Origin of the sequence: Kitasatospora sp. NPDC051914, assembly GCF_040680995.1 — a bacterium.
GTDB lineage: Bacteria > Actinomycetota > Actinomycetes > Streptomycetales > Streptomycetaceae > Kitasatospora.
Window position 1 is genome coordinate 1 of record NZ_JBFAXX010000015.1, and the last position, 55,917, is coordinate 55,917.

The 55,917-nt window shown below is 73.9% G+C and carries 51 protein-coding genes and 3 pseudogenes (1 of these 54 only partly in view); 29 read left to right on the plus strand and 25 right to left on the minus strand.

The features are described 5' to 3' along the window. The coding region (locus AB0M03_RS12180) for an ABC transporter permease (protein WP_363491259.1) at positions 1-576 on the plus strand (576 nt) is incomplete at its 5' end. Positions 577-871: 295 nt separating this feature from the next. Next, positions 872-1,150 (plus strand): hypothetical protein, encoded by a 279-nt coding sequence (locus AB0M03_RS12185; RefSeq protein WP_363491261.1) that lies wholly within the window; start codon positions 872-874, stop codon positions 1,148-1,150. A gap of 30 nt (positions 1,151-1,180) precedes the next feature. Here the strand turns inward: AB0M03_RS12185 and AB0M03_RS12190 are convergent, their stop codons facing one another. Beyond that, on the minus strand, positions 1,181-1,900 hold the full coding sequence (locus AB0M03_RS12190) for a DUF1775 domain-containing protein (protein ID WP_363491263.1): 720 nt from the start codon (positions 1,898-1,900) through the stop codon (positions 1,181-1,183). Between the two features lie 293 nt (positions 1,901-2,193). Here AB0M03_RS12190 and AB0M03_RS12195 point away from each other — a divergent pair, with 293 nt between their 5' ends. The 6 genes from AB0M03_RS12195 (at position 2,194) to AB0M03_RS12220 (ending at position 7,032) form a co-directional block, all read left to right on the plus strand. Then, the gene (locus AB0M03_RS12195; RefSeq protein ID WP_363491265.1) at positions 2,194-2,898 is read left to right on the plus strand and encodes a hypothetical protein; all 705 of its coding nucleotides are present in this window, start codon (positions 2,194-2,196) and stop codon (positions 2,896-2,898) included. 128 nt (positions 2,899-3,026) lie between these two features. Next, the gene (locus AB0M03_RS12200) at positions 3,027-3,689 is read left to right on the plus strand and encodes a sigma-70 family RNA polymerase sigma factor (RefSeq protein WP_363491267.1); all 663 of its coding nucleotides are present in this window, start codon (positions 3,027-3,029) and stop codon (positions 3,687-3,689) included. A 159-nt stretch (positions 3,690-3,848) separates the two neighbouring features. Then, positions 3,849-4,064: a heavy-metal-associated domain-containing protein gene (locus AB0M03_RS12205; protein WP_363491269.1), complete on the plus strand. Its 216-nt coding sequence runs from the start codon at positions 3,849-3,851 to the stop codon at positions 4,062-4,064. A 54-nt stretch (positions 4,065-4,118) separates the two neighbouring features. Then, positions 4,119-4,349, plus strand: coding sequence for a hypothetical protein (locus tag AB0M03_RS12210; protein WP_363491271.1), 231 nt, complete (start codon positions 4,119-4,121; stop codon positions 4,347-4,349). Beyond that, entirely contained in the window at positions 4,346-6,568 is a 2,223-nt protein-coding gene (locus AB0M03_RS12215) for a heavy metal translocating P-type ATPase (protein ID WP_363491273.1), read from the plus strand. Before AB0M03_RS12210 ends, AB0M03_RS12215 begins: the two co-directional genes overlap by 4 nt. Next, complete coding sequence (locus AB0M03_RS12220) at positions 6,565-7,032, plus strand: copper chaperone PCu(A)C (protein ID WP_363491275.1); 468 nt, start codon at positions 6,565-6,567, stop codon at positions 7,030-7,032. The genes AB0M03_RS12215 and AB0M03_RS12220 overlap by 4 nt, the downstream gene beginning before the upstream one ends. 41 nt (positions 7,033-7,073) lie before the next feature. Here the strand turns inward: AB0M03_RS12220 and AB0M03_RS12225 are convergent, their stop codons facing one another. Further along, positions 7,074-7,958, minus strand: coding sequence for an MBL fold metallo-hydrolase (locus AB0M03_RS12225; protein ID WP_363491277.1), 885 nt, complete (start codon positions 7,956-7,958; stop codon positions 7,074-7,076). 131 nt (positions 7,959-8,089) lie between these two features. Here AB0M03_RS12225 and AB0M03_RS12230 point away from each other — a divergent pair, with 131 nt between their 5' ends. After that, on the plus strand, positions 8,090-8,518 hold the full coding sequence (locus AB0M03_RS12230) for a MarR family transcriptional regulator (protein WP_363491279.1): 429 nt from the start codon (positions 8,090-8,092) through the stop codon (positions 8,516-8,518). A gap of 151 nt (positions 8,519-8,669) precedes the next feature. Further along, positions 8,670-9,125, plus strand: a pseudogene (locus AB0M03_RS12235) (ATP-binding cassette domain-containing protein); the annotation flags it as partial. A gap of 42 nt (positions 9,126-9,167) precedes the next feature. Here AB0M03_RS12235 and AB0M03_RS12240 read toward each other — a convergent pair. Beyond that, positions 9,168-9,842 (minus strand): annotated as a pseudogene (locus AB0M03_RS12240) (MFS transporter); the annotation flags it as partial. Positions 9,843-9,943: 101 nt separating this feature from the next. Continuing rightward, positions 9,944-11,389, minus strand: coding sequence for a short-chain fatty acyl-CoA regulator family protein (locus AB0M03_RS12245; RefSeq protein ID WP_363491281.1), 1,446 nt, complete (start codon positions 11,387-11,389; stop codon positions 9,944-9,946). A 361-nt stretch (positions 11,390-11,750) separates the two neighbouring features. On the opposite strand from AB0M03_RS12245, the gene aceA reads away from it, so the two are divergent. The 3 genes from aceA to AB0M03_RS12260 all read left to right on the plus strand — a co-directional run bounded on the left by aceA (position 11,751) and on the right by AB0M03_RS12260 (position 15,645). Further along, on the plus strand, positions 11,751-13,043 hold the full coding sequence (gene aceA, locus AB0M03_RS12250) for an isocitrate lyase (RefSeq protein ID WP_363491283.1): 1,293 nt from the start codon (positions 11,751-11,753) through the stop codon (positions 13,041-13,043). Between the two features lie 102 nt (positions 13,044-13,145). After that, a complete protein-coding gene (gene aceB / locus AB0M03_RS12255) occupies positions 13,146-14,753 on the plus strand; it encodes a malate synthase A (RefSeq protein WP_363491285.1) in 1,608 nt (535 codons plus the stop codon). Between the two features lie 25 nt (positions 14,754-14,778). Next, entirely contained in the window at positions 14,779-15,645 is an 867-nt protein-coding gene (locus AB0M03_RS12260) for a 3-hydroxybutyryl-CoA dehydrogenase (RefSeq protein WP_363491287.1), read from the plus strand. Positions 15,646-15,730: 85 nt separating this feature from the next. On the opposite strand, the gene AB0M03_RS12265 is transcribed toward AB0M03_RS12260, so the two are convergent. Beyond that, entirely contained in the window at positions 15,731-16,333 is a 603-nt protein-coding gene (locus AB0M03_RS12265) for a superoxide dismutase (protein WP_363491289.1), read from the minus strand. A 330-nt stretch (positions 16,334-16,663) separates the two neighbouring features. Between AB0M03_RS12265 and AB0M03_RS12270 the strand changes: the two genes are divergently transcribed. Continuing rightward, complete coding sequence (locus AB0M03_RS12270; RefSeq protein WP_363491291.1) at positions 16,664-17,020, plus strand: metalloregulator ArsR/SmtB family transcription factor; 357 nt, start codon at positions 16,664-16,666, stop codon at positions 17,018-17,020. Positions 17,021-17,126: 106 nt separating this feature from the next. Next, positions 17,127-18,497: an MFS transporter gene (locus tag AB0M03_RS12275; RefSeq protein WP_363491293.1), complete on the plus strand. Its 1,371-nt coding sequence runs from the start codon at positions 17,127-17,129 to the stop codon at positions 18,495-18,497. Positions 18,498-18,794: 297 nt separating this feature from the next. Here AB0M03_RS12275 and AB0M03_RS12280 read toward each other — a convergent pair whose 3' ends face one another. The 8 genes from AB0M03_RS12280 to AB0M03_RS12315 form a co-directional block, all read right to left on the minus strand. Then, positions 18,795-19,616, minus strand: a complete 822-nt coding sequence (locus AB0M03_RS12280) for a sigma-70 family RNA polymerase sigma factor (protein ID WP_363491295.1) — start codon at positions 19,614-19,616, stop codon at positions 18,795-18,797. Positions 19,617-20,183: 567 nt separating this feature from the next. Further along, positions 20,184-20,663: a hypothetical protein gene (locus tag AB0M03_RS12285; protein ID WP_363491297.1), complete on the minus strand. Its 480-nt coding sequence runs from the start codon at positions 20,661-20,663 to the stop codon at positions 20,184-20,186. Next, positions 20,660-21,673, minus strand: a complete 1,014-nt coding sequence (locus AB0M03_RS12290; protein WP_363491299.1) for an SCO0930 family lipoprotein — start codon at positions 21,671-21,673, stop codon at positions 20,660-20,662. The genes AB0M03_RS12285 and AB0M03_RS12290 overlap by 4 nt, the downstream gene beginning before the upstream one ends. A gap of 149 nt (positions 21,674-21,822) precedes the next feature. Beyond that, entirely contained in the window at positions 21,823-23,259 is a 1,437-nt protein-coding gene (locus AB0M03_RS12295) for an NADH-ubiquinone oxidoreductase-F iron-sulfur binding region domain-containing protein (RefSeq protein WP_363491301.1), read from the minus strand. Beyond that, complete coding sequence (locus AB0M03_RS12300; protein ID WP_363491303.1) at positions 23,256-24,026, minus strand: hypothetical protein; 771 nt, start codon at positions 24,024-24,026, stop codon at positions 23,256-23,258. The genes AB0M03_RS12295 and AB0M03_RS12300 overlap by 4 nt, the downstream gene beginning before the upstream one ends. Positions 24,027-24,264: 238 nt before the next feature. Continuing rightward, entirely contained in the window at positions 24,265-25,659 is a 1,395-nt protein-coding gene (locus tag AB0M03_RS12305; protein ID WP_363491305.1) for a DUF1996 domain-containing protein, read from the minus strand. Positions 25,660-25,725: 66 nt separating this feature from the next. Next, positions 25,726-26,364 (minus strand): DUF4142 domain-containing protein, encoded by a 639-nt coding sequence (locus tag AB0M03_RS12310; protein WP_363491307.1) that lies wholly within the window; start codon positions 26,362-26,364, stop codon positions 25,726-25,728. 297 nt (positions 26,365-26,661) lie between these two features. Continuing rightward, complete coding sequence (locus AB0M03_RS12315; protein WP_363491309.1) at positions 26,662-27,480, minus strand: helix-turn-helix domain-containing protein; 819 nt, start codon at positions 27,478-27,480, stop codon at positions 26,662-26,664. 544 nt (positions 27,481-28,024) lie between these two features. Here AB0M03_RS12315 and AB0M03_RS12320 point away from each other — a divergent pair. From AB0M03_RS12320 to AB0M03_RS12360, 9 genes and pseudogenes are all read left to right on the plus strand, one after another. After that, a complete protein-coding gene (locus AB0M03_RS12320; RefSeq protein WP_363491311.1) occupies positions 28,025-28,927 on the plus strand; it encodes a LysR family transcriptional regulator in 903 nt (300 codons plus the stop codon). A gap of 133 nt (positions 28,928-29,060) precedes the next feature. Further along, the gene (locus AB0M03_RS12325; RefSeq protein WP_363491313.1) at positions 29,061-30,122 is read left to right on the plus strand and encodes an ATP-grasp domain-containing protein; all 1,062 of its coding nucleotides are present in this window, start codon (positions 29,061-29,063) and stop codon (positions 30,120-30,122) included. 132 nt (positions 30,123-30,254) lie between these two features. After that, positions 30,255-32,921 (plus strand): hypothetical protein, encoded by a 2,667-nt coding sequence (locus tag AB0M03_RS12330; protein ID WP_363491315.1) that lies wholly within the window; start codon positions 30,255-30,257, stop codon positions 32,919-32,921. Between the two features lie 70 nt (positions 32,922-32,991). Beyond that, the gene (locus AB0M03_RS12335) at positions 32,992-33,249 is read left to right on the plus strand and encodes a hypothetical protein (protein ID WP_363491317.1); all 258 of its coding nucleotides are present in this window, start codon (positions 32,992-32,994) and stop codon (positions 33,247-33,249) included. 323 nt (positions 33,250-33,572) lie between these two features. Then, a complete protein-coding gene (locus tag AB0M03_RS12340) occupies positions 33,573-34,406 on the plus strand; it encodes a PIG-L family deacetylase (RefSeq protein ID WP_363491319.1) in 834 nt (277 codons plus the stop codon). Between the two features lie 157 nt (positions 34,407-34,563). Beyond that, positions 34,564-35,619 (plus strand): NAD-dependent epimerase/dehydratase family protein, encoded by a 1,056-nt coding sequence (locus AB0M03_RS12345; RefSeq protein ID WP_363491321.1) that lies wholly within the window; start codon positions 34,564-34,566, stop codon positions 35,617-35,619. A 101-nt stretch (positions 35,620-35,720) separates the two neighbouring features. Continuing rightward, positions 35,721-36,398: pseudogene (locus AB0M03_RS12350) on the plus strand (glycosyltransferase family 2 protein); the annotation flags it as partial. Continuing rightward, positions 36,372-37,061, plus strand: a complete 690-nt coding sequence (locus AB0M03_RS12355; protein WP_363491409.1) for a DUF2064 domain-containing protein — start codon at positions 36,372-36,374, stop codon at positions 37,059-37,061. The pseudogene AB0M03_RS12350 and the gene AB0M03_RS12355, both read left to right, overlap by 27 nt. Next, a complete protein-coding gene (locus AB0M03_RS12360) occupies positions 37,058-37,768 on the plus strand; it encodes a class I SAM-dependent methyltransferase (protein ID WP_363491323.1) in 711 nt (236 codons plus the stop codon). Before AB0M03_RS12355 ends, AB0M03_RS12360 begins: the two co-directional genes overlap by 4 nt. A 23-nt stretch (positions 37,769-37,791) precedes the next feature. Here the strand turns inward: AB0M03_RS12360 and AB0M03_RS12365 are convergent, their stop codons facing one another. After that, positions 37,792-39,186, minus strand: a complete 1,395-nt coding sequence (locus AB0M03_RS12365) for a hypothetical protein (RefSeq protein ID WP_363491325.1) — start codon at positions 39,184-39,186, stop codon at positions 37,792-37,794. A gap of 206 nt (positions 39,187-39,392) precedes the next feature. On the opposite strand from AB0M03_RS12365, the gene AB0M03_RS12370 reads away from it, so the two are divergent. Further along, entirely contained in the window at positions 39,393-40,475 is a 1,083-nt protein-coding gene (locus tag AB0M03_RS12370; RefSeq protein ID WP_363491410.1) for a molybdopterin-dependent oxidoreductase, read from the plus strand. After that, positions 40,475-40,909, plus strand: a complete 435-nt coding sequence (locus AB0M03_RS12375) for a hypothetical protein (RefSeq protein ID WP_363491327.1) — start codon at positions 40,475-40,477, stop codon at positions 40,907-40,909. The genes AB0M03_RS12370 and AB0M03_RS12375 overlap by 1 nt, the downstream gene beginning before the upstream one ends. Here the strand turns inward: AB0M03_RS12375 and AB0M03_RS12380 are convergent. Continuing rightward, positions 40,875-41,729 (minus strand): S-methyl-5'-thioadenosine phosphorylase, encoded by an 855-nt coding sequence (locus AB0M03_RS12380; protein WP_363491329.1) that lies wholly within the window; start codon positions 41,727-41,729, stop codon positions 40,875-40,877. The two genes, AB0M03_RS12375 and AB0M03_RS12380, sit on opposite strands and share 35 nt — an antisense overlap. 228 nt (positions 41,730-41,957) lie before the next feature. On the opposite strand from AB0M03_RS12380, the gene AB0M03_RS12385 reads away from it, so the two are divergent. Then, the gene (locus AB0M03_RS12385; RefSeq protein WP_363491331.1) at positions 41,958-42,368 is read left to right on the plus strand and encodes a hypothetical protein; all 411 of its coding nucleotides are present in this window, start codon (positions 41,958-41,960) and stop codon (positions 42,366-42,368) included. Positions 42,369-42,411: 43 nt separating this feature from the next. On the opposite strand, the gene AB0M03_RS12390 is transcribed toward AB0M03_RS12385, so the two are convergent. Next, complete coding sequence (locus AB0M03_RS12390) at positions 42,412-43,014, minus strand: TetR/AcrR family transcriptional regulator (protein ID WP_363491333.1); 603 nt, start codon at positions 43,012-43,014, stop codon at positions 42,412-42,414. 167 nt (positions 43,015-43,181) lie between these two features. Between AB0M03_RS12390 and AB0M03_RS12395 the strand changes: the two genes are divergently transcribed. Continuing rightward, entirely contained in the window at positions 43,182-44,423 is a 1,242-nt protein-coding gene (locus AB0M03_RS12395; RefSeq protein WP_363491335.1) for a right-handed parallel beta-helix repeat-containing protein, read from the plus strand. A gap of 82 nt (positions 44,424-44,505) precedes the next feature. Here AB0M03_RS12395 and AB0M03_RS12400 read toward each other — a convergent pair whose 3' ends face one another. From AB0M03_RS12400 to AB0M03_RS12440, 9 genes are all read right to left on the minus strand, one after another. Beyond that, positions 44,506-44,859, minus strand: a complete 354-nt coding sequence (locus AB0M03_RS12400) for an antibiotic biosynthesis monooxygenase (protein WP_363491337.1) — start codon at positions 44,857-44,859, stop codon at positions 44,506-44,508. Then, complete coding sequence (locus AB0M03_RS12405; RefSeq protein WP_363491339.1) at positions 44,856-46,025, minus strand: ferritin-like protein; 1,170 nt, start codon at positions 46,023-46,025, stop codon at positions 44,856-44,858. The genes AB0M03_RS12400 and AB0M03_RS12405 overlap by 4 nt, the downstream gene beginning before the upstream one ends. Continuing rightward, positions 46,022-48,025 carry a GMC family oxidoreductase gene (locus AB0M03_RS12410; RefSeq protein WP_363491340.1) on the minus strand — a complete coding sequence of 668 codons (2,004 nt, stop codon included), beginning with the start codon at positions 48,023-48,025 and terminating at the stop codon, positions 46,022-46,024. Before AB0M03_RS12410 ends, AB0M03_RS12405 begins: the two co-directional genes overlap by 4 nt. A 14-nt stretch (positions 48,026-48,039) precedes the next feature. After that, positions 48,040-48,525 (minus strand): hypothetical protein, encoded by a 486-nt coding sequence (locus AB0M03_RS12415; RefSeq protein WP_363491341.1) that lies wholly within the window; start codon positions 48,523-48,525, stop codon positions 48,040-48,042. Positions 48,526-48,547: 22 nt separating this feature from the next. Beyond that, on the minus strand, positions 48,548-50,008 hold the full coding sequence (locus AB0M03_RS12420; RefSeq protein ID WP_363491342.1) for an FAD-binding oxidoreductase: 1,461 nt from the start codon (positions 50,006-50,008) through the stop codon (positions 48,548-48,550). Then, complete coding sequence (locus AB0M03_RS12425) at positions 50,005-51,624, minus strand: hypothetical protein (protein WP_363491343.1); 1,620 nt, start codon at positions 51,622-51,624, stop codon at positions 50,005-50,007. The genes AB0M03_RS12420 and AB0M03_RS12425 overlap by 4 nt, the downstream gene beginning before the upstream one ends. A gap of 259 nt (positions 51,625-51,883) precedes the next feature. Next, complete coding sequence (locus AB0M03_RS12430) at positions 51,884-53,263, minus strand: MFS transporter (protein WP_363491344.1); 1,380 nt, start codon at positions 53,261-53,263, stop codon at positions 51,884-51,886. Next, positions 53,260-54,063, minus strand: coding sequence for a glycerophosphodiester phosphodiesterase (locus AB0M03_RS12435; RefSeq protein WP_363491345.1), 804 nt, complete (start codon positions 54,061-54,063; stop codon positions 53,260-53,262). The genes AB0M03_RS12430 and AB0M03_RS12435 overlap by 4 nt, the downstream gene beginning before the upstream one ends. A 131-nt stretch (positions 54,064-54,194) precedes the next feature. After that, complete coding sequence (locus AB0M03_RS12440) at positions 54,195-55,226, minus strand: glycosyltransferase family 2 protein (protein WP_363491346.1); 1,032 nt, start codon at positions 55,224-55,226, stop codon at positions 54,195-54,197. Between the two features lie 220 nt (positions 55,227-55,446). Here AB0M03_RS12440 and AB0M03_RS12445 point away from each other — a divergent pair, with 220 nt between their 5' ends. Next, positions 55,447-55,917, plus strand: the 5' portion of a protein-coding gene (locus tag AB0M03_RS12445) for a GNAT family protein (protein ID WP_363491347.1). 117 nt of this gene lie beyond the right edge of the window; the window shows 471 of its 588 coding nt (coding positions 1-471); the start codon lies at positions 55,447-55,449; the stop codon falls past the right edge of the window.

Below are 55,917 nucleotides of genomic sequence, written 5' to 3' on the forward strand. Positions count from 1 at the left end.
CTGCTGCTGATGACCATCGGCAGCACCACGATCGGCACCGCGGTCTCCGTCGCCAACGACATGACCGAGGGCATCATCGCCCGCTTCCGCACCATGGCCATCCACCGCGGCTCCGTGCTCGTCGGGCACGTCGTCGGCAGCGTGCTGCAGGCGGTCGCCAGCGTGGTCCTGGTCGGCGCCGTCGCCGTGGCCATCGGCTTCCGCTCCGAGGACGCCACCGCCCTGGAGTGGCTGGCGGCGTTCGGGCTGCTCGTGCTCTTCGCCACCGCGCTCACCTGGATCGCGGCCGGCATGGGCCTGGTCAGCCCGAACGCCGAGGCCGCGAGCAACAACGCGATGCCGCTGATCCTGCTGCCGCTCCTCTCCAGCGCCTTCGTCCCGGTCGACGCGATGCCGGGCTGGTTCCAGCCGGTCGCCGAGTACCAGCCCTTCACACCCGCCATCGAGACCCTGCGCGGCCTGCTCCTCGGCACCGGAATCGGCCACAACGGATGGCTCGCCGTCGCCTGGTGCCTGGGCCTCACCGTCCTCGGATACCGCTGGTCGAAGGCGGTGTTCAACCGCGACCCGAAGTGACCCCGGGCCGCACCCCGCGGCCGGCCCCGCCCGAGGGCGGCGCACCCCGACACCGTGTCGGCGTACGCCGCTCGTCGGCGTTCTCCGAGTGGCGTCGGCTTCAGGGCCGCGAGATCATGACAGTTGGGTGACAAACCCCTCGAACACAGCGGCCCGACCCCCTTCGGTGAACCCTCGGTCGCGTGCGGGCGTCACGATTCGCCTCATTCCTCGGCCTCGGCGCCTTCGAACACGGCACGCCGATCCTTCGCGTCGAGATGACCCGATATGCGGCATGGCATTTTTGGAGTGAAGCATGGAGCTCCGGAACGATTACACGGACGATCAGAGGAAAGCGATCGACGAAGTCAAGGCCGAGCTGGAGGAACTGATCACGGCACAGATCCAACAGGCCCACGCGGAGGCACGGAACAAGCTGTCGGCTCGGGGCGTGCATCTCGACCCCGACGGCACCTACTGCTTGAACTGCCTGGATTCGCCGACTCCTTGCGACCAGTACCGCCAGGGCCCCATGGGACTGTGCAAGAAGCACACCTGTCGTCACTTCCTGCTCGATCACAACCTGCCGATGTAGAGGGATCCGCTCACCGTTGCCGGGGCACGGTCAGCCCGTGGTGCTGCGGTGGCTCCGGCGCCACCACCAGGCGCCGGCGGCGGCGATGGCCACGACCGCTGCGGCGACGGCGATGGCGGCGCCGGTGGAGTTGCCGCTGTCGGTGGTGGACGCCGGGGCGGAGGACGAGGGGGTGGCCTCCGGGGTGGTCGCGGTCACCGAGGCGGTCGGGGTGGCGGGCGCGGAGCCGGCGGCGGTCGGTGAGGCGGGGATCGGAGTCGCTCCGGGCGCAGCGGGGGCGAGTTGGAGGACGGGTGCGGGGTGTTCGGGGGTCGCGCCGTTCTGCGGCAGTTCGATCCAGCGGTCGATCCGGCCGTCGCTGTAGGTCTCCAGGGTCTTGAAGACCAGTTCCTTGCTGTTCGGGAGCTGCCGGACGGTGATCTTGTGGACGGCGTCCTGGCCCGGGGCGAGCGCCGGGCCGCCGACGGTGTATCCGTCGGCGGTGGCGGTGAAGGTCCATCCCTGCGGCGCCTGCGCCAGGGTGACGTCCGAAGGGGTGATTCCCTCGGGCAGGACGACCTGAACCTTGGCGATGCCCGCGGACTGCGACTCCGCCTCGCCGGTGAAGGCGACCACGGCGTCGGTGGCCAGCGCCTGGGCCGGCTGTGCCTGGACCTCGACGTGGGCGAAGGCGGGCGCCGCGAGGATGAGTGATCCGGCCACGACAGCCGTGATCGCAGCGGCACGGCCGAGGATGCGAGAGGCGTTCATGGGCGCGTGCTCTACTGTCGGACGGCCTCCGGCCCGGGCGGGCCGCGGCGGCCGGCGCCCGGCCGGCCGCGTCCATCATGCACGATCCACCGGGCCGGTCGGCACACCTCCGATCTGAGGAAATGTCACGGGAACCGGCGGGGTCGCGGCAACGACTACCTGAGTCGGCCCGCGTTCCGTGCCTGCACAGACGCTCCCGGCGGACATTGATCGGACGTGCCAATGACGGTCCGTCAGTGATTCCGGCACGTGGGGTCGAGTGCAACGATGGGCCGGCCGGGACGACGGGGGGCATGATGCGCACGGGACGGGCGACGCTGTTCGCAGCCGTCTGCGTGCTGCTCGCGACCCTCGGCCATGTGCTGATGTCCGGCGCGTCGGTGCCGTGGTGGGCGCTGGGCGCGGCGTTCGCCGGGACGGCGGGCGGCGTCTGGTGGCTCGCGGACCGCGAACGCGGGCCGGCCTTGGTGACCGGGCTGACGGTGGGCGTCCAGACGGCGCTGCACCTCCTGTTCTCGCTGGGTCAGGCCGACTCCGGCGGGGCGGTCCGCTCCGTCGGGTCCACGGGCCCCGGTGCGGCGCCGTCCGGCGGCGGCCTGACCGTCGAACCGGTCGGCATGGTGGACATGGCCGGCATGCACATCGGCATGGCGGGCATGGGTTCCCATCTGCACGCCCACGCACACCAGGCGGTCACGGCCGCGGCCGTGCCCCCGCACCAGGGCGGGGGCACGGTCGGCATGCTGGTGGCGCACCTGCTCGCGGCGCTGCTGACGGGCCTGTGGCTCGCGGCCGGCGAGCGCTCCGCGTTCCGGCTGCTCCGCACGGCCGCACTCCGTCTGCTCGCGCCGCTGCTGCTCCTGCTGCGGGTGGCCTGCCCGCCGTACCGGCCCGCCCTGCGCCCCCGGCGCTTCGGCTCGCCGCGGCGCCCGCGGCAGTTGCTGCTCGTCCACGCCATCACTTCTCGGGGTCCGCCCGTGGGATCCGCCGCCGGCTGAACCGGCGGATCTCCCCGGGTCGCGTCCGCCGACACCGTGCCCAGCGGGTGCGGTGGCACCGCCGCGCGCCCGGACGAAGTCTCGCGGCCCGGTGGCCGCCCCCTACTTCCCGAGAAGGACCTCTGGCGATGACTGCTGCCCCGACACGCCCGCGTTCCGCCCGATGTCGGACGCTCCGCGACGACGCGACCGTCACCGCGTGGGCGCTCGCCGCCCGCGACGGCGATCCTGCCGCGGTGGAACGGTTCGTCCGCGCCACCCGGCAGGACGTGTGCCGGTACGTGGCCTACCTGAGCGGTGAGCCGCAGGCCGCGGACGACCTGACGCAGGACACCTATGTGCGGGCGCTGCGCAGCCTGCCGCGGTTCGAGGGCCGCTCGTCGGCGCGCACCTGGCTGCTGTCGATCGCGCGCCGCACGGTGGCCGACCGGTTCCGCTTCGCGGCCGCCCGCCCCCGGCTGCTGGACACCGACGACTGGCAGGCGGCCGCCGAGAGCGCGCAGGAGTGCGCGGTGCCCGGCTTCGAGGAGGGTGTGGCGCTGGCCGACCTGCTGGCTGCGCTGCCGGCGGAGCGCAGGGACGCCTTCGTGCTGACCACCGTGGTCGGCCTGCCGTACGAGGAGGCCGCCGAGATGACGGGGTGTCCGATCGGCACCGTCCGCTCGCGGGTGTCGCGGGCCCGCACCGCCCTGGTCGCCCTGCTGGCGGCCGCCGAGCACCAGGGGGCGGCGGGGCCCGTCGGCCGTGTGCCCCGTCGGCCCGTCCCGGCCCCGGTCGGCTGCGCGGCCTGATCGGTTCCCCGGTCCACTCGAAAGCGGCACGGGACGGCGTGTCCCTGTGGCGTTGCGGGTGGTCTGCGCTGTCCTGGTCGGCAGCCGGGCGGACGTGCCCCCTGCGGGCTGCCTGCCGCCGACCCTGTCCTGTCGATCCATCCACGAGGAGGAATCCGTATGTCCGTCACCATCGGCTTCGCTGTCGAGGGCATGAGCTGCGGCCACTGCGAGAAGACGGTGAGCGCCGAGCTGTCGGGAGTTCCCGGGGTCACCGGTGTGACCGCCGATGCCAAGGCCGGCCGGGTCGCCGTCTCCGCGGAGCACGCGCTCGACGAGGAGCTGGTCCGCAGGGCCGTCGACGAGGCCGGCTTCACGCTCGTCGGCCGGGTCTGAGCCGGATCCGAAGGGTCCGGGAACTCGCTGCGGCCCGGCTCCGACTGCTGAGGTGTGGAAGCAACGGAGCCGGGCACCCGGCCGTATCTCGTCCTGGCGGGCTTCGCCCTGCTGCTCACCGTCGTGTTCGGCGGGTCCTTCGCCCTCGGGAAGGCCGTCGGCCCGGTCGCGCCGGGGCTGAGGCCCGCCACGGGCGGCGTGCCCGCCGGCGGGCATTCGGACGGTCCGTCCCCGGGCTCTCCGAGTGACGGCATGCCCGGCCACGTGATGGGAGCGGCCCGGTGAGCACGGCGACGGACCACGCGGTCACGGACCTGGCCGTGGGCGGGATGACCTGCGCCGCGTGCGTCGGCCGGGTCGAGAAGCGGCTGGCCCGGATCGACGGCGTGACGGCCACGGTGAACCTGGCGACCGGTCGCGCGCGGGTGGTGCATCCGGCCGCCGTCGCACCGGCGGAGCTGGTGGCCGCCGTGGAACGCGCCGGCTACACCGCCGAGCCCGTCCCCGAGGAGCCGGTCGCCGCCGGGCCTGCCGAGGAGGGCGGCGACCGGCTCCGACTCGCCGTCACGGCCGCCCTGGCCGTGCCGGTGCTGGTGGTGTCGATGGCGTCCGGGCTGCAGTTCCGGGCCTGGCAGTGGGTGTGCTTCCTGCTGGCCGTCCCGGTGGTCACCTGGGGTGCGTACGGGTTCCACCGGCGGGCCTGGCAGAACCTGCGGCATGCGGCGGCCACCATGGACACACTGGTGAGCCTGGGGGTCCTGGCGTCGTTCGGCTGGTCGGCGTACGCGCTGTTCCTCGGCGGCGCCGGCGCGACGGACATGCGGATGCCGTTCTCGCTCACCGCGGCCGCCGACGGGACGGCCCACGTGTATCTGGAGGCGGCGGTCGGGGTGCCGCTGTTCGTGCTGTGCGGCCGCTTCCTGGAGGGCAGGGCCCGCCGCCGCGGCGGTTCGGCGCTGCGGGCGCTCGCCGAACTCGGCGCCAAGGACGTCTGCGTACGCGAGGCCGGCGTCGAACGCCGCATCCCGGTGCGGCAGTTGCTGCCCGGCCAGGAGTTCGTGGTGCGGCCGGGCGAGAAGGTCGCCACGGACGGCGTGGTCGTCGAGGGCGGTTCTGCGCTGGATGCGAGCCTGCTCACCGGCGAGAGCGTGCCGGTGGAGGTCGGCCCGGGCGACCGGGTCACCGGTGCCACGGTCAACGTCGGCGGGACGCTGGTGGTGCGTGCGACCGCGGTCGGCGGCGACACCCAACTCGCCAGGATCACCGCGCTGGTGACCGAGGCCCAGGCCGGCAAGGCCCGGGCGCAGCGGGTCGCCGACGCGGTCGCCGGTGGGTTCGTGCCGTGCGTTCTGGCGGTGGCGGCCTGTGTGCTGGGCTTCTGGCTGGGGGCGGGCGGCGATCCACAGGCCGCGGTCACCGCCGCGGTGGCGGTGCTGGTGGTGGCGTGCCCGTGCGCACTCGGTCTGGCGACGCCGACGGCGCTGCTGGCCGCGACCGGCCGGGGCGCCGAGCTGGGGGTGCTGATCCGCGGGCCCGAGGTGCTGGAGGGTCTGCGCCGGATCGACACGGTGGTGCTCGACAAGACCGGCACCCTGACCACCGGCCGGATGGAACTGGTCGGGATCACCACGGCATCGGACGTCGACGAGGCGGACGTCCTGAGGCTGGCCGGGGCGGTGGAGCACCGGTCTGAGCATCCGATCGGGCAGGCGGTCGCCGCGGCGGCCCGGCGGCGCGGCGGGGCCGGGCTGCCCCCGGTCGACGGGTTCGCGGCGACGGCGGGTCTCGGTGTCCGGGGGACGGTCGAGGGCCGGCGGGTGCGGGTCGTCCGGCCCGATCGGGCATCGGGTCTCTCCGGCCGCCTGCGCAAGGCGCTCGCCCGCGCCGAGTCGGACGGGCGGACGGCCGTGGTGGTGGAGCTCGACGACCGGGCGGCGGCCGTCCTGGCGGTGGGCGACACGGTGCGGCCGGGCAGCTGGCGGACGGTGCGGCGGCTGCGCGACATGGGGCTGGAGCCGGTACTGCTCACCGGTGACCGGCCGGGTGCGGCCCGGGCGGTGGCGGCGGAGCTGGGCATCACCGCGGTGCATGCCGCGGCTTCGCCGGAACGCAAGGCGGAGGTGATTGCGGAGCTGCAGGCCGCCGGGTGGTGCGTGGCGATGGTCGGGGACGGCGTCAACGACGCGGTGGCCCTCGCCTCCGCCGATCTGGGCGTCGCGCTCGCGGGCGGCACGGACGCGGCGATCGGCGCGGCCGGTCTGACGCTGGTGCGCGGTGACATCGAGTCCCTGGTCGTCGCGGTGCGCCTGGCCCGGCGGACGATGGCCGCGATCCGCACCAACCTGGTCTGGGCGTTCGGCTACAACGCGGTGCTGCTGCCGCTGGCGGCGCTGGGCCTGCTCAATCCGATGCTCGCCGCGGCCGCCATGTCGGCGAGTTCACTGCTGGTGGTCGCCAACAGCCTGCGCCTGCGCACCTGGCGGCCCTTGCGGGGGCTGCGGTGAGCCGGGCCGCGGCGATCCCGCCGACGGCCGCCGCGGTGACGGCGCTGGTGCTGCTGTGCGGCTGGACGTCCTTCGGCGGGGCCGGGCGGGCCGCGCCGGTCGTGGCGGCCGAGGGCCGCATCCTGGTGCCCGTGAACGGCGCGGCGACGGCCGCCTTCTTCGTGCTGCGCAATCCCGGCGACGTGCCCGACGAGCTCACCGGGGCGAGTTGGGGGCGGACGGGACGGGCGGTGCTGAAGCGGCACGTGCACCGCGGCGCGACCGGCAGTTGGGAGCCGGTGGCGTCGCTGGCGGTGCCCGCCCGGGCCGAGGTGCGGATGTCCCCCGAGGGCGCCGATCTGCTGATCGCCCGCCCGCCGGCCCTGCGTGCCGGGGAGTGGGTGGAGTTCACCCTGCACTTTCGGCACGGTCCGGATCTCAGGGTCCGGGCCCTCGCCGTCGCGCCGGGCGGCGCCGGGGCCTGATCCGGATCGGCGGGACGCGGGCCGCACCCGGCCCCGGCGGGTCAGGCGTCCAGGGGCCGCCAGGCCGGCCCGTCGCCGTCCTGCCGGACGTGGCCGAACACCACGTCGGCGAAGTGGACGCCGAAACCGAGGGTGCCGGGCTCCGCCAGCTCGGCGGCGAGGCGGCGGCGGTGGTCGGCGGTCCTGGCCGGGTCGTGGTCGAAGGCCGAGGACCAGTCGGGGTGGTCGATCTGGATCGGCGAGTGCACCGCGTCGCCGAAGGCGATCAGGCGCCGCCCGCCCCCGGTGATGACGTACTCGGCGTGCCCGACGGTGTGGCCGGGGGTGATCCGCACGTGCACGCCGGGGAAGACCTCCTGCCCGTCCGTGATCGTCCGGACGCGCGGCGCGAGGGCGGCGACCTGCTCGCTCGTGCCCTGGGCCTCGAGGAGGTCGCGCGCGTCCCACTCCGGCTCGGGGATCAGGTGCTCGGCGTGGGCGAACAGGGGCCGGCCGCTGCCGGGGGCGGGGGCGCAGGCCCAGCCGATGTGGTCGGAGTGGAGGTGGGTGAAGGCGACCGCCTCGATGTCCTCGGGGCGGCGGCCGAGTTCGGCCAGGCCCTGCGGGAGCGCACCTCCGTGGATCACACCGATCGGGCCGTCGGGGGTCTCGTACGTCTGCGGGCCGAAGCCCGTGTCGATCAGCAGCGCGCGGTCGCCGTGCTCCACCAGCAGGCCGCCGACGCTCCCCACGAGGTGACCCGTGGCGTCCAGGTACTCCGGGTGCGCGGCCCACACCTCGCCGGTGGTGTCCGGGAGCAGTTGCAGCGGCCGCAGCCGCACGTCGCCGTCCGGCACGTACGACACCTTCGTGTCGCCCAGCCGGATCGAGCGGATGCCGGCCGGCCGGCTCAGTCGGTCGTCCTGGGTCGCCGTCAAGTCGGGCATGGGTCCTCCCCTGTGAGTTGCCGTCAGAGCGCGCCGCGGCTCCCCGCGGCGACGAGGATCACCATAAGCATCAAGTTCGAATCATTCAAGCTGCAAATATTTGGTCTTGACGGATTTGCTAGGGTGGCGGCATGACGACGTCCCCGGAGTCGCAGGTCATTGCCGAGCGACAGCTGTGCGGTCTGGTGAACGGGCTGGCGCAGCGGATCGCCGAGCACGTACGGGAGCGCGCCGCCACCCTCGGCCTCACCGCGTCCCAGGCGACCGCGCTGCGGGAGATGAGCGGGCCGATGACCATGCGGGAACTCGCCGAACGCATGAGCTGCGAGCCCTCCAACACCACCTTCGTCGTCGACAAGCTCGAGAAGCAGCGCCTGGTCGAGCGCCACCCGCACCCCACCGACCGCCGGGCCAAGCACCTCGTCCTCACCGCCGAGGGCACCGCACTGCGCGAGCGCCTCCTCGAACTCCTCGCGGTGGACTCCCCGCTGTCCGGTCTCACCCCGGAGGACCAGCGCGTGCTGCACGGCCTGCTGGAGCAGGCCGTCACCCGCCGGTAGAACGGCACCGGCGCAACGGCCGGAGGCGGTCGGGAACTCGGCAGGCCGGCGGGCCGGCCACCTGGTCGTGGAACACAGAGCGGATCACGGCGCCGTCGTCGCGCCCCGACGGGCCGCGGAACCGGCCGGGCTGGCCGTACGGCTTCGCGGCGTGGTCTGCCGACACGGGCGGCTGGAGGCGGTGTCCGGCGTCGACCTCGATGTGGCGCCGGGTGAGCGGATCGCGCTGACCGGCACCAACGGGTCCGGCAAGACGACGCTGCTGCGTGCCCTGCTCGGGCTGCACCGGCAGGTCGCCGGGGAGCTGCCGGTCGGCGGGCGCGGCACCCGGACGGCAGCCGAGTGGGCCTGGCGCAGGCGGGCCTGTGCGTGGATCCCCCAGCGGCCGGCCGCAGGACGATTCCCCTTGCTGGCCAGGGAGTTGCTGGCCGGCAGCGGGGCACCCGCGGAGGCGGCCGGGGCCGCGGAGAAGCTGGGTGTCGGCGCTCTGGCGGACCGCCCGCTCACGGCGCTGTCGGGCGGCCAGCTGCAGCGGATGCACCTGGCCCGGGCGGTCGGCTGCGTGGCGGCCGGCGCGGGGGTGCTGCTCGCCGACGAACCCACCGCCCACCCGGCCGGCGATGCCCGCCAGGCCCAGCACGGCCACCGGCACCGCGGCGAGCGTCGCCGACAGGCCGAGCCGCTGGGTGCCGAACAGCGCCAGGTAGGTGTTGACCGAGGCCACCCCGCAGCCGAGGAAGAACGAGAACAGTGCCAGCCGGCCCACCGTGCGCGGTACGGCTGCCTCAGGTGCGCCCGCCCCGGCCGGGGGCCCGTCCGCGGGCAGCACCCGGGCCGCCCGCACGGCAGCGCACGCCGAGGCGGCGGCCGCCGCCCGCACCGCGCCGCGCCATCCGACGCTCGCCGCCAGCAGCGCCAGCGGAAGCCCGGCGGCGAAGGCGCCGAGCTGGACGCCCGACTGCTTCCAGCCGGTCACCGCGCCGCGCCGCTGCGGCGGGAACACCGCCAGGACCAGTTTGTTGGTCGCCGGGTTGGCCAGGGCCAGCGGCAACCCGCCGAGCGCCACCGCCGCCAGCAGCACGGCGGGCCCCGGCGCGGCCCCGATCAGGGCCAGCGCGGCGGCGGCGAGCGCCAGCAGTGCCACCGTGCAGCGGCGCGGCCCGACCCGGTCGACCATCCGTCCGGCCACCGGCGAGAGCAGCGCCGCGGCGCCGAACCCCGCGGTGGTGGTCAGGCCCAGTTCCGTCCGCGAGAGGCCCAACTCCCCCACCAGCCGCGGCCCGAGTGCACCCAGGAGGAACAGCTGCATCATCGAGAACGCCATGGCGCAGGTCAGCAGCGCCGCCACCGCCGTGCCCCGCGGGGTGCCCCGACCTCGTCCGCCATCTGCACGACTGCCCTCCGGATGCCGCGTCCGCCGACCGTTCACCAGACAGTCGGACCGGCGGTCCGCCGAGTTCCCACTGCGTCCGGGGCGTCGTCGCGCAGGACCGGGTACGGCACGAAGGTGCTGCTGTGCTCGTCGACCACGAGCGGGCGGCCGATCGGCGGGGCGGCGCGCTGGGGGCAGGCGGGGCGCTCGCAGACCTTGCAGCCGAGGCCGATCGGGGTGGCCGCCGCGCCGTCGGCGAGGTCGAGCCCGGCCGAGTACACCAGCCGGCCGGCGTGGCGGAGTTCGCAGCCGAGCCCGATCGCGAAGGTCTTGCCCGGACGGCCCCAGCCGCCGGGAGAGCGGGTGACGGCACGGGCCGTCCACAGGTACCGCTGCCCGTCGGGCATGGCGGCGACCTGGACGTGGACGCGCCCCGGCGAGGCGAAGGCCTCGTAGACGTTCCACAGCGGGCAGGTGCCGCCGGTGCGGGAGAAGTGGAAGCCGGTGGCGGACTGCCGCTTGGAGACGTTGCCCGCCCGGTCCACCCGGACGAAGGAGAACGGCACGCCGCGCAGCCGCGGGCGCTGGAGGGTGCTCAGGCGGTGGCAGACCGTCTCGTAGCCGACGCCGAAGTGGTCGGCGAGGCGCTCGATGTCGTAGCGGGTGCGCTCGGCCTCCGCATGGAATGCCGTGTAGGGCAGCACCAGGGCGGCGGCGAAGTAGTTGGCGAGGCCGATCCGGGTCAGCGAGCGGGCGGCGGAGCCCTCCGGGCTGTCCTGGGCGGCGAGTTCGGAGAGCAGTGCGTCGTGCTCCAGGTAGGCCAGCTGGGTGGCCATCCGGAAGGCCTGCTGGCCGGGGCGCAGCCGGTCGGACAGGCGCAGCACCCGGGCGTGCTCGTCGTACTGGTGCAGGCGCTCTCCCCCGGTGGCGAGGTGGACGCCGTGCCGGTCGGCGAGCCGCTCGGCGAGCGCGGCTCGCACCCCTCCCCGCCTCAGCCCGATCCCGGAGGCCGACTCCTCCGCTGCGGTGTCGAGTTCGTGGAGGTAGTTCTGTCGGCGGTAGAAGAACTCGCGGACCTGCTCGTGCGGGGTGAGGGCGTCGACCGCCGGTCCGCGGTCGCCGGCCAGGACGGCGAGCTGCTCGGCGGTGGCCCGGCGGCTGCGGCCGAGGTCCGTCAACAGCCTTGCCACGGAGGGCAGTCGGGTGGCGACCTCGGCGAGGTCACCCGGGGTGACGCGGCCGGCCGCGATCTCCTCGCCGAGTGCGTCGCGCAGTTCGGCGGTGAGCCGGGCGGTGTCCGGCGGGGCGAAGTAGCCCGCGTCGACGCCGAAGGCCTCGGTGAGGCGCAGCAGGACGGGGACGGTGAGCGGGCGGGCGTCGTGCTCCAGCTGGTTGAGGTAGCTGGGCGAGAGGTCGACCAGGCGGGCCGTGGCGGCCTGGCTGAGTCCGCGTTCCTCCCTCAGGCGGCGCAGCCGTGCTCCGGCGAAGGCCTTCCCCATGCTGTTGTGCTCCCCTCCCCCGGGACGCGGCCGGCCCGCGGCCCCGGCAGGGCAGCCTAGCCCGGGAGCCGCGGGCGGGGTGTTCGCAACCTTCGCAGATGCACCGTCAGGGCTTCGCAGAAGTTGGCACGGGTCCACCGGTGACGGCCGCTGCCCGGGGCTGCCAGAGTCGGTGGTGCGGCCGGGAGGCGCACAGGACAACGGGAAAAGTCCAGGTCGTTCACCCCTGGACCGGCTGTCCGGGCGACCACCGTCTTGCGGTCCCGCACCGCCGCCGGCGCCGCTCGGCCGCCCGCCCACCCCTGCGGTGAGGTGCAACACATCCTTCGCAACAGGCAACGAACATCCTCGGGAGCAGAGCATGACGACGTCGGTTCGGCAGCAGCAGGAGCAGCAGGCGGCGGCGCTGGCCGCCCGGTGGGCGGGCGACCCCCGCTGGGCCGGCGTCGAGCGCAGCTACTCCGCCGCGGACGTGGTGCGGCTGTCCGGCACGGTGCGCGAGGAGCACACGCTGGCCCGCCGGGGTGCCGAGCGGCTGTGGCGGCAGCTGCACGAGCGGGACTACGTCCATGCCCTGGGCGCGCTGACGGGCGGTCAGGCCGTGCAGATGGTGAAGGCCGGTCTGCAGGCGATCTACCTGTCGGGCTGGCAGGTCGCGGCGGACGCCAACCAGGCCGGGCAGACGTACCCGGACCAGAGCCTGTACCCGGCCGACTCCGTTCCCCGGGTGGTGCGCAGGATCAACAACGCGCTGCTGCGGGCGGACGGGATCGATGCGGCCGAGGGCAACGACGGCCCCGACTGGCTGGTGCCGATCGTGGCCGATGCGGAGGCCGGCTTCGGCGGCCCGCTGAACGCCTTCGAGCTCACCAAGGGCATGATCGCGGCCGGTGCGGCGGGCATCCACTACGAGGACCAGCTCGCCTCGGAGAAGAAGTGCGGCCACCTCGGCGGCAAGGTCCTGGTGCCCACCGCCCAGCACGTCCGCACCCTCAACGCGGCGCGCCTGGCCGCCGACATCGCCGACGTGCCGACGGTGATCGTGGCCCGTACCGATGCGCTGGCCGCCAACCTGCTCACCACCGACGTGGACGAGCGCGACGCCCGGTTCTGCACCGGCGAGCGCACCGCCGAGGGCTTCTTCCGGGTCGAGCCGGGCATGGCGCCGGTGATCTCCCGCGGCCTGGCCTTCGCCCCGTACGCGGACCTGCTGTGGGTGGAGACCGGCACCCCGGACCTCGCGCAGGCCCGGGAGTTCGCCGAGGCGGTCAAGGCCGAGTACCCGGACAAGATGCTCGCCTACAACTGCTCGCCGTCCTTCAACTGGAAGGCGGCCCTGGACGACGACGAGATCGCCAAGTTCCAGCGGGAGCTGGGCGCGATGGGCTACCGCTTCCAGTTCATCACCCTGGCCGGCTTCCACGCGCTGAACCACTCGATGTTCCGGCTGGCCCGTGGCTACGCCGAGCACGGCATGACCGCCTATGTCGACCTGCAGGAGGCCGAGTTCGCGGCCGTGCCGGACGGCTACACGGCCGTGAGGCACCAGCGCGAGGTCGGCACCGGCTGGTTCGACCAGGTCTCCACGGCGCTCAACCCGAACGCCGAGACGCTCGCCCTGACCGGCTCCACCGAGGCCGAGCAGTTCCACTGACCGAACCCGGCGGCCGCCCTGCCGGGGCGCTCCACGGCCGCCGCCCCCGCCCGGGGCCTCGTTGAGGGACGAAGCCCCGGGCCCACCTTCCTGGAGAGCCGCATGAGTCAGAGCCGCATCGAGGTCCTCGGCGGGCACGAGGACCGCTTCGAGGAGATCCTCACCCCCGACGCCCTGGGATTCCTCGCCCGCCTGCACGGGGCCTTCGCCGACCGCCGCACCGCACTGCTCGCCGAGCGCGCCCGCCGCGCCGCCGACCTGGCCGACGGCGGCACCCTGGACTTCCGTCCGGAGACCCGCGCCGTCCGCGAGGACCCCGACTGGCGGGTGGCCGGCGCCGGACCGGGCCTGTACGACCGCCGGGTCGAGATCACCGGCCCGCCCGAGCGCCGGATGACCGTCAACGCGCTCAACTCCGGTGCCGGGGTGTGGCTCGCGGACTTCGAGGACGCCACCGCCCCCACCTGGCACAACATCGTCTCCGGCCAGCTCAACCTGCTGGACGCGATCGAGCGCCGGATCGACGACACCACCACGGAGGGCAGGTGGTACCGGATCGGCGACGACCCCGCCACCGTCGTCGTCCGCCCCCGCGGCTGGCACCTGGACGAGGCGCACCTGCTGTTCGACGGCCGCCCTGCCGTCGGCGCGCTGGTGGACTTCGGCCTCTACCTGTACCACTGCGGCCGACGGCAGATCGAGCGCGGCAGCGGCCCGTACTTCTACCTCCCCAAGCTGGAGAACCACCTCGAGGCCCGCCTGTGGAACGACGTCTTCACCTTCGCCCAGGCCGAGTTGGGCATCCCGTACGGCACCGTCCGGGCCACCGTGCTGATCGAGACCATCACCGCGGCCTTCGAGATGGACGAGATCCTCTACGAACTGCGCGACCACGCCGCCGGGTTGAACGCGGGCCGGTGGGACTACCTGTTCAGCCTGATCAAGAACTTCGCCCACCACGGCCCCCGGTTCGTGCTGCCCGACCGGGCCTTCCTCACCATGACGCAGCCGTTCATGCGCGCCTACACCGATCTGCTGGTGCGCACCTGCCACCGGCGCGGCGCGCACGCCATCGGCGGCATGGCCGCCGCGATCCCGCAGCGCGACCCCGAGGCCAACGAGGTGGCGCTCACGAAAGTCCGGCTGGACAAGGAACGGGAGGCCGGCGACGGCTTCGACGGCTCGTGGGTCGCCCACCCGGGCCTGGTCGCCACCTGCCGCACCGCCTTCGACGCCGTTCTCGGCGACCGCCCGAACCAGCTCGACCGCAGCCGCGAGGACGTCGAGGTCACCGCGGCCGACCTGCTCGCCGTCCACCGGCTGAGCGTCGGCCTGCCGACCGACCAGGGCCTGCGCTCCAACGTCGCCGTCGCGCTGCGCTACCTCACGGCCTGGCTGGGCGGCACCGGCGCGGTCGCCGTGTTCGGGCTGATGGAGGACGTCGCCACCGCCGAGATCGCCCGCTGCCAGCTCTGGCAGTGGCAGTACCACTGCTCCCGGCTCACCGGCGGCTCGCTCGTCACTCCCGGCGCGGTGCGGCGGCTGATCGACCGGGAGCGGGCCGCGCTGCTCGCCGAGGGCGCCGACCCGGCGCTGGTGGACGACGCGGTGCGGGTCCTGGAGGAGACCGCGCTGGGTGCCGAGCTGCCCGCCTTCCTCACCACCGAGGCCTACGCCCGCCACCTCGTCCGAGTCCGCACCGCGGCGTGAGCCGCCCCAGCACGGAGACAGTGCCATGAACGAGATCCGACGGGTCGCCGTGGTCGGCGCCGGGCAGATGGGCTCCGGCATCGCCGAGGTGTTCGCCCGAGCCGGCCTGGACACCGTGGTCTGCGAACGCGGCCCGGACGCCCTGCGCGCCGCCCGCGCCCGCATCGACCGGTCCCTGCACCGCGCGGTCGACCGCGGCCGCCTCGACCCCGCCGACCGCGACGACGCCTGGGCGCACCTGCTGTTCGCCGACGACCTCGAGGCGCTGGCCGACCGCCAGCTCGTGGTCGAGGCCGTCGTCGAGGACGAGAGCGTCAAGACCGACGTGCTCGCCACCCTGGACAAGGTGCTCGCCGACGAGCACGCCGTGCTGGCCACCAACACCTCCGCCATCCCGGTCACCCGGCTCGGCATCGCCACCGGTCGCGCCTCCCACGTGCTCGGCCTGCACTTCTTCAACCCCGCACCGGTCATGCCGCTGGTGGAACTGGTCTCATCGCTGCACACCGACCCGCACGTGCTCGACCGGGTGGAGCGCTTCGCCTCCGGCACCCTCGGCAAGCGCGTCGTCCGCTCCCGCGACCGGGCCGGCTTCGTCGTCAACGCCCTGCTGGTGCCCTACCTGCTGTCCGCGATCCGGATGGCCGAGGCCGGCCACGCCGCCCCCGAGGACATCGACGCCGGCATGGTCCACGGCTGCGCCCACCCCATGGGCCCGCTGCAACTGGCCGACCTGATCGGCCTGGACACCGTCGAGGCCATCGCCCGCTCGCTCTACGAGGAGTACAAGGAGCCGCTGTACGCACCCCCGCCGCTGCTCTCCCGGATGGTCGAGGCCGGCCTCCTCGGCCGCAAGACCGGCCGCGGTTTCCACCCCTACCCGGGGGTGTGAACGGGGCCGCGGCGGCCGCACCCGGTCGGGGCGGGGCGCCGCGGCCCGGCTGCGACAGCACTGCTCGACTGCCGCAGGCACTGGGTCAGCCCCGGGTGGCGGCGGTGAAGCGCTCGGTGACGTCCTGCCAGTTGACGACGTCCCACAGGCGCTCGACGTAGTCGGGGCGGACGTTGCGGTACTGCAGGTAGTACGCGTGCTCCCAGGCGTCGAAGGCGAGCAGCGGGGTGGTGCCCTGGCCGACGTTGCCGTGGTGGTCGTAGACCTGCTCGACGATCAGGCGCCTGCCGAGCGGTTCCCAGGAGAGGATGCCCCAACCGCTGCCCTGGACGCCGACGGTGGCGGTGGTCAGCTGCTTGCGGAAGGCCTCGAAGGAGCCGAAGTGCTCGGTGATGGCATCGCCGAGGGCGCCCTCCGGACGGTCGCCGCCCTCCGGGGAGAGGTTCTGCCAGAACAACGAGTGCAGGACGTGGCCCGACAGGTGGAAGGCCAGCGTCTTCTGCAGGCCGACCAGGCCGCCGAACTGCTCCTTGTCACGTGCCTCGGCGAGCTGGTCGATCGTGTCGTTGGCGCCCTTGACGTAGGCGGCGTGGTGCTTGGAGTGGTGCAGCTCCAGGATCTCCGCGGACATGGCGCGCTCGAGCGCGGAGTAGTCGTACGGGAGGTCGGGAAGCGAGTAGGTGCCCATGGCGGGACACGGCCCCTTTCGACGAGCGGTGTTGATCGTGCCGAGGCAGCACTATTGCACATTACTTGCAGGAGATAAGACTATGCGTCAATGGCTCGGATGAAGGGACGGACCGGCGGGAACGGCCGGGGAGCCGCCGACGCCGGCACGGTTGCGCGCGCGGGCCGGGGCTGCCGCTGTTCAGCAAGGACGCGGTCAAGGAGGCCCATGCCGACGCCCCGGCCGTCGCCGCCCGGATTCGGAAGCACGGGCACCGCAGCGCCGTACGGCGAGACTGACGGGCCGCACACGTGCGCACATGAGCAATCGCGGCGCGGCTACGATGTCCGGATGGACACGCGCACGCCGGTCGCACATGCACACCCGTCGCAGGAGCGCTCCAGCAGTGAGCGCCTGGACGTCGCGGCCGCCGTTCTCGTCCTGCTCGCCGACCGCACCCGCCTCGCCCTGCTGGAGCGGCTGGGCCGCGGGGAGGCGGACGTGACCACGCTGGTCGAGGCGACCGGCGCCGCCCGCCCGTCCGTCAGCCAGCACTTGGCCAAGCTCCGCCTGGCCGGCCTCGTCAGCACCCGCAAGGACGGCCGCCGCGTCGTCTACTCCCTGCGCCACGGCCACCTGCGCCGCCTGGTCGACGAGGCCCTGAACGTCGCCGACCACCAGATCGGCTCGCTGCCGCCCCACGACTGACCCTGCTCCGCACCCCGCCCTGCGTCGGCCGTTCCAACATGTGCGCAAGTACGCACATGTTGATTACGATGGGACGGCCGGACTACCGACGCACCGGGGACGGGCCATGCTTGCCGTGCTGCGCAACCGCACCTACCGCCACCTGTTCACGGCGCAGGTCGTCGCCCTGGTCGGCACCGGACTGGCGACCGTGGCGCTCGCCCTGCTGGCGTACGACCTCGCCGGGGCTGACGCGGGCGCAGTGCTGGGTACCGCCCTGGCGATCAAGATGGTGGCGTACGTGGGCATCGCGCCGCTCGCGGGCGCCTTCGCCGGCCGCATCCCGCACCGGGCGCTGATGGTCGCGACGGACCTCACCCGGGCCGGCACGGCCCTGGCCCTGCCGTTCGTCGACCGGGTGTGGCAGATCTACCTGATGGTGTTCCTGCTCCAGGCGGCCTCGGCCGCGTTCACCCCGACCTTCCAGGCGACCGTCCCCCGGGTGCTGCCCGCCGAACGGGACTACACCGACGCCCTGTCGCTCTCCCGACTCGCCTACGACCTGGAGTCGCTGTTCAGCCCGGCACTGGCCGCGCTGCTGCTGACCGCGGTCTCCTACGACTGGCTGTTCACCGGGACGGCGCTCGGCTTCGCCGCCTCGGCCGCCCTGATCGTCTCCGCCGTCCTGCCGAAGGCTCCCGCGGCCGAAGGCACCGGAGGTGTCCGCACCCGGGCGGCGTTCGGCTCCCGGCTGTTCCGGGCCACGCCCAGGCTGCGGGCCCTGCTCGCGCTCGACCTCGCGGTCGCCGCCGCCGGGGCGATCGTGTTCGTGAACACGGTCGTGGTGGTGCGCGGGCACTTCCACCGGGCCGCCGGGGACGTCTCGCTCGCGCTCGGCGCCTACGGCGCAGGGTCGATGCTCGCCGCCCTGGCGCTGCCGCGCCTTCTGTCGCGGGTGGGCGACCGGGCGGTGATGCTGCCCGCGGCCCTGGCGCTGCCCGCCGTGCTCGCCGTCGTCGCCGCGGTCACCGCCGCCGCCCCGGACGGGTGGGCGTGGGCCGCACTGCTGGCGGCGTGGGCGCTGATCGGTGCCGCCGGTTCGGCGGTGCTCACCCCCGGCGGGCGGGTGATCCGCCGCTCGGCCGCCGACGAGGACCTGCCGGCCGCGTTCGCCGCCCAGTTCTCGCTCTCGCACTCCTGCTGGCTGCTGACCTACCCGCTCGCCGGCTGGCTCGCCGCCGGTGCCGGACTGCCCGCCACCGCCCTCGTCCTGGGCGGCATCGCGCTCGCCGCCGCCCTGGGCGCCACCGCGCTGTGGCCCCGCCGCGACCCCGACGCGCTCCAGCACGAGCACACCGACCTGCCGCCCGGGCACCCCCACCTCGCCGGCGCCCACCCGTCCCGGGCCGGCGGCTGGAGCCACGGCCACCACTACGTCATCGACCGGCACCACCACGCCTGGCCGCACACCACCCGCGACCGGGCCGCCGCCGGCTGACCGCGGCCCGTCCGGCACTGTCCGAAAAGAGCCTGCTGCTCCGCCCGGGGGGTTTCCGGGCGGAGCAGGGCCGTGCCGTTCTGCGGTGGACCGGAGGGCCTCGGGCCGGGTCGGCCCATGGTGCGCCGCATCCCTTCCCGCGAGGCCCGGTCCCCACCGGGTGAGCGGCGGGAGGGGGCGGGCGCGGCCGCCGTCCGGCTGCGGGTTGCCTCCCCGGAACGGCTCCGGGCTTCGCCGGACGGGCTGCAGCCCGGGGGCGTCCGTGACGGACCGGGCGCTCGGGCCGGCCGGCCGGGATCAGCACGGCCGCACCGCCGCGGGGCGGGTGGGCACCAGGGACGTGGTGACGATGCGGCGGTTGGCCCGGCGGAACTCCTCGGCCACCCGGCCGCAGCCGGGGCACTCCTCCAGGTGCCGGGCGAGCTCCCGTCCGCGGCGCCGGCCGGGGCGGCGGACGGCGCCGGTCAGCAGCGAGGTGAAGTAGCCGCACTCCAGGCCGGTGCCCTCGTCCACGTGCGCGCGCAGGTACGCCTCGCGCAGCCCGGCGCGGGCACGGGCCGCGAGGGAGCGCACCCCGCTGGGCGTCATGCTCATCCGCTGGGCGACGGTGGCGGCGGACTCGCCCTCCACCACGAAGAACCACAGCAGCACCTGCCACCGCTCGGGGAGGGAGCGGTAGGCCTTGGCGACCAGTGCCGTCTCCTCGGCCGCGAGCAGGGCGCCCTCGGTCTCCGCCTCGTCGGCCAGGAGCTCGGCCCAGGTGTGGAAGTCCTCCGGCAGCACGACCCGGTCGGTGGTCTGGGCGCTCCACTCCATGGCCGTCCGGCGGACGCAGGCCTGCAGGTACGGGCGCCAGGCGTACCGCGGGCCGCGGCCGCGGGTGACGGACGTGTAGGTGCTGACGTAGGCCTCGGCGGCGAGGTCCTGGGCGGTCTGCAGGTCGCGGCAGTAGCGGCGGGCGTAGGCGACCACGGCACCGTGGTGGCGGGTGAACACCTCGGCCATCACCTCCCGGATGCGGGAGGTGCCGGTCGGGGTCGATGCGGCGAGCGCCTCCGCGAGTTCGGCGTCGCTCAGCGCGCTCAAACCCGATTCGCGGGTGCTGGTACGAAGGTTCATGTGTTCCTCCTCAGCTCTGGCCTTCTCACGGCGGGGAGTTCGCGGCCCGGCCGGCATGTCGGCCGGCCGGGCCGGGACGGGGAACTGCCTGGAAAAGGGCATCGACGGCGGTCTGCTGCTGGGCCGTCGGGACGGTGTGGCAGGAAGGGCCACAGCACACCAGTCCCATGGGTTTCAGGGCAACCGTCTCCGGAGGGGCCGGGCGCCCGGCGATTCCGGAACCGAATGTGTTGAAACCGCGTGCATTGCGGCGAAGCGGCGCGCAGGCCGTGCCGCAGCCGCCCTGACGGCCGGCTGCGGCGCCCGTCGACACCCTGGCAAGGCCACGTCAAGTACGAAGGCCCATCAATTTCAAAACAGTTGATACAGCATTGGCATGGTTGCGCGTCTCGGCGAGCGCGATTTCATGGCAAGCTGACGGTCCGTCACATGCCTTTTCGCCACGGTCAGGCACCGTGCGGCGGCGGAGAGCGGCAACAGGGCGAGGGTTCCCGCCGGCCGGTGCCGGCGGGAACCCTCGCCCTGTTGTCGGTTGTCGGGATCGTTCTTGTCGGTTGTCGGGATCGTTCACCCGCTGCCGGGTTGCATGTGCGCGCCGGTGTGGTCGGCCCCGCCGACGATCTGTCCGCCGAGCAGCCCGTGCATGGTGTCCGCCGTGGTGTCGGACAGCACGACCACCCACCTGTCGCCCACCAGGTACGACCCGCCGTAGGCCTCGGCCTCCGTGGTCCAGGCGTCCTGGGCGCGTGCGGTCGGGAAGGTGGCGATCCACACCTCTTCCCCACCGGAGGTGCACAGGCCCTGCCGGAGGTCGGCCGCGTCGGTGGTGATCTCGGCCTTGCAGCCGATCCGGCGGGCCAGGTCCTCCACCGAGCGGTGGCTGTCCGGGCGCTCCGCCGCCTGCGACGGGCCGGCCATCCCGCCTGCCCCCCAGAGGAGTTCGGCGACCCCCAGGAGGAGCAGGACGACCAGCGCGGACCACTTGAGCGCGGTGCGGACGGTACGGTCGCCCCCCGGCGGTGCGAGGGAGGCGCTCAGCGCCCTCACTTGCCGGTCGCCGCCTTGCCCTGCGGGTTGATGGCCGTCCACATCCCGTTGCCCATGCCGTTGCCGAGGGCGTCACCGTAGCCCTGGTCGCCCGTGTAGAGGTACGCGGGCGTGCAGTTGATGCTCAGCTGCCAGCTGCCGTCCGGCCGCTGCATCTTGCCGACCAGCTTCGGGTCCACGCCCTTGATCTTCTTGGGGTCCACCGGGGGCGCCGGCGTCCAGGTCTTGAGGCACTCCCCCACGCAGTTGGACTTCATCGGCCAGGCGGTGTCCTTGCCGAAGTGGTAGAGGGTACGGCCGTTGGCGTCCACCATGATCGGGCCGAGCTCCGGGTGGACGAAGACGGAGATCTGCAGGCCCGCCGGGGGCTGCTGCTGGGTCTGCTCCTGCTTCTCGGTGGGCTGCGCCGTGGGCGCGGTGGTCGCCGGGGTGCCGGCGCCGCCTGCCTTGGCCTTCGACCCGTCCGGCGCCAGGGCGTGCCACGTACCGCCCACGCCCTCGCCGTTGGTGTCACCGGGCGCCTTGTCCTGCGCGTAGCGGTAGGCCGGCCAGCCGCCCACCGTCAGCTGGCGCTTGCCGTCGGCGCGGGTGATCACGCCGAGCTTCCCCGAGTCGATGCCTTCGCCGGCCGTGGTGTTGCCGTCGTTGACGACCGGCGGCCAGGTCGTGGCGCAGGTGCCGGAGCAGTTGGACGCCGGCGGCTTGGCGGTGTCCTTGTCGAACCGGTAGAGGGTGAAGCCCTCGCTGTCCGTCAGGACGGCGCCGAGCTTCTCGTCCTGGCGGACGGCCAGCTGGCCGGCCGCCTTGCCGCTGCCGGCGCCCGCGGAGGGCGCGGCGTCGCCGTAGACGCCGTACCCGCCGGCCGGGGCCGGCGTCCCACCGGCCGCCTGGGAGTCGGCCTTCGCGTTGGACGGACTGGCACTGCTGTTGGCGCTCCCGAAGGCCGCCATGAGGACGAGGCCGGCCAGCAGGAGGCAGACCGCCACGAGTCCGTATCGTTTCGTCGTCAAGATCGTCCTTGCCTTTCCATCGGTGGTGCCTGGTCTTTCGGGGGAATTGCGGGGTCAGGTCGGGCGGCCCGCCGGGCGCAGGGCACGGCTGTCGGCCGAGTGGTCGGTCGGGTGGTCGGTGGAGCGGCCGGCCGGTGGCCGGGCGGCGCTCACTGGATGCGCAGCGCCAGTGCGGGGCACCGGTCGACCGCGCGGGCGGCCTGCTGGAGCAGCTGCGGCGGGACGGGCATGACGCCGGCGGCGGGGAAGCCGTCCGCCTCCAGGCTGATGACCTCGGGGAGGACGCTGGTGCACAGCCCGTGGGCCTCGCAGAGCGTCCAGTCCACGACGATGCTTCCGGCGCTCTCCACGACCGGCATCGGGAGCACGTCCTGGACGGTCCGGCCGCAGCCGTACTGGTACGAGTGCATCTGCAGGTCCTCGTCGAAGACCTCCAGGGCCGAGATCACGAACCGGGCGGCGGCGTCGGGGTGGCTGCACGCGCCCCGTCCCTTGACCGCCCGCATCCGGGTCTCGAGCACGTCCAGGGCGGCCCGGCCGCCGCCCCGGACCACTGCTTCCAGGGCCTTGACCACGGCGGGGAGGCCGAGGTAGCAGGGGCCGCACTGGCCGGCCGTTTCGTCGGCCATCCAGCGGGCGACGCGGAGCGCCTCGCCCAGCGGGCAGGTGGTGTGCGGCAGGGGGAGGATCGCGCCGGCGCCCAGCGCCCCGCCGAGGGCCTGCATGGACTGGCGCGACACCAGGGCCTTGCCGGCGGCCTCGGGGGTCAGCCAGGTGCCGTGGTAACCGCCGGTCAGGACGCCCTGCCCGATGTCCATGCCGAACATTCCGAGCAGTTCGGCGAGCGGGACACCGGTGGGTGTCTCCACGACCTGGGAGCCGGCCAGGGTCAGCAGGACCGTCCCCGGCTCCGCCGGGAGGCCGACCTCCCGGTACGGCAGTGCCCCCAGCCGGGCCGCGACCGCGAGCTGCGCGTACGTCTCGGCGTTGGACAGCAGGGTCGGCAGGCCCCCGACACCGCTGTCGCTGGTCCGCACGCCGCCGCCGCGCGGGAGGGCGATCCCGCTGGTGATGCCGCGGGCCAGTGAGCTCCCCTCCCCCGAGACGAACCGCTCGGGCAGTCGGGCGACGGAGACCGGCACCCGCGTCCCGCGCCGCTCGGCCAGTGCCTGGCGCAGCGACTGCTCGGTGTCGGCGCGGGTGACTCCGAGCACCACCTGTTCGGCGTCCAGTGCCTCGGCCGCCAGCAGCGCACCGTCCATGACGAGGTGGGGGGTCCGCAGCAGGAGTGCGGCGTCTTTCAGGCAACTCGGTTCTCCTTCCGTTCCGTTGACCACCACGACCGGGCGGGTGCGGCGGCGGGCGGCCGACTTGACGACGGCCCGGACCTTCCTCGCGAACGGGAAGCCGGCTCCGCCCCGGCCGCGCAGGTTGACGTTCTCGGCCAGGTCTGCCAGTTCGTCGGCCGCCATCGCGGCCGGCCGGCCGTGGACGAGCAGGTGCTCGCGGTAGTCCAGCCGCTCGGTCTGTTCCAGGCCCGCGAACAGGACGGGCCGGCCGAGCCAGGCGATCGGTGCGCCGCTCATCCGTCCTGCCGCCGCCGTCCGGTGCCCGCGCCGACCGTCGGCCGACCGGGCGCCTCGGGCCGGACGGGGGCGGCGGGACGGCGGGCCGGGCCGCGGTCCTGGAAGGCCATCCGCAGCCCGAGCACGACGACCACGCCCACCACGGCGGCGCTGTAGAGGACGGTCACCCAGGGGGCGGGCACCCGGCTCGCGTTCAGTCCGTGGACGAGTGCGGCTCCCCAGGCCGGATAGGCGAGGATGTGGACGATCCGCCACCTGCGGGCCTCGCCGGTGCGGGCGAGCAGCCCGCGGGCCGCCCCGGCGAGGGCCACCGCCAGGAGCAGGTACCCGGCGACCACGCCGAGGCCGAGGAGCACCGGCCGATCGGGGTCGGTGAACGGCACGAAGGCCGCCAGCGCGCCGATGTGGTCCTGGATCAGGTTCATCCACACGTGCAGGACGAGGAAGACCACACCGCTGATGCCCATCGCCCGGTGGATCGCCTGGGCGGCCAGGCGGTGGACGGGGTAGAGCAGCAGCCGGTCGGTCGCCGTGAGCCCCCACAGGACGGCGGAGGAGAAGGACACCAGGGCGAGGACCCCGGCGGCCACCCCGAGGAACGCCTGCAGTGCGCCGTTGAGGACCACGGCCGCCAGGCCCAGGCCCATCGCCAGCCATGGCAGGAGCGACCACGGCGAGCGCGGGGTCCGGCCCGCCTCCTCGGGCCGGCCCACGACGGTCACCTCGGGCGCCGGTGCGGCGGGGCCGGTCCGGCCGATCCGCTCCATCTCGACGGTGCGGTCCGTGCGGTCCGTCCGGCGTGCTCCGGCCGCCCGGTGTGCCCGGCCCGCTCGCGCCGGCCCCGCGGCCGAATGCCAGGATCGGCGTCCTTGCCCTGTCAACATGCCTGAGCCCTCCGGCCTCGTCCTTGCTCCGCTCGAATGGGGCGCCCGGCGTCCCCGGGCGGGCCGCGCGGGTACCGGCGGCCCGGGCCGCCCGGGTGCGTCCCGGCCGCGGCCCTGCGGGTCATCCGCAGCGACGACCCTCGTTGATGCAGCTGACCATCTGGTCCAGCAGGTTGCGGTTCATCACGTTGATGAAGTCACCGTGGTCGGTGATCGGGTTGTGGAGCTGCTCGGGGAAGCTGTCGACGGCGAACTTCACCCCGGACGGCACGTCGTAGGTGATGCGCTGCACCAGCTGGGGGATCACCCGGAAGTTCCTCGGGCAGCTGCCGTTCTTGGAGAAGGCGGTGTGGGTGCGGTGGTTGGCGCTGTCGATGTTCTTGCCGTCCCAGCAGTCGGGGAACTTCAGCGTCCGCACGACCCGGCTGCCGTTCGGGCAGATCGGGTACTTGTCGGCGAGCTGCCGGTCCTCGAACCCGGTGCAGCTCCACGAGGCGTGGGCGTTGTCGGGCCCGTTGGTGAGGGCCTTGGCGTCGCCGGTGATGATCCGCAGGAAGCGGGTCATCGGCTGGACCTTGGCCCCGTTGGGCGAGTTGTAGGTGATGCCGGCCTCGGCCGGCTGCAGGATGCGCCCCACGTTGCGGTCCTTTCCGCCGCCCGGGGCCTTGAGGTCCTTGTCGTTGCTGCCGTCGAGGAGCCGCAGCACCGGCCAGTAGTAGGCCGACTGGTCCCCGTTGGAGCAGGTGGTGCCGGCGCCGGCGAGCTTGCCGTTGGAGGAGAAGCCGTCGGTGATGCGGTTCCCGACGTAGTCGTGCATGTGGTGGGCGCCGTTGCTGACGCCGGGGGCCACGATCACGTTGTCGGGGTTGAGGTGGCGGTTCTCGTTGCGGCCGCACCGGGAGGTGAAGCTGCCGGTGGCCGGGCCCGTCCGGGCGGGCTTGGGGTTGTTCGGGGAGACGGACCTGATGTCGACGAAGCCGCGTCCCAGGCCGGACTTCTGCGACTTCTGCGCGGTCGGGGCCTTGCTGCGCTCGGCCGCGTTCACGGCCTCCGGGGTGTAGTCCCGGGCGGACGCGTCGACCACCAGGTCGCGCCGGATCGAGCAGTTCGCCAGTCCGGCGACGTCCTTGGGCAGACCGGAGTCCGGCCCGGCGCTCGCCGCGAGCTTCTGCAGGGTCGCGGTGCGCTTCGCCGCCAGGTCGCTCATGACGCTCTTCTCACCGCCGCCGGCGCCGGACTCCGCGAGGCTCTGGTACGCGTCCGCCACCTGCACGTCGAGCTCGGCGAGGCCGCGGTCGACGTCCGCCTTGGCGTCGTCCGGGACGGAGTCGAGGCTCGCGCCGACGTCCGCGCAGGCGACGGTGCCCATCTGGGCGGCGGCCGGCTGCGAGCGCCACGGACGCTGCCCGGCGAACGCCGCCGCGGCGAGCACCGACGCGCCGCCGACGGCCAGCACCCCGGCCAGCAGCAGGGCGAGCATTCTCCGCCCCGCCGCATCACGTTTGTGAATCCTCATGTTCGTACCCTCGAAACGGGATCGGGCCTGTCGGACAGGCGTGGACAGCCTTGTTGCTGCATGTGTCTAGCGCTGCGTCCCCGCGGGTGCCGGGGCGGTCCTCGCGGACGGCGAGGACGAGCCTCCCGGCGGGCCGGAAAGGGCGCCGTAATTCACCAGCCCGGTGTCCTCCAGGACCGTGATGTGGTCCAGCACCGTGGAATTCGTCATGGTCGCGAGATTCCGGACGGTGGAATTCTGGGTGCCGGCGCGCACCTGGGCGACAACGGCGAACACCTGGCCGTGGGCATTGCGCAGGATATTGGCGAAGAGCCGGTCGAACTCCTCCCCCTGGGCGGCGTCCAGCTGTTTCAGCCAGGCCTTCTGCTGGTCGGAGGGCTCCTCGGGGACGCCCAGGTTCAGGGTCGCGGCCGCCTCCAGCACGGCCCGGTCGAGATCGGTGTGCCCGGAGATCAGGTGCTCGCCGGCGGTCTTGACCTCGGGGGTGCCGCCCTTGTCGAGGGCCATCCGGCCTGCTGGGAGCTCCCACAGCCCCGCCAGCCGGACCCGTTTGACGAAGTCCCGGTCGAGCGGGGTCAGCGGCCCGGTCGGCGTCTGAACCGTCCCCGGCGACGCCTCCCCCGCCTGCGGGCTGCGGTACGAGCCCGCGGACCGCACGACGGGGACCAGCAGCGCCGCCGCCGTCGACATCATGGCAAGAATCACGAGAAGAGTGGCGAAGGACCGCGGAAATCGGCTCACTTTGGGAATGCCGTAGGGGAATGTTCCACGTCCGCGCTTCTTCCTCGAAGATGACATCGGCTTCCTCATCACGCCGGGGGCGAAACGAGCGCACCGGCCCGCCGGCGGAAATCCTCCGAACGGATTCCCGGCGGCCGCACCGACACACTACGGGCCGCGGGATGTTCCGTCGGAGAATTCGTCGGAAATGGACAGACTCGGTGGTCGCACGTCCCGGTCGAAGGTCACGGGAATCGGGGGACGGTCAGGACGGGGTACGGCTCACGCGCCGCTGCGCCGGACGTCCTGCCGGGGCTCGGAGGCCGGGGGCAGTTCCTCCGCCCGGCGGCGCAGCCGGGCGCACTCGGCCGCCATGCCGTGGATCTTCAGTGCCAGCAGGATCTCGAACCGGGCCTGCGCGGTGCGCAGGCTGCTGCCGAAGATCCGCTCCAGCTTGCGGAGCCGGTACCGGACGGTGTTGGGGTGGATGCGCAGCAGGACGGCCGCCTCCGCCGCACCTCCGCCCTCCAGCCAGGCGAGCAGGGTCTGCTCCATCCGGTCGCGCTGGCGCGGCGTCATGTCCCTCAGTCTGCCGAGCCACTTGGCCGACAGGCGGCCGGCCAGCAGCGGGTCCTGGAAGAGCATCACCTTCGCCAGGTGGTCCTCGACGAAGAGGAGTTCCCCGGTGGTGCCCGGCCACTGGGGCGTCACCGCCAGCAGGGTGCGGGCCCAGCGCAGCGAGGCGCCGGCGTCGGCCCGCGACACCACCGGGCCCACCACCGCCGACCTGCCGCGGAGCCAGCGGGCGAGCGTGTGCTGCATCCCGGGGGCGGGGTCGGGGATCAGCAGGTACGGTTCCGGCCCGTGGAGGTAGGCGACCACCTTCACGGCGGACAGCCCGGGCGGGGGCGGCCCCGGCACCGTGGAGAGCGCCACCGCCTGGACCGTTCCCTGACCGGCCCGCAGCGCCGCCAGGTCGGCGGGCTCGGCGGGCCGGCGCCGCACCGGTTCGCGGCGGGTGCCGCGGGTGCCGGGCCCGCTGTGTCCGCTGCGGCCACTGGGTCCGCTGCGGCCCCCGCCGGGCAGGGTCAGCGCATCCACAGCGGCTCCCTCCGCTGCGCATCGGGACAGCACCGCCGGGGAGGGGCACCGGACTTGGCGGCTCGGGCGGCGCCGCGGCCCGCCGGGGGCGTCCGCTCGGAAAGGGCGGACGGCGACTGCAATGCCGGGCGGCCACTGGGACAAGGACGCACGGAACACCTCCCGGGGAACTGCCGGCCACGGGCGGGCCGGTCACCGGGAAAAGAGGCCGGAACCGAGGTTTCGTCCCGCGGCTTTGCCAATCCTTTACCATCCGCCGGAGGGCTGTAACTCGCCCGCTCGCCTCCGGGCCCTCCCGGCCCGGGGCCGACGCTCGGGGCGGAGACGCTCCCGCAGCCACCGCCGGGCAGCCACCCGAAGGACCGTCAACACACGTGCGGGACAGGGAGGATGGGAGCGCTCCCGGGCCCGCTTTCAGCAAATCCCCAGGTGGACCGACGCTGTGGTGCGGGGCCGGTGCACGGTACATTGCCGTACCGGCCGCGCCGCGGGGCGCCGCGCCGACCCCTGTGTCCCACACCCTCCGGACGCGAGCGAGGCCACGATGCGACTGAATCTCAATCAACTGGCGATTTTCGCAAAGGTCATCGAATGCGGAGGATTCTCGGCCGCGAGCCAGGTACTGTTCCTCAGCCAGTCGTCCGTCTCGAAGCAGGTGCAGAGCCTGGAGATAGCCCTGCGGACCCAACTGGTCGACCGGTCCGGCCCGAAGATACGCCCGACCCTGGCCGGCGAGGTCCTGCTCGCGCAGACCAAGGAGGTGCTCGCCCTGGCCGACCGGGCCGTCAAGGCCGTCCACGCCGCGGCCCTGCTGCGCACCGAACCGCTGGTCATCGGCAGCACCGGCACCATCGGCGGACACTTCCTGCCGGCCGTCCTGCAGGAGCTGCGGCGCCGGGAGCCCTCCGCCCAGTTCAGCCTCGCCGTCACCTCCGCCGACCGGCTCGCCGAGGCGCTGGAGGAGGGCCGGACGGGCATCGGGCTGAGCGGCGGCCCGCTGCCGCCCGGCCGGTACCGCTCGGAACGGCTGGCCGGCGAGGACATGCTGCTGATCTGCCCGCCCGACCACCCGCTGGCGGGCCGCAAGGTCGCCCCCGCCGACCTCGCGGGCGAGACCTTCCTGCTGCGCGAGGACGGCTCGCAGACCCGCCGCCAGCTCACCGACCTCCTGCACGGCTGGGAGCTGGCCGGCGCCGAGACCCTCGACCTGTGGGGCACCGAGGGCATCAAGGAGGCGGTGCGGATCGGCCTGGGGGTGGGGCTGGTGGCGCGCCGTTGCGTCCGGCTCGAACTCCGCCACGGCGTGCTGGCCGAACTCGAGGTCCACCCGGCGCCCGAGCGCCGCACCGTGATGGCCAACTGGACCCTGGCCCGCCCGCTGACGGCGTACGAGCAGCTGCTCCTCCCCCTGCTGCGGGAGGTCGCCCGGGTGGGCGCGGCGGCGTGACGGCCGGGGCCGGCGGCGGTCGGGCCACCGCCGGAGAACGGTGACAGGATGGAACTGCGGCAGCCGGCGGACTGCGGGCCGCAGGGCTGCACGAGGACGGTCCTCCCGGGTGCACCGGAAGCGAGGTCGGACGGTGGACGTGCGCATCTGGTTCAACAGGATCTGGCCCGCGCGGGTGCACCTGATCCCGATGCTGCGGGACAACCCGGACCACGCCCGCGTCCGCGTCTACGGAACCCATCCGGACCGGGAGGCAGTGGCGTTCACGGCCTGTGACACGGCGGGTCCCGAGCCGGTCGAGGACGAGTCCTTCTTCGGCTTCGCCGTCGACTTCTGCCGGCGGCACCGGATCGACGTCCTGATGCCGTCCTCGCGGCTGGTGGCGCTCGCCGACCGGGCGGAGGCGTTCGCGGCGGTCGGCACGGCGGTCATGTGCGCACCCGCCGAGACCCTCCGCACGGTGACCGACAAGAGCCGGACGTACGCGGCGGCCGAGCACTCCGGGGTGCCGACCGCCCCGTGGCGGGCGGTGTCCGACGCCGACGGACTGCGGAAGGCCGTCGGGGAGTTCGCCGCAACGGGCAGCGCCCTGTGCGTCAAACCGTCGGGCGAGTACTCCGCCTACGGCTTCCGGCTCCTGGACGACTCCCCGCTGGAGGTCTCGGACTTCGACCGCCTGCCGCGGCCCACGGCATCGGTCGCCGCGGTCGCGGGGGCACTGCAGCGCGCCCTGGACAGGGGCGATCCCGTTCCCGAGCTGATCGTGATGCCGTACCTGGAGGGGCCGGAGATCAGCGTCGACTGCCTGTCCGACGCGGCGGGCACCCTGGTGAGCGCGATCGCCAGGGCCAAGTCGGGGAGGGTCCGGACGCTGGTGGACGACCCCGAGGTGGCCGAACTCGCCCGGCGGATCGTCGGACACTTCCGCCTGTCGTACCTGTCCAACGTCCAATTCCGCTACTGGCAGGGGCGGCCGGTGCTGCTGGAGGTCAACGCCAGGGCGGCGGCAGGCATCCACCAGACCCGCATGACCGGGGTGAACCTCCCGTGGGCAGCCGTACGGATGCTGCTGTACGGGGACCCGGGCCCGCTGCCCGAGCCGAGGCTCGGGGGCCGGCTCGCGGTGGTCGAGCAGGCCGTCGCCGTCTCCGGGCCCGGGTGCCCGCCCAGGTGGACTGCGGTGGGCCCGGGTTGAGGTCCACGGCCACGGCGGCGGACGCGTGCCGCGCCGGAGCGGTGGTGCAGGCCGTACCGGGGTACCGGTACTTCTCGGAGATGAGTCGCCGTACTCATGTACGCGGGCAGGCCGACCCTGCACACTCTGCGCATGACGAGCCCCCACACCGCTCCCTGCCCCGACTGCGGCGCCGACCTCGGCACCGGCCCGCACGCGCGGTGCCCGCACTGCCGGCTGCCGCTCACCGGCGCCGACGCCGCCGCGCTCTGGCAGGTCGTCATGGCGCTGCGCGGGCTGGACGAGCAGCGCGCGGCGATGGTGCGGCACCGGGACCACCTGCTCGCCGGGCTGCGCGCCCGCCGGGACGCCCCCGACACCGCCCCGGTGTGGGGAGCGCCACCTCCCGCAGTGCCTACAGCCGTCGGCGCCGGCGGGCCGGCCGAGGTCTCCGGCCGGTCGGCGCAGACCGTCCTGCTGGTGCTCGGCGGACTGCTGGTGAGCGTCGCCGCGCTGGTGTTCACCGTGGTCAGCTGGGGCCGGCTGGGCATCGGCGGCCGCAGCGCCGTCCTGTTCGCCCTCACGGCCGTCGCCCTGTTCCTTCCGTCCCCGCTGCGCCGCCGCCGGCTCACCGCGACCGCGGAGGCGGCGGCCGCCGTCGGAATCGGCTTCCTGGTGCTGGACTGCTACGCGGCCAGAGCCGCCGGCCTCGCGGGGCTCGACGGCATCGGCGGGTTCGCCTACTGGGCCGGTGCCACCGCGCTGCTCGCCGCCGGGTGCCTGGCCTACGGCCGGGCGCAGCAGCTGCGGTTCCCGCTCGCGGCGGGCTTCCTGCTGACGCGGGTGCCCGTGCTGCTGGCCCTGGCTGCGGCCGAGGTGGAACAGGTCGAGGCGTACGCGGCGGCGATGGTCGGGGCGACGGTCCTGGACGTGGTGCTGCTGGTGCGTGCGGAGCGGCATGCGGCGGGGCGGCCCGTCGGCGGGGTGAGGTTCCGGCAGGCCGGGGCGGGCTACGCGGCGGTGTGGGCACTGCTCGGCGGGGCCGTCGCGGTGCTCGGGTCGGCGACCTCCCACGGGTTCGCGGAGGCCGTTGCGGCCTGGGGGCCGCTGGGTGTGCTGGCGGCCCTCGGGACGGGGGCGGCGCTCCGGCTGCCGATCCTGCCCCGCGGGGCGCGGCAGTTGCTGGCGGCCGGCGCGGGCGTGGCGGTGCTCGCCGCGGCCGGCGGAACGCTGCGCCCGCTGCTGCCGTGGGACTGGGCGGCGGTGGCGTACGGGCTGCCGGCGATGCTGCTAGTGGTCGGCATGGGCGTACTGCTGCGGCACCGGACGGAGGCCGGGCAGGCGGCGGAGGCCGAGGCCGGCACGGATGCGGTGCCGGAGGCGACTTCGGAGTCGGTCGTGCGGACGGCCCGGACGGGTGTCCTGTGCGCGGCGGCCGCGGTGCTCGGGGCGGCCTCGCTGGGGGCGGTGCCGCAGGTGCTGACCGCTGCGCTGGCGCCGCTGGGTCACGCCGCCACCGTCTGGGGGCAGGGCGACGGGTCCGGCTGGGGCCCGCAGGCGCAGTGGCAGGTGCCGGGCCCGGCGCTGGTCGGGCTCGCGCTGGTCGCCGTGCCACTGGGTGCGGTGGCTGCGCTGAAGGCCGTCCGGCTGCCGGCGGAGGTCCCTGCGACCGGCGCCGTGGTGACGGGTCTCCCGGTGGTGGCCCTGGCGGCGCCTGCCGTCGGACTGCCGTACGGGGCCTCGGTGGGCTGGGCACTGCTGCTCGCCGCGGCGGCTGCCGCAGTGGTCTGGGTGCGGCCGCTGCGGACGGCGGCATGGGCCGGACTCGTGGTCACGGCCGGGCTGGCGCTGGCCTGGGCGTCGGCGGACCGGGCCGCCACGATCACCGCCCTCGGTGCCTGCGCGGCGCTCGCGGCAGTGGCCGCCCGGCGTGCCGTCACCCGTGGTGGCCCCACCGGGCAGGCAGCCGCGGCGGCGGCAGCCGTTGCCGTACTCGCCCTCGGCGTCGAGGCCGCGGCGATCGGCGACACGGCCGGCCTGACGCAGCCGTCCGTCGCGCTCGCGATCCTGGGCGTCGCAGCGGCCACCGCGCCGGTGGCCGCCCTGCTCGCCCGCCGGGCTGGTGCGGTCGAGGCCGCTCCTGGTGCTGCGGCGGGGCTCCGGCAGGTGGCCCGGACGGTGGAGGGCACCGGGTACGCGCTGGCCGCGGTGGCGCTCGGGCTGACGGCCGCTTACCCGGGGGTGCTGGCGTTCGGACTGGCGGCGGCCGGCGTGGGGGCCGCGGCGGTCGCGCTGCGCCCCGGCCGGCGGGTGCCGGCCGGGATCGCGGCGACCCTTCTGCTGCTGGCCTCGTCCTGGGTGCGGCTGGCGCTCTGGGAGGTGGTCACGCCCGAGGCGTACACCCTGGGCGCGGCCGCTGCGGCGCTGGCGGTCGGGCACCTGCGGTACCGCCGTGACGCGGCGCTGTCCTCCTGGTCGGCGTACGGCCCCGGCCTGGGTCTCGCCCTCACGCCGAGCGTCCTGGCACTGGGATCGGACGGGCACTGGCTCCGTCCGCTGCTGCTGGGCGCCGCCGCGCTCGGGGTGACCGTGCTCGGCGTGCGGTTCCGGCTGCAGGCGCCGCTCGTCCTGGGCGGCGGCGCACTGCTGGTGACGGCGGGACACGAACTGGCGCCCACCGTGGTCCAGGTGCTCGGGCTGCTGCCGCGCTGGGTCCCGCTGGCCGTGGCCGGCCTGCTCCTGCTGACCCTCGGCGCGGGCTACGAGCAGCGCCTGCGCGACGCACGCCGCCTCCGCGACGGCCTCCGGCGCCTGCGGTGAGCGGCCGCTCCACGCGGTGGAGGGAATATCCTCTGGTCACGCCGGGTGCCGGGGTGATCTGATGTCCTCCATGGCGGGGATGAGCATCACGGTCTGTCTGCCGGCACAGGAGGCCGGACGGGTGGAGGCAGCGGTCGAGGAGGCGATGGCGCCGTTCGAGATCGACTACACCCGCGGTGAGGACCTGGACATCTGGGACTTCTGGGTGATCACCGGCGGCTCCGCCCGTGGCGGTGGTTTCCACGTCCTCCCCGGCCACGAGCGGGATCCCCGGCTGGTCCGGCAGTTCTCCCCCATGTGGCCGGCGGGGGGATCACCCCTTGCATGAACTCGCGGACCAGCGGGTCGCGGGTGCCGGCGAGAACGGCCGCGGCGTCCGCGACCTCGGGCCGGCGGAGCACCACCGTGCCGTCGGCCGGCTCGGGTACGGTCAGGGAGCTCAGGCGACGCACCGTCAGACCTCCTTGCCGCTCTGCCTGATCATAGGACCATTCCGGCGGGACCTCGGACATCCACCGACCGGCCGAAAACACCACCCGTCGAACGGCGGGCCGCTCCCCCGCGCTCCCGGTCAACCCGATATTGCGGGGCGGTCGCCTGCCCGCCTGGCGCAGACTGGGCCCGAAGTACATATGAGACCGGAGGATGATCATGCTTGAGCGGCCCTTGACGCTGATGGCGGTGCACGCCCATCCCGACGACGAGGCCACCGGGACGGGGGGTGTCCTCGCCCGGTACGCGACGGAGGGCATCCGCACGGTCCTCGTCACGTGTACCGACGGCGGTTGCGGTGACGGACCGGGGGGTGCCAAGCCGGGCGATCCCGGGCACGATCCGGCGGCCGTGGCCGCGATGCGCCGTCGGGAACTCGAGGCCAGCTGCGACGTCCTGGGGATCGATCACCTGGAGCTCCTGGAGTACGCCGACTCCGGGATGATGGGCTGGCCGGCCAACGACGCACCCGGTTCGTTCTGGCGGACACCCGTGGAGGAGGGCGCCGCCCGCCTCGCCGAACTGCTGCAGCGCTACCGGCCCGACGTGGTCGTGACCTACGACGAGAACGGGTTCTACGGCCACCCCGACCACATCCAGGCGAACCGCATCACGATGGCGGCGCTGGCGATGACCGGGATGACACCGAAGGTGTACTGGACGACGGCGCCGCACTCGCAGATGCAGCGGTTCGGCGAGGTCATGCGCGAGTTCGGCGCGGACTGGGAGGAGCCGGATCCGGAGGAGGCCGCCGCGCTGGCCGAGATCGGCCTGCCCGACGAGGAGATCACCACCTGGGTGGACACCACCGAGTTCGGCGGCCAGAAGTTCGACGCGCTGGCCGCGCACGCCAGTCAGGGCGAGAACATCTTCTTCCTGAAGATGGGCAAGGAGCGGTTCACCGAACTGATGGGCGTGGAGACCTTCGTACGGGTCCAGGACACCACCGGCGCGGCCGTGCCCGAGAACGACCTCTTCGCCGGACTGCGCTGACCCTCGGGGCGCCGCGGACGCCGCCGTGACCGGGCCCGGAGGAGCGGTCCGGTCACGGCCGGGCCGTCGGCCCAGGGCCCGCCGCGTGCCTTACCGAAGCGTGACGCGCCGCCCGGTACCGGCCCGGGGCCCGGTCCGGCGGGTAGCGTCGCCGGGCATGAGGATTCTGGTCACCGGCGGTGCCGGGTTCATCGGTTCGGCGGTCGTGCGTTCGGCCGCGGCGGCGGGCCACGAGGTCCGGGTGCTGGACGCCCTGCTGGAGGCGGTCCACCCTCCGGGTACCGTGCCCGACCTGCCGGCCGGCGTGGAATTCCGGCAGGGGGACGTGCGCGACGCGCACACGGTGGAGCAGGCCCTGGCGGGGGTGGACGCGGTCTGCCACCAGGCGGCGATGGTGGGTCTCGGGCTCGACCTCCGCGACGCACCGGACTACGTGGGCTGCAACGACCTCGGCACGGCGGTCCTGCTGTCGGCCATGGCCGGCGCGGGTGTGCGGGACCTGGTGCTGGCCGGCTCCATGGTGGTGTACGGCGAGGGCCGGTACGCATGCCCGGCGCACGGGGACGTCGCACCCGGTCCACGGCGTCCGGAGGACCTGGCCGCCGGGCGTTTCGAGCCGCCGTGTCCGGTGTGCGGCGAGGCCCTGCGGCCCGGTTCGGTGACGGAGGACGCCCCGGCGGATCCCCGCAACGTGTACGCCGCCACCAAGCTCGCCCAGGAGCACCTCGCCTCGGCGTGGTCCCGCGCCTGCGGCGGGCGGGTCATGACCCTCCGTTACCACAACGTCTACGGCCCGGGAATGCCGCGCGACACGCCCTACTCCGGGGTGGCCTCGCTGTTCCGCTCGGCGCTGGCCCGGGGCGAGGCACCGCGGGTGTTCGAGGACGGGGGTCAGCGCCGCGACTTCGTCCACGTCGGGGACGTGGCGGCCGCCAACCTCGCCGCCCTGGCGGGCATCGGCGTCTGCCCGGACGGCGCCTCCCGGGCGTACAACGTGGGCAGCGGCGAGGTGCGTACGGTCGGCGGGATGGCCGAGGCGCTGTCGGCCGCCTGCGGGGGCCCCGCCCCGGTGGTGACGGGCCGGTACCGCCTCGGCGACGTCCGGCACATCACCGCGGACTCGTCCCGGATCCGCAGCGAGCTCGGCTGGCGACCCGAGGTGCCCTTCGACGAGGGCATGGTGGAGTTCGCGGCGGCGCCGCAACGGGCGTGAGCACCGGGTGGGGCACAGCACCGCACCGGCCTCGCGGCGTTGGACTTTCGTAAGGCGTGGAGTGCGCCGCCGGCCCGCCCGGCACGGTTAGCGTGGCCCGTGTGACCCCTCCGCCTTCCTTCGCGACGGACGTCGACGTCGTCCTCCCCTGCCTCGACGAGGCGGCCGCCCTGCCGTGGGTGCTCGGCCGTGTCCCGGCCGGCTGGCGGGCGATCGTCGTCGACAACGGCTCCCGCGACGGCTCCGCCGAACTGGCCCGTTCGCTCGGCGCGACGGTGGTCACCGAGCCCCGGCGCGGCTTCGGCGCCGCCTGCCACACCGGGCTGCTGAGCGCCACCGCCGACGTGGTCTGCTTCATGGACTGCGACGGCTCCCTGGACCCCGCCCAACTCCCCCGGGTCACAGGCCCGGTGCTCCTCGACGCGGCGGATCTGGTCCTGGGCCGCCGCCGCCCGTCCTCGCCACGGGCGTGGCCGGTGCACGCCCGCCTGGCCAACGCCGTCCTGGCCGGCCGCCTGAGGGCCCGCACCGGCGCCCGGCTGAACGACCTCGGCCCCATGCGCGCCGCCCGCCGGGAGCGGCTGCTCGCCCTGGGACTCGGCGACCGGCGCTCGGGCTACCCGCTGGAGATGGTGCTCACCGCCGCCGCGGCCGGCATGCGGATCGCCGAAACGCCGGTGGACTACCTGCCCCGCGCCGGCCGTTCCAAGGTCACCGGCACGGTGCGGGGCACCGTGCGGGCCGTCCGGGACATGCGGGCGGTCCTGGCGGCTCCCCCTCCCACCCTGCTGGTGATCGCCAAGGCGCCGGTCCCGGGCCGGGTGAAGACCCGGCTCACACCGCCCTGGACGCCCGAGCAGGCCGCCGCACTGGCCGAGGCCGCCCTCACCGACACCCTGCGCACCCTTTCCACCGTCCCCGCGGGCCGCCGCGTGGTGGTGCTCGACGGCCCGCCGGGCGACTGGCTGCCGCCGGGCTGGCAGGTGGTTCCGCAGTGCGGCGGAGGCCTGGACGAGCGCCTGGCGGACGCCTTCGCGCACGCCGAACGGCTGGCGCCCGGTGCGCCGGCGCTGCTGGTCGGCATGGACACCCCGCACCTGCGGGCCGACACGCTGTCCGCACCCCTGTCCGCCGTCGGACGCTCCGGGGTCGACGCCTGGTACGGGCCGGCCACCGACGGCGGCTTCTGGGCACTCGGACTGGCCCGCCCCACCGCAGGGCTGGCCCGGCAGTTGCTGCTCGGCGTACCGATGTCGACCGCCGGAACGGGCGGCGCGCTGCTCGAACGGCTGACCGCCGCCGGTCTGACGGTCCGGCACCTGCCGTCGATGACCGATGTGGACACCCACCGGGACGTCCGCCTGGCCGCCGCCGAGGCGCCGGCCGGCCGGTTCGCCGCGTGCCTGCGCTCGTTCACCGCGGCCCCGGGGACGACCGGGTGACCGCCCCCGCCGTTCCGTGGGTGGACGACCCGTTCAGCAGCGCCGTGCACGCCGGACGCGGCCCGCTGTGGCTGCGCCGACCGGAGGGCAGCCGCATCGTGCTGGACATCGAGCGCTGGTGCGCACCCGCCGCCGGGGCCGACCACGACCTGCTGTTCCGATGCAGCCGGTTGTCCGCACCGGTCCTGGACGTCGGCTGCGGGCCGGGCCGGCTCGTGGTGGCCCTCCTGGCTCTCGGGGTGCCCGCCCTCGGGGTCGACATCACCGCCGCGGCCGTGGCCCGGACCCGGCGCATCGGGGGCCTCGCCCTGCGCCGCTCGCTCTTCGACCGGCTGCCCGGCGAGGGCCGTTGGGGCGGTGTGCTGCTCGCCGACGGCAACCTGGGCATCGGCGGCGACCCGGATGCCGTCCTCCGCCGCAGCGCCGAACTCCTCGCCCCCGGCGGCACCCTGCTGGTCGAGGTCGAGCCCGACGAGGTCGACGAGCGGACGACCGTCCGGGTCGAAGGAGCGGACGGCCGGCTGGGCCCGCCGTTCACCTGGGCCCGCCTCGGTGCGGCGGCGGCCGTCCACCGGGCCCGCAGGGTCGGCCTGGCGGAGGCGGAGCGCTGGACCTCGCACGGCCGCCGGTTCCTCGCGCTCCGCTCGTCACAGGGCACCGGCCGGCAGGTGGCCCGTGCGACGCCCGGGGGCCCCGCAGGCGGCTGATCCGACGGGCCGTCGGACGTGCGTCAACGACGTTCCGGCGCCGCACGGGACCGGCCGGCGGGACCGTCGCCCGCGCCCCGCGGCGTCGACTCCTTTGGCGGCCGCCGGAGGAGTCGACGCCGCAGCGGCACCACGAGCACACACACCAGCGCCGCCCCGTAGGCGACCTGCTGGACCGTCTCGCCGCCGGCCAGGTAGAGCACCTGGCCGGCGGCCGGGACCGCAAGCCATTCCCACCGGCCGTCGAGCGCCACCAGCGCGACCACGAGCAGCCCGTACCAGGGGTAGGCCGGCGCGACGAGCAGCAGGGCCGTCCCGGTCACCAGCAGCGCACCGCGCCACGGACGCCGGGGGTCGCCCCACCGCAGCACCTGCAGCACGACCGCCGCCAGGAGCAGCCCCGCCGCCCACGGCGCCCAGCCGTCCGGCAGGACCAGGCGCAGGAGCCCGAACCGGCCGAGCCGTTCCCCTCCGTACCCCTCCTCCTGCAGGTACCCGGGCAGGTATCCCAGGACCGCCGCGCCCGAGACGGCCGCGTACGGCAGGTACGCCAGTGCGAAGGCTCCGGCGGCCGCGCCCGCAAGGACGAGTTCCCTCCTGGCCGGACGCCCGGACAGCAGCCCGGACAGGGCGCCCGGCAGGGCGAGCGACGGCAGCAGCTTGGCGGCGACGGCCGCGCCGCTCAGCACTCCGCCGCTCACCGGACGCCCGCAGGCGGCACGGCCCAGGGCCGCGACCGTCAGCAGGGCCCCGAGCGTGTCGACGTGCGCATCGTTGACCGCCCACACCGTGACGCCGGGGCACCATCCCCACAGCGCCGCCCGGCGGCTCCCCCGACCGTTCGTCAGCAGCACACCGGTGGTGGCGACCGCCAGCAGCGCACCTGCCGCTTGCACCCCGCGCACCCCGCCGCCGAACGGGTGCACCGCGAGGAACCACGCTTCGGCGACCGGCGGGTAGGCGGTGTGCACGGCGGGCCGGTTGATCCGGGTGCAGTCCCCGTCCGCCGTCCGCCGTTCGTCCCAGCCCCTGCAGCCGTCCTCCGCGGGGAAGAGGCCTCCGTCGCGCAGCCGGACGAGTGCCGGGTCGTCCGGCGTGTGCGCATAGGGCGAGATCCCTGCCGCCTGGACCCGCCCGTCCCACACGTACCGGTAGGCGTCGTCGCTGGTGCGCGGCGGTGCGAGCAGCCCCACCGCGGCGACGAGGATGCTCCCCGCCAGGACCAGCGGTGCCGCACGACGGACCGGCACCCGCCGCAGCAGCACCAGGGCGAGCGCGAACAGCGCGGCGTCGAGCGCGTACCAGCCGTACAGCGGCGTGCGGTCGCCGAGGGTTCCACCGACGGTCACGGTCAGGGCCAGGGCCGCCACCAGGGTGGTCAGGGCGAGCACGCAGGGCAGTCGGGTCCGGGTCGTCACGGGCCCACCCTGCCAGCCGGCGGCCCGCGTGCCGGCCGTGGCGACGCCGCCGTTCGGATTCCGTAAGCACGTCGCACCTCCTCGCGGACGGCCCGGAGCGCTTCCATGGAGAGGTGGAATCCAAGCCCTCCGGCGTCCGCCGCCGTTTCGATCCCGCCCTGCCGCCGCCTCCGGCCTCGCTGCGCCGCGGCCCCTTCCGGTCCGGCGTGTTCCCGTCGCCGCTGCACGAGCCGCGCACCACGGTCGTCCTCGGCCGGTGGCTGGGCGCGGCGGTGCTGGTGTGCTTCCTGACCGGGCTCCTCAGCCATCTGCTCCAGGAGCCGCCGGCCTGGCTGTCCGGCCTGCTGCCGGCACGTCCGGTGAACGGCTACCGCGTCACCCAGGGCCTGCACGTGATCAGCGGCATCGCCGCGATCCCCCTCCTCGGGGCCAAGCTCTGGACGGTCTACCCACGGCTGTTCGAGTGGCCGCCGGCCCGCAGCGTGCTCCACGCACTGGAGCGGCTCGGCATCGCGGTGCTGGTCGCCGCGGTGCTGCTGGAGTTGTTCACCGGCCTGCTGAACACCCTCCAGTGGTACCCGTGGCCGTTCCCGTTCCGCCAGACGCACTTCTGGCTGGGCTGGCTGGCGACCGGAGGGCTGCTCGTCCACATCGCCGCCAAGGCTCCGCTGATCGCCCGGAACTGGCGCCGGCCCCGGGTGCCGGTGCCCGGCCGCCGCGCCTTCCTGGTCTCGGTGACCGCGGCCACGGGAGCGGTCACCCTGACCACCGCCGGGCAGACCGTGCCCTGGCTGCAACGGCTCGACCTGCTGGCCCCGCGCCGTCCGGGCACCGGCAGCCAGGGCCTGCCGGTCAACCGCACCGCCGCCCAGGCCGGCACCGTGAGCGTCCCCGCCGACTGGCGGCTGGAGGTCGTCGGCCCGCGGCCCTACCGGCTCACCCTCGCCGACCTGCGCCGACTCCCCCAGCACGAGGCCGTCCTGCCGATCTCCTGTGTGGAGGGCTGGAGTGCGACCGCCCGCTGGCGCGGGGTGCGGATCACCGATCTGCTCGCGCGGGCCGGCGCGCCCCCCGGCTCCGCCGTCCGCGTCACCTCGCTGGAGGCCGACGGCCCGTACCGGATCATGGAGATGCCCGCGCAGTACGCCCGCGACCCGCTCACCCTGCTCGCGCTGCGGGTCAACGGCGAGACCCTGAACCCGGACCACGGCTTCCCGGCACGGATCGTCGCACCGAACCGGCCGGGCGTGCTGCAGACCAAGTGGGTCGTCCGGATCGAGGTGATCTGATGGCTGCCTGGCTCCGGGGCACCGTCCTCGTCGCCGGTCTGGCGCTGATCGGCTACGGCGTGTACGGGCTGCTGAACGACCCTTACATCACGGCGCCGGTGGACGTCCTGGTGTGGGCGGTCGGCGGTCTCCTGCTGCACGACGGGCTGTGGGTTCCGTTGCTCTGCCTCGTCGGCGCGTACGCGGCCCGCGGTCCCGTGCTGCGCGGCTGGCTGGTCGTGGCGGCGGCGGTCACGGCCGTGGGCCTGCCGGCCGTGCTGCGCGCCGACGACGACCACGGCAATCCGTCCGTGCTGCCGCTGCCCTACCTGCGCAACTGGCTGCTGGTGCTGGCCGCCACCGCGGTGCTCGCCCTGGCCGTCGGGCTGGTGCGGCGGTGGCGGCGCAGGACCCGCCCGGTCAGGCGCCCGGCACGCCGGGAAGACCGGTCGTGAGGCCGTCGAGCGCGTGGGCGCACGGGCACGCGCGCTCGACCGGCAGCAGCTCGACCGCCTTGAAGAGCACCGTCCGCAGCCGCTCCACGTTCCGTGCGAACTCCGCGAGCACCTCGGTGTGGGTGACGCCCTCACCGCTCTCCACACCCGCGTCGAGGTCGGTGACCAGGGCGATCGAGGTGTAACACAGGCCGAGTTCGCGGGCGAGGACCGCCTCGGGGTGGCCGGTCATGCCGACCACCGACCAGCCGTTGGCGGAGTACCAGCGCGACTCGGCCCGGGTGGAGAAGCGCGGGCCCTCGACCACCACCGTCGTTCCGCCGTCCACCGTGTCCCAGGCCGCACCGGCCGCGGCCGCCAGGGCCGAACGGCGCCCGTGCGGGCAGTACGGGTCCGCCGGGGACACGTGCACCACGTGCGGCACCGAACCGTCCGGCAGCGGCTGCCCGTCGTAGTAGGTCTGCACCCGGCCGGAGGTCCGGTCCACGAACTGGTCCGGCACCAGCAGCGTCCCGGGGCCGAGCTCGGGCCGCAGCCCGCCCACTGCGCACGGCCCCAGGACCTGCCGCACTCCCAGCGAGTGCAGCGCCCACACGTTCGCCCGGTAGTTGATCCGGTGCGGCGGCACCCGGTGGCCGCGCCCGTGCCGCGGCAGGAAGGCGACCCGCCGGCCCGCCACCTCGCCCACCGACAACACGTCGCTCGGCTCTCCGTAGGGTGTGGCCACGCGCACCTCGGTCACGTCCGCCAGCAGTTCGTAGAGCCCGGAGCCGCCGATCACACCGATCTCGGCCGTGGGCCGTTCCTGAATGTCCGTCACGCGATTCGTCCTTCCCGGTCGCCGTGCCGCCACTGTAGGAGCGGAGACCGCGCCGGGCGGCGGTGCGCGACCTTACGATCCGCGAACGTCGGCCCGGCCGGGGCCCGCTCCGGGACACGGCCCCCGGGATCGCCGCCGGGGCGGCCCGTTGGGCCGTCCCGGCGACACTCCGGGCCGAACTCCGCGGCGATCGCCGGTCATTCGCGGCGGCGCCAGTACGGTGACCGGATGAACCCGCCGATCATCGACTCGAAGCCGGTTCTCCGGCAGGCCGATCTGCTCGCGGCCGGCCTCCGGGCCGCGGCGGCCGCCCGCATCGCCGAACTCCGCCGAGCTCTCGGCCCGGTGCCCGCCGGCGACGGCGACCGGCACCGGTGGCAGCTGCTCCTCGACGACGATCGCCGGCGCGCCCTCGCCGAGCACGACGACCTGGTCCGGCTCCGGAAGGCCGCCGGGCACGCCTGGTCCGAGGACCGGCTGGGCGACCTGGCCCGGCTCGCCCTCCGGTACCGCGAGCACCTGCGGCTCGGCGACGACCTCGTCGGCGCGATCCGGCAGGTCGACGCCTTCGCGGACGCCCACCCCGGGTGGAGCACCGGCCACGTGCCGCCGACCCGCAGCGGCCGCCGGGTGCCGTGAGGGATCCAGGGCCGGGAGCGGTGCAGCCGGAGCGTAGCGGGGATCAGCCCGCCGGCGCCGAGGGGTCGGGCAGGGCCACGCCGAGCAGGGCGAGGCAGATGTGGAGCACCGCGTCCTCCAGGGCGGGGACTTCGCCGATGCGTCCCTGGCGCAGGCGGCGGCAGACGGCTTCGTGGGTGGCGTCCGCCGCGGCCATGTAGGCCTCCTCGGGGACGCTGTCGTGGCCGGGGATCCTGGCGCGCCAGGCGCGCATGGACTGGGCGAACCAGGAGCGGCAGGCCTCCTGGTGCTCGCGGGCCCGGCCGCCGGCCGCGGTGGTCTCCAGGAAGAACGCCGTGGCGAATTCGGGCTCCTCGGCGATGAACCCGAGGTAGGCGCGGATCGAGGCGCGCAGGGTCTCCACCCGGGACAGCGATCGGGCCGACGAACGCACGAAGGACGCCTCGAGCCGCTTGACCATCAGCTCACGGCCGGTGTCCGCGGCGGCGATGAAGCACTCCTCCTTGTCGGCGAACATCTCGTAGAACGTCTTGCGGGAGACGCCTGCCCGGGCTGTGACGTGGGCCACGGTCGTGGCGATGTAGCCCTTTTCGGCCACCACGACCGTCATCGCGTAGAGCAGGCGCTGACGCTGCGACCCCGTCACGAGCTCCCGCGCGAGCCCGTGCGGCCCGCGAGGAAGCCCGCTCAGGCTGGGCCGCATCAGCGGCCGGATTGAGTCCTTCATAAGTGACTACCAGTCTGATACATGTTGTAGACGCAAGCGTTTCTGACTTCCCGTCAAGTTACGAGTCAGTAAGGAGCGTAAATGCCATGACAAGGACGACTGCCCTTCCGGCCCTGGTCGCTTTACTGGCGGCCCTCTCGGGGACCGTGGCCGCCGCCCCGGCCCCCGCCCGGGCCGCCGCCGAACCCGTCACCTTCCGGGTCGACTCCACCCAGGACGCCGTGGACGCGGACGCCTCCGACGGCGCCTGCCGCACCGCCACCGGCACCTGCACGCTGCGAGCAGCGGTCATGGCCGCGAACGCCCGGCCCGGCAGCACCATCGAGCTGCCGGCCGGCCACTACCGGCTCACCATCCCTCCCAACCCCGACCTGCTCAACGGACGCACCGCCGACCCGACCACGGGCGATCTGAACCTCACCGCGCCGACCACCGTCCGCGGAGCCGGAGCGCGCCTGACCGTCGTCGACGCCGACCGCGTCGACCGGGTCTTCCGCATGGGGGCCGACACCCGGCTGTCCGACCTCACCGTCACCGGAGGAGTCGCCAAGCAGCGGGAGGTACCCGTCACCGACCCCGGCGGAGGCGGCATCGCCAACGGCGGGCACATGACGCTGAACCGCGTGACGGTCACGGGCAACTCGGCCGGCTACGGCGGAGGCATCTTCAACATCCCCGGCTCCCACCTGACGCTGATCGACAGCACCGTCAGCCGCAACACGGCCGGCGAAGCGGGAGGAATCCGCTTCGACGACACCGGCACCGTGGTCAACTCGACGATCGCGGACAACCGCGTCACCGACGACTGGAACCGACCGGGCAGCCTGTCCGGATACGGCGGCGGCATCGACATCCGCGGCCGCGGCCTGGTGGAGATCCGCAACTCCACCATCACCGGCAACAGCGCCACCGACGGCGGAGGCGGGATCAACATCGCCCCCGCCTACCTCGACAGCCTGCCCTCGCCGATCACCGACGTCGTCCACCTGCCGCTGGGCCACCTCGCCCTGCACAACACCGTCGTCGCCCGGAACACCGTCGGTCAGGCGCCCGCCGACTGCAAGAGCGTCTTCGCCACCGTGGAGTCACGGGGCAACAACCTCGACAGCTCCAACAGCTGCCGCCTGACGGCCCCGGGCGACCTGCCCGGCCGTGATCCCCTCCTCGCGCCCCTCGGCGACAACGGCGGGCCCACCGACACCGTGGCACTGCTGCCCGGCAGCCCCGCCGCCGACGCCGCCGCCGGCTGCCCCGCCACCGACCAGCGCGGTGTCCCCCGCCCCCAGGGCCCGGCCTGCGACATCGGAGCCTACGAACACCGGCAGTGACCTCCCTCCCCCACACGGCCTCAAGGACCCCGCGAACACGCAGGGTCCTTGAGGCTCGCCCGCGGGGTCCGGGCGGTGGCGGTCAGCCGATGGCGGCTCCCCGCACGAAGCCGGCGAAGCGATCGGCGAACTCGGCACTGACGTAGAGCCTGTCGTCGTTCTGGACGAACAGGTCGAGGTGCTTCTCCAGCCAGTCGGTGAAGATCTTGCCCTTCCGGTGGTCGTCGAAGGCCTGACGACTCGTCCACGCGCCCATGAAGATCACCTCGTTCGGGGTGGGCGGCGGCAGAGAGCCCGCCACGTCGGCGGTGTGCAGGCAGTACATGAGGGTGTCGGGCTCGCCGTCCTTCACCTGCTGCACCAGGTCCTTCAGGGCGGCCACCGCCTCCTGCTCACGGCCGGGCAGGCACCACCACTTCGTGACGATGGAGATCACCGGTCCTGTCCTCCTCGGTTCTCGAGCCGCTGGACGAGCTTGTCCCGGTCTCCGCCCGGCGGTACGTAGGAGAAGCGGGGGCAGAGCGTGTGCCCGGGCTTGGCCGGGTTCGGGGTGCGCATCAGGGCGACGGCCATGTTCTTCAGCGCGTACATGATGTGGACGGCCGACCGCAGCGCCGGCCGTTCCCGGTCGGCGTGCCGGTCGAGCGGGTCGACGACCTCCTTCGGCTCACCCGCGAACGCGCGGTAGATGTCGTCGACCAGATGCGAGTACGCCAGGTCGAAGGCGTCCAGGGCGGCGCCTTCGGGACTGTCGGAGCCGCCGTTGTGCGGGGTGTACAGCGCCGGCTGGACGGCGGTGTGGTCGACCAGCAGCATGGCCCCCTCGGGGTTCTGGTCGGCCCGCTGGTCGGGGCGGAACCGGCGGCCGCACTGGAGCTCGCGGAAGCGGGCGTAGTGGGAGTACATCTGCCAGCCGGAGCCGAGCCGGTCCGCGTCGGTGACCGTCTTCGCGGGCCGGTGCAGGTACTCCTCGGGCAGGCCCTCGCCCTGGTCGACGATCTTCAGGACGGCCTCGCGCGCGGTGGCGCGGTCCTTCACCTCGATGACGTGGCCGGCGCCGCCGTAGTAGTCGCTGTCCGGGATCTGGCGGACGGGCCGGAAGACGTCGTCCGGGCAGATCGCCGGGTCGTTCAGGGCCGCGTCGACCGCGTCGTAGAACTCGCCGATGGTGCGGAAGCCGCCCGACTGCACGGGAATGGCGTCGAGGGTGGCGGCGCCGTGCAGGGGGTGCTCGATCCGGACGAAGCCGTCCACGGCACGGGGCGTGAGCGGGAGCAGCTCGAGCGTGCCGATGCCGGATACCAGCGGACTGTCCAGCGGGTAGGCGGGGATCGGGCTGAGGTTCCTGCGGTCCTGGAAGTCGACCGGTCGGGTGCTGGGGACCTCCCCGAGGGCGTTGAGGACGTTGGCGGCGAGCGTCATGTGGAGCATCTCCTCCATGACCACGCTGCGGATCGTCTGCGCCGCGTCGGTGTTGCGGCCCGCCTCGATGGAGTACAGCGCGGTGAGGTAGACCGGGATGGTGCTGAGCTCCAGGCCGACGGCCAGCTGCAGAGCGGCCTTGAGGTCCTTGAGGCTGGTGATCCTGGTGGACTCGGTCATGCGTCCTTCCCCTTCAGCTGCTCGGCGATCCGGTCGCCGGTTCGGAGGGCCAGCGCGGTCATGGTGAGCGTGGGGTTGGAGGTGCCCAGGGTCGGCATGCTGCCGCAGCCGACGATGTAGAGGTTGGGCAGGTCGTGGCTGCGCTGGTGGCTGTCGACCACGGAGGTGGCCGGGTCGGTGCCCATCCGGTGGGTGCCGACGACGTGTCCCGCACCGCGCACCCAGTAGGTCACGCCGTCGTGGGTGACGGCCGACGGGTCGTCCGGGTCGTAGTGGGTGTAGTCGCCGGGCCGGTACTCGGGGCGCCGGACCTCGTCGCCGATGCCGAGCTGGGTGAACAGCTGCCGGCTCGCCTCCGAGGCCCAGGGCAGCGAGGCCCGCACGTACGGCGAGAGGTCGTAGTGGATGACGGGCCGGTGGTTGCCGAGCGCGTCCTTGTAACGGTCGTCGATGGTGACCCGGTTGGTGGGTTCCGGGTCCTGCTCCAGCTCCCAGGCGATCCGGAACTGGCGCGGCAGGATCTCCCCGAGCCGCGCGCGCAGTTCCTTGCCGTAGAGCCCCACCTGCCCGCTCTCGCCGCCGCCGACCAGATCGTGGACGGTGTCGTAGGGGGCGTTCTCCGGGAAGTTCCAGCCCCAGTTGCCGATCTCGACCCGGAAGGCGGTGCGCTCCGAGCGGAAGGTGCCGTCCCGGAAGGCGGGGATGCCGGAGGTCGAGCCGGGGCCGCGGAAGGCACCGACGCCGTCCTCCAGCAGGCCCCAGGTGATCAGCAGCGGATGGTCCATCAGGTTGCGGCCGACCTGGTCGCTGTTGTTGGCGGCGCCGGAGGCGAGCAGCAGGGTGGCGTTCTCGACGGCGTTGGCGGCCAGCACGTAGGTGTCGGCGGTGACGGTGTGCTCCACCGGCGCGCTGCCGTCGTCGAAGTACGTCCGGTACGTGAGCCCGGTGACCGTCCCGGTCCCGCCCGTCCGCTGGGTGTGAAGGACGCGGGAGACCACGCACTGGCTGCGGATCGCCACCCTGGCCTTGCGGGCGCCGCCGTCCGCAGGCTCCCGGTCCGGGTACTTGACGATCAGTTCGTAGAGCGTCTTGAGGGCGTTGTACTTGGCCTGCGCGGGGCAGATCGGGATGCAGCTGGAGTTGCCCTCGCAGCGCTGGCCCTGGTCGAAGTTCCCGACCGCACCGATCGGCTGGTAGCCCTCGGCGGGCCGGGAGTTGCGGCCGACCGGGGTGTTGCTGACCTCGACGGGGAACGTGTGCGGCCTGCCGTGGTCGTCGGTCAGCTCGACCACCAGGCCGGCGGACTTCTTGGCCAGGTACTGGTCGAGGTAGCTGCTGGGGATCCGCTCCATCGGGAAGTGGTAGACCCCGCCGGGGAACTTCCCGGTGTCGGCGCTCTCGAAGTACTTCGCCGGGTCGCCGCCGATGCCGGGGTAGACCTGGTCCTCGACATCGGCCGAGACGCCGATGATGTCCCACTCGGCCCGCTCGTAGTAGGGCTTCAGATCCTCGTAGCGCAGCGGCCAGTTGACGCTGTGCCCGTACGCGTCCTGCATCCTGAAGTCGTTGGGAAGCATCCGCAGGCAGGTGCCGAGCCAGTGCAGCGTGGTGCCGCCGAGGGAGCGGGCGTAGTCGCTGCCGAAGGGCAGCGGGCCCATCTGGACGAAGTACCCGTTGTCGCTGGGCACCCTGGTCGTGCCGTCCGGGCCCATGATCGGCCGGCCGATGTCGAGGACGTTCGGCTGCGGTGCGGAACTGCTCGCGGGGTAGGGCGAGTTCGGGACCTTGGCGAGCGCCTCCTGGTACGCGTCCACATAGGTGTCGTACTTGTCGGCGCTCATCGCCGTGGCCCGGCCGGCCTCCAGGACGAGGATGCGGGGGTGCCGGGGCGGGGTCTGGGCGGCGGCCTTCTCGATGACCGTCTTGGCGATCGTCGCCGCGGAGATGCCGCCGCCGACGATGACGATGTCGTAGTCGTGGTCGTGGTCGTTGGTACTCATGGCGCTTCCTCGGCTCAGAAGACGGGCAGGGACGGCGGTTCCGCCCAGGAGCCGAAGCCGGGCGGCTTGGCACCCATGGGGTGGGCTCCGGCGGCGATCCAGACCAGGCCCTCGCGGTAGGCCTGCGGGGAGACGACGTGCTCGACGTCCTCGGCGGTCGAGCCGTGGATGTCGCGGTAGCCGCCGGAGAGCGGGTACCAGCTGCCGAGGTACCAGAGCTTGATCAGGCTGACGACGACCGGCGAGTAGCGCGGGTTCTCGACGACCTGCCTGCGCAGGGCCTCGCCGTCGTGGTTCTTCCGGTCGGCGGCGAGGGCCTCGGCGACAGCGGCGAACAGGTGCCCGGCCTCGCGTTCGCCGATGATCCGCAGCAGGGTGGTGTAGTAGGTCTCGATCAGGCCGGTGCCGGCCAGCTCCGCCCTGTTGAAGCCGGTCAGGGCGACGGAGAGCTCGGTGAAGATCTGTTGAGGACTGGGGGTCGGTGTGCCGTTGTCGGCCATGGATTGCTCCCGGGGCTGCGAGTCAGCAGATGGTGCGGTTGATCGGGCTCAGGTCGAGCGGGCGGCTGAGGTCCGGCTCGAAGGTCGAGTCGACCGACTGCTGGAAGCGGAAGAAGCCGGTGGGGTCGGCGGCCGCCTTGATGGCCCTCAGCCGGGCCAGGTTGTCGCCGTAGTAGGCCCGGGCCCAGTCCTTCTGCAGCGGGTCGATGTAGTTGACGTAGGCGCCGTGGAAGTCGGCGCTGAGCGCCTCGCCGAAGTCGAAGGCCCACTCCACGTTGGTGCGGGTGTCGGCCGGGTCGTTCCAGATCGCCTTGAGTTCGAAGACGTAGCGCTTGTCGCGGTGCGGGTAGGGCCCGTGGTTGTCGCCGTCCGGGTGGAGGACCTTGCCCCGGCCGTGCGTCCACACCACGAAGCTGTCCGGCGAGGGGGCGTTCTCCATCGCGTCCTTGGCGGCCTCGATCATGTCGCTGCGCCAGCCGTCCTCGCCGATCACCCCGGAGCGGATGTAGGCCTGGCGGTCGCCGACCAGGGTGGAGCGGCCGATGGTGGCCTCCCAGGTGGGCAGCGGCATCGAGTAGATGCTCGCGTTGAAGGGCTCCAGCCGCAGCATCGGCTGCAGCAGGTCGACGCCGTCGGCGTACTCCCCGTTGAAGACCGGGGTGATCCGGAAGGTGGGGATCCTCCGGGTCGGCTCGGCCGGGTCGGGGTCGCGGCCGACGTAGCCGTACGCGGCCATCGCCTGCGGGACGTCCTTCGCCCACGCGTCGTAGGCGGCGATCACCTCCTGGGCGCGCTCCAGCGGGTAGGACAGCTCGCCGCCCATCACGGTCGCGGCCGCGGGCGTGTGCAGCTGGAGGGTCATCTCGACGGCGACGCCGAAGTTGCCGCCGCCTCCTCCGCGGCAGGCCCAGAACAGGTCCCGGTCGGCCTCGTCGGGGGCGTCCGCGGTCAGGGTGCGCAGCCGGCCCTCGGCGTCGACCAGCTTGATCTCGGTGACGTTGTCGCTGCCCAGTCCGTAGGAGCGGGACACGAAGCTGTAGCCGCCGCCCTGCAGGAAGCCGGGCAGGCCGACGGTCAGGCAGCCGCCGCCGATCGGGATCAGCGGGGTGGCGTTGCGGGCGACGTACCCGTACACGTCGCTCCAGATGGCGCCCATCTGGACCCGCAGCCGCTTGCTGTCCCGGTCCAGCGCGATGCCCTTCATCAGCCCGAGGTCCAGCACGACGCCGCCCCGGTTGAGGCAGTACCCGGCGGCGCTGTGCCCGCCGCCGCGTACGGTCATCGGCAGCTCGAGCTCCCGGGCGAACGCGATGGCCCGGGTGACGTCGGCGACCGAGTTGGCGCGCACCACGTAGGCCGGGGGCGTCCGGGTGCGGCCGTTGTCGATCTCCATCGCCCTGGCGTAGTCGGGGCTGCCCGGCTCGCAGACGTACCCGCTGAGGTGCCGGGCGAGCTCGTCGACGGCCCGCTGGTCGCGGCTCACGACCGGGCCTCGTTCCCGGCCGGCTCCACCACCGTGCCGAACCTCGTCAGGGCGCTCAGGCTCGGCACGAAGAAGTACTCGCCGCCGCGCATGGTCACCCACTGGCCGACCCGCTTCGGGAAGAAGCAGTCCGTGGGCGCCGGCGGCACCTTGGAGAAGTCCAGTTGGTTGTGCGAGCCGTACGCCTTGGGCCAGGGCTGCTCGACCGCCCGGTCGCGGGAGTCCGCGGAGGGCAGCCGGCCGATCACCGCGTCCAGGCCGGTGGCGGGGCGCAGGAAGTCCTCGTAGTTCGCCCAGAGCGCCTGGATGAACTCGAACTGGTCCGGGATGCTGCTCTGCGCGCACAGGAACAGCAGCCCGACGGTGTCGGTGGGCGCCGGGTCCAGCGTCGCGGGGCCGAAGCTGATGCCCCGCCTGGCGATGCGCTGGGCCCGCTCCTGGGTGAGCGGCACCCCGAACTGGCGCTGCTTGTCGCCGCGCGGGTTGGCCTTGCGGACGTGGGCCGCGAGGGGACAGCGCACCCCGTCGACGTCGCCGTCGTAGGTGAAGTTGTTCGGCAGCGAGGCCAGCCCCGGCACCTGCTGCTCCACCACCGGGGTGCCGTCCTTGAACCGGCCGACCATGTAGGCGCCGGCCAGGGCGATGTCCGCGTCCGTGGGGTCCTGCGCCTTGGGGTCGGCCTGCTTCGCGATCTCCAGCCCCAGGGCCTTCTCGTCGCCGCGGAAGCCGGGCACGTCCTGCTCCAGCTTGCGGTACACGAAGTAGGAGCCGTAGCCGTCGCTCCCGCCCGCCGGGTCCTTGACCAGCACCTGGTCCAGCGGCGCGCTCGGGTCGTACCTGTCGATCCCGCCGTTGCCCGTCCTGGCCCGCTCGATGTCCCGGGCGAAGAAGAGCGGCTGGCTCACCCCGTCCGCGAAGCCGAAGTGCTCGCGGACCGTCCCGGTGGGGCTCGGGTCGCCCCGGTCGTCGAAGCGCATGGCGGTGCCGGTCTCCTCGGCGACCATGGCGCCGATGGCCGCGAGCTGCTGCTTCAGCTCCGCCACCAGCGGGTCGATGCGCTTCACCGGGTCGTCGTCGGCGACGATGACGAGGGCGTGCAGGGTGGCCTGGAAGGTGGGCTCCCACGCGGTCACCGGCGGGTCGTTGAGGACCGTCACCCGGCTCTTGGCGCCGGCGGCGAAGGACGGGTCGTCCGGCGTGATGTCCGCGCCGAGCCGGAGGTCCCGGTACCCGGCGGCCGAGACCATCGCGCCGACGAAGACGGAGCTGGCGGAGAGGATCATCGCCGTCCGGTCGGCGGGGGTGATCGCGCCGTTCCCGGCGATCGTCCGCAGCGTGTCCCGGTAGCTGCTCGCCTCCTCGTACTGCGTCAGGGCCGAGGTGATGTACTGGGGCCGGGCCAGCGAGGCCAGCCACTGCCGCGCCTTCTGCCGGTCGTCGGCGCTGCCGGTGGCGAAGGTGATGAACAGGTGGCGGCTGTGGTCGCGGCCGTGGCTCCGGAGGATGTTGCCCTGCATGTCGCCCAGGGCGGCCCGGACGGCCTCCTGGGTGTTGCGGGTCGGAGGGACGGTCGGCAGGTCCGGATCGATCGCGGTCTGCTTCAGGTCGATAGCCATGCGGTCCACCATGGGGTGGACCGCGGCCGACCGGAGCACGGCGACACGCCTCCCGGCCGCGCGGGGAAGCGGCAGCAGAATGGTTTCGACGTGCAGCTTTGTTTGAATACGGACTTGCTGAAGATCTGACGCAACATCACTCGCGCGGAGCAGCGCGCGGGGCCCACGGCCCGCGACCTGCCGCGCCACGGCCCGCCCCACCGGTGAGTCGGTGCGCCCCCGTCCAAAAAGCGCCTCGCCGGTGAGCCGGGCCGGGTCGTCACAGCCTCTCGGGGACGGGGTTGCCGACCGCCTCGACGGCCCGGCGGAGGGGGACCTTCAGCAGCACGGCGAAGCCGATCACGAAGAACACCAGCAGGGAGATGATCGCCGAGCGGTAGCTGCCGGTGATCTGGTACGCGAGGCCGAAGACCAGCGGGCCCATCCAACTGGTGCCGCGGTCGCTGACCTTGTAGAAGCTGAAGTACTCGGCCTCCTTGCCGGCCGGGACGAGGTGGGAGAACAGCGAGCGGGAGAGCGCCTGGCTGCCGCCCAGCACCAGGCCGATCATGCAGGCCAGGGCGAAGAACCAGATCGGCCGGTGGGCGGGCATGAAGTACCCGAGGGCGAGGGTGAGCACCCAGGCGACCAGCGAGCCGAGGATGGTCCGCTTGGCGCCGTACCGGCCCGCGATCCGGCCGAGCAGCAGTGCGCCGCCGATCGCCACGATCTGGACCAGCAGCACGGCGGCGACCAGCGAGGTCTGGTCCATGCCGAGTTCCTCGCTGCCGTAGAGCGAGGCCTGGGAGACGACGGTCTGGATGCCGTCGTTGTAGCAGAGGAAGGCGGCCAGGTAGAGCAGCGTGAGCGGGTACTTGCGCATGCCGCGCAGGGTGCGGGCGAGTTCGCGCAGGCTGCCGGCGGCGGGCCGGTCGGGCACGGCCGCGGCACGGCCCGGGGCCGCACCGGCCCGGGAGGGCAGCCGCAGCATCGGGACGATCGTGAACAGTGCCCACCACAGGCCGGCCGAGGCCAGGCAGATCCGCACGGCGGTGCCGGACGACAGGCCGAGCACGTCGTGCCCCTCGAACAGCGCCAGGTTGGCGATCAGCAGCAGTCCGCCGCCCGCGTAGCCGTAGGCCCAGCCCTTGGAGGAGACCGCGTCGCGCTCGTCGGGGGAGGCCAGGCCGGGGAGGTAGGCGTAGGAGAGCGCGACCGACACCGCGTACGCGATGTTGGCGACCACCAGCAGCGCGCCGCCGAGCAGGTAGCGGTCGCCGCCGAGGAAGAACATGCCCGTGGTGGCGATCGCGCCGACGTAGGCGAAGCCGCACATCAGCTCCTTGTGCCGCCCGGTGCGGTCCGCGACCGTGCCGGTCAGCAGCATCACCGCGACCGACAGCAGCACGGAGAAGGAGACCGTGTACGGGAAGAACGACCCCGCGCGGATCGAGAGGCCGAGCGGGTGCACGTCGCCGGCGGCGTCGGCGGCGTTCCTGGCGACGGAGGTCAGGTACGGCCCGAGGAACACCGTCAGGACGGTGGCCGAGAACGCGGCGTTGGCCCAGTCGTTGATGTACCAGCCGAACTGCATCCGGCGCAGGGTGCGGCTGTCGGTGGAAGTCTCGAGGTGGTCGGGCAGTTGGGCCGCTGTGCTCATGGGGCTCCTGTCTCCGTGCTGGAGCCGGTGCTGCTGTCGAACCAGCAGCCGCGCTCACCGAGGACGTCCCGCAGGACGTCGATGCGATCGGCCATGATGCCATCCACACCCAGGTCGAGGAGGGCCCCGATCCGCACGGGATCGTCCACCGTCCAGACGTGCACCTGCAGGCCGAGGCGGTGGGCGGCGCGGACGAAGGCCCGGTCGACGACCGGCACGCCCAGGTGCCGCTCCGGCACCTGCGCGCACACCCCGGCGAACGGCGCCCCGCTCCCCCGCAGCAGCGGCCCGGCCAGCGAGAGCAGCCGCAGCCGGGCCACCTCGCGCGGGCCGAGCGAGGTGGCCAGTCGGGGGCCGGCGGCGGCGCGGACGGCGGCGAGGCGGCGGTCGGAGAAGCCGCCGACGCAGACCCGGTCCCAGGCGTCGGTCCGGCGGATCGCCTCGACCAGCGGCCCGACGGCCTGCGGCGCCTTGACGTCGACGTTGAAGCGGGCGTCGGGGAAGGCGTCGAGCAGGTCCTCCAGCAGCGGCACGGGCTCGGTGCCACCGATGCGGGCCCGCCCGACGGTGTCCCAGGGCAGTCCGGCCACCGCCCCGGTGCAGTCGGTGACCCGGTCGAGGCGGGAGTCGTGGAAGGCCACCAGCACACCGTCGCGGGTGGCGTGCACGTCCGTCTCGAGGTAGCGGTACCCGAGGGCGACGGCGGCCTCGAAGGCGGCGAACGAGTTCTCCGGGTGCCCGAGGTCGCCGCCGCGGTGCGCGAAGGCGAGCGGCCCCGGCTGGTCGAGGAAGGGGTGCATGTCGTGCTCCGAGGTGCGGGTGGAGGGCCCGTGCGGGGCCGGGCGGTGCTGCCCGCTCCGACGGCATCTCGGATCGCGCGCGTTACAGTATGACGCAACCTGTCAAGCAGTAACGCGCGCGGTGCGCGGACTCAGCCCCGGGCGACCGCCTGGCGGGTGCGCCGGGCCAGGCGGTGCAGACGCTGGACGGCCACGAAGCGGTGCATCCGGTCGGCCAGCGTCAGGCGGTACTTGAGCCACAGCTGGGTGCTCAGCCCGGCCGGCCGCTCGGGGCCGATCGCCCGGACCAGCCGGCTGACGTGCCGCTGGTAGGCCTCGCGGTAGGCGCGGTCGCCGTCCGGAACGGACCAGAAGAACATCGGGATCTCCTCGACCAGGCAGTTCCGGTCGTAGGCGCGCAGGTGCTCGGCGAACACGGGCTCGGGGCGGCCGAGCAGCCACTCCCGGACGAGTTCCATCGAGCGGACCCGGTCGACCAGGCCGCGCGGGTCGGTCTTCTTCTGGGTGATGGACGGGTCGCCGTCCTCGCGGACCCGCCAGTGGTAGACCGGGTCGGCGAGCACGTCGACCCGCTCGGCGAGGAAGTGGTGCGGCACGCTGACCGGGGCGTCCTCGTACAGGATGCCCTCGGGGTAGAGGATGCCCGCCACGTCGAAGAACGAGCGCCGGTAGACCTTGTTCCAGGCGGTCCGGTCGGTGACCAGGGCGGGCAGTTCGCTGACGTGGGTGCGCAGCCGGGTCTCTCGGAACGGGCGGCGGTGGGCGTGCGAGGGGGTGAGGCCGTCGCTCCGCAGGCGCATCGCGTTGCCGGCCGCGAAGTCGGATCCGGTCTCGTCCAGCGTGCGGATCATCAGCTCGTACGCGTGCGGCGGCAGGGTGTCGTCGCTGTCGACGAAGGCCAGGTACTCGGTTCCCGGGGTTAGGTGGCGCCAGCCGGTGTTGCGGGCGGCGCCGAGGCCCTTGTTCTCCTGCCGGACCAGCCGGAATCGGGGATCCCCGGCGGCGTACGCCTCGGCGATGACGGGGCCGTCGTCGGTCGAGCCGTCGTCGACCATGACGCATTCGAAGTCCTCGAAGGTCTGGGCCGCGATCGAGTCGAGGCACTCCTCGAGGTAGCGCTCGACGTTGTAGATCGGAACGACGACGGAGAGTCGCGGGGCCATCCAACGGCCTTTCACTCAGGGGTGGACGCGCCGCGCGGGCGCCGACCACCGATCACCGCAAGTGACTGATCGCCACCGGTAGCGGCCCGAGCGTAGGGAATGCACGCGACGGCCGGATGAACAGGGGTTGGCGTCCGACCTGCGGCCAGGGCGCGCCCTGGGTGCGGCGGCTTTGGCACACCCCTGTCAGGAATCGCCGGGCCGGGTTAGCCTGCTCCGCATGGCACCACGGCCCCTCGCGCCCGTCGTCCTGCACGGCCGGTACGTCCGGCTGGAGCCGCTGACCACGGCGCACGTACCCGACCTGCACCTCGCGGGCAGCCGCGACGACGGCCTGTGGCAGTGGCTCCCCGTGGTCACTCCCTACACCCTCGGCGAGATGCACATGCTGGTCGAACAGCGGCTCGCCCAGCAGTCGGCCGGCAACGCGGTGATGTTCGCGATCGTCCCGGCCGGCACCACCCGGGCCGCCGGGTGGATCGCGTACACCGACATCGCGGTCGTCGACGAACGCCTGGACATCGGCTGGCACTGGGCCGCCCGCAACACCTGGGAGACCCCGCTGACCGCGGAGGCCCACCTCCTCCTGCTCCGCCACGCCTTCGACGACCTGGGCTTCGGCCGCGTCCAGTGGCAGGTCGACCACCTCGACGTCCGCACGCAGCTCACGCTGTCCGGCCTCGGCGCCGTC

Coding starts and splice junctions, on each gene's coding strand:
- AB0M03_RS12185 (WP_363491261.1), top strand. CDS start 872: ATGGAGCTCCGGAACGATTACACGGACGATCAGAGGAAAGCGATCGAC.
- AB0M03_RS12190 (WP_363491263.1), bottom strand. CDS start 1,900: ATGAACGCCTCTCGCATCCTCGGCCGTGCCGCTGCGATCACGGCTGTC.
- AB0M03_RS12195 (WP_363491265.1), top strand. CDS start 2,194: ATGATGCGCACGGGACGGGCGACGCTGTTCGCAGCCGTCTGCGTGCTG.
- AB0M03_RS12200 (WP_363491267.1), top strand. CDS start 3,027: ATGACTGCTGCCCCGACACGCCCGCGTTCCGCCCGATGTCGGACGCTC.
- AB0M03_RS12205 (WP_363491269.1), top strand. CDS start 3,849: ATGTCCGTCACCATCGGCTTCGCTGTCGAGGGCATGAGCTGCGGCCAC.
- AB0M03_RS12225 (WP_363491277.1), bottom strand. CDS start 7,958: ATGCCCGACTTGACGGCGACCCAGGACGACCGACTGAGCCGGCCGGCC.
- AB0M03_RS12230 (WP_363491279.1), top strand. CDS start 8,090: ATGACGACGTCCCCGGAGTCGCAGGTCATTGCCGAGCGACAGCTGTGC.
- AB0M03_RS12245 (WP_363491281.1), bottom strand. CDS start 11,389: ATGGGGAAGGCCTTCGCCGGAGCACGGCTGCGCCGCCTGAGGGAGGAA.
- aceA (WP_363491283.1), top strand. CDS start 11,751: ATGACGACGTCGGTTCGGCAGCAGCAGGAGCAGCAGGCGGCGGCGCTG.
- aceB (WP_363491285.1), top strand. CDS start 13,146: ATGAGTCAGAGCCGCATCGAGGTCCTCGGCGGGCACGAGGACCGCTTC.
- AB0M03_RS12260 (WP_363491287.1), top strand. CDS start 14,779: ATGAACGAGATCCGACGGGTCGCCGTGGTCGGCGCCGGGCAGATGGGC.
- AB0M03_RS12265 (WP_363491289.1), bottom strand. CDS start 16,333: ATGGGCACCTACTCGCTTCCCGACCTCCCGTACGACTACTCCGCGCTC.
- AB0M03_RS12270 (WP_363491291.1), top strand. CDS start 16,664: ATGGACACGCGCACGCCGGTCGCACATGCACACCCGTCGCAGGAGCGC.
- AB0M03_RS12275 (WP_363491293.1), top strand. CDS start 17,127: ATGCTTGCCGTGCTGCGCAACCGCACCTACCGCCACCTGTTCACGGCG.
- AB0M03_RS12280 (WP_363491295.1), bottom strand. CDS start 19,616: ATGAACCTTCGTACCAGCACCCGCGAATCGGGTTTGAGCGCGCTGAGC.
- AB0M03_RS12295 (WP_363491301.1), bottom strand. CDS start 23,259: ATGAGCGGCGCACCGATCGCCTGGCTCGGCCGGCCCGTCCTGTTCGCG.
- AB0M03_RS12300 (WP_363491303.1), bottom strand. CDS start 24,026: ATGGAGCGGATCGGCCGGACCGGCCCCGCCGCACCGGCGCCCGAGGTG.
- AB0M03_RS12305 (WP_363491305.1), bottom strand. CDS start 25,659: ATGAGGATTCACAAACGTGATGCGGCGGGGCGGAGAATGCTCGCCCTG.
- AB0M03_RS12320 (WP_363491311.1), top strand. CDS start 28,025: ATGCGACTGAATCTCAATCAACTGGCGATTTTCGCAAAGGTCATCGAA.
- AB0M03_RS12330 (WP_363491315.1), top strand. CDS start 30,255: ATGACGAGCCCCCACACCGCTCCCTGCCCCGACTGCGGCGCCGACCTC.
- AB0M03_RS12335 (WP_363491317.1), top strand. CDS start 32,992: ATGGCGGGGATGAGCATCACGGTCTGTCTGCCGGCACAGGAGGCCGGA.
- AB0M03_RS12340 (WP_363491319.1), top strand. CDS start 33,573: ATGCTTGAGCGGCCCTTGACGCTGATGGCGGTGCACGCCCATCCCGAC.
- AB0M03_RS12345 (WP_363491321.1), top strand. CDS start 34,564: ATGAGGATTCTGGTCACCGGCGGTGCCGGGTTCATCGGTTCGGCGGTC.
- AB0M03_RS12355 (WP_363491409.1), top strand. CDS start 36,372: ATGCGGGCGGTCCTGGCGGCTCCCCCTCCCACCCTGCTGGTGATCGCC.
- AB0M03_RS12375 (WP_363491327.1), top strand. CDS start 40,475: ATGGCTGCCTGGCTCCGGGGCACCGTCCTCGTCGCCGGTCTGGCGCTG.
- AB0M03_RS12385 (WP_363491331.1), top strand. CDS start 41,958: ATGAACCCGCCGATCATCGACTCGAAGCCGGTTCTCCGGCAGGCCGAT.
- AB0M03_RS12395 (WP_363491335.1), top strand. CDS start 43,182: ATGACAAGGACGACTGCCCTTCCGGCCCTGGTCGCTTTACTGGCGGCC.
- AB0M03_RS12405 (WP_363491339.1), bottom strand. CDS start 46,025: ATGACCGAGTCCACCAGGATCACCAGCCTCAAGGACCTCAAGGCCGCT.
- AB0M03_RS12410 (WP_363491340.1), bottom strand. CDS start 48,025: ATGAGTACCAACGACCACGACCACGACTACGACATCGTCATCGTCGGC.
- AB0M03_RS12415 (WP_363491341.1), bottom strand. CDS start 48,525: ATGGCCGACAACGGCACACCGACCCCCAGTCCTCAACAGATCTTCACC.
- AB0M03_RS12425 (WP_363491343.1), bottom strand. CDS start 51,624: ATGGCTATCGACCTGAAGCAGACCGCGATCGATCCGGACCTGCCGACC.
- AB0M03_RS12430 (WP_363491344.1), bottom strand. CDS start 53,263: ATGAGCACAGCGGCCCAACTGCCCGACCACCTCGAGACTTCCACCGAC.
- AB0M03_RS12435 (WP_363491345.1), bottom strand. CDS start 54,063: ATGCACCCCTTCCTCGACCAGCCGGGGCCGCTCGCCTTCGCGCACCGC.
- AB0M03_RS12440 (WP_363491346.1), bottom strand. CDS start 55,226: ATGGCCCCGCGACTCTCCGTCGTCGTTCCGATCTACAACGTCGAGCGC.